The sequence below is a fragment of the Bacillus cereus group sp. BfR-BA-01349 genome, from assembly GCF_022663795.1.
GTDB classification, from domain to species: domain Bacteria; phylum Bacillota; class Bacilli; order Bacillales; family Bacillaceae_G; genus Bacillus_A; species Bacillus_A cereus.
On sequence record NZ_JAKUGE010000009.1, the window covers coordinates 57,672 to 108,574 of the forward strand.

Below are 50,903 nucleotides of genomic sequence, written 5' to 3' on the forward strand. Positions count from 1 at the left end.
AATTTCCCAAGTTTTATTTATGGTACTAGTTGTGTATTGAATACAATTTCTAGGTAGTAATGTAGACTTGTAAGTATCATTGTCTTTCAGTACATATGATCCCGCGACAAGGCGAATAAACTCCTCTAGTGTTATATAAAAATTATCTCTTTCTATATTGTTATCTATAATTTTTAAATTGGACTCATGTAATTTATCTGGTTCATCACAGAATGAATATATAAATTTCATTGAAAAACCCCCATCCATTCTTCACAAAATGTATGTGCTGTTGAAGACAACGTATCATCATAAACATAATGTTCATCTAAATAAAAAATTATTATTTTATTAATGTTAACTATTTTTAAACCATCTATTTTAATATCTTCTAACTTCTTTAATTCTTCACAATTACTTTCTTTAACCTCACTCCATAAGCAGTATCCTCTTAGAAATGAGCCAATTATTCTTTGAACATCTAGTAAATTTAATGAGTATTTTTTATGGGCAGATTGAATCAAGTTTTTAAAATCTAAATCACTTGGGTTAGCTGCATAAAAGTATTCAGTAATGTCTATAACGAAACTTTCTTTTAAAAGGCCTATAATACCCTGTAAGAAAACTTCGTGACTTTCATCAGAGGAATGACCATACTCATAGATTAAGTTGAAATGTTTAAACGCCTCTTTTTTTACTCCATTGTTAACAAATGCATTTATTATCTTAAGAGAATATAATGTGTCCAACATTAAAGTGATTTCTTCAGAGTCTCGAAGTATCATATGAATATCTCCTCTGAATCATTTATTCTATAAGTTTTCTTAATATCGTTCCTTAACAACGAGGAAGCCGCATGATATTGATTATCTAGTTGGAAAATTAAATTTTCACGATTTACTATTATTAATGCCTCATACAGATCCATAGTAGGTGCTACGTGTTGATGAGATACGAGTTCTTCTAATAAATATTCGTTATCTCCGTTATCAGTTAAGTATCCATGCACATGGTCAATAACATCATCAATATCACGATCTGTAAAAGTAGTAAAATCCATATCGGTAACATTATCTTGGTTAAGTAAATGAGTAGCTACTTTTAGTTCGCCAGTAGAGTACTGGGGTGTTTTATATAGAACTTTATTTTCAAGTATGCTATTCATAAATTTTTGACCATCAAATATCTTTTTCATAATACCTTTCCTCCTAAATATAAAAAAAGAGAAGTGGTAGTACCTTCTCTTTTACTTAATCATCCTATTCTTATTGGTAACATGAGCTTAAAATCTTCAGAATCTATATTTCGAAAAATTAGCGGACTTTGTTCAGCGATGAATCCGATTTTTACAACATCAGCTTGCATACTTTTCAAATGTCTAAGCATATAGTCTATGCTAAATCCAATTGAAATAGGAATTGATTCTCCCTCTATTTCAATTGGGTTTTTAACGATGACGTCTCCTAGAGATTTATTATTATTTGATAAACTAATCTCCTTAGAGTTTAACTCTAAATTCAATAAAGCCGCTGACTTTGGATTGTTCATTGAGCAAATAACATTTACCTGCTCCAGCGAATTCATTAACTGCAATCTATCCGTAGATATAGTTGTTTTAACAGTTTTCTCAAACTCCATAAATTTAACTACATCAGGATATTTCCCCTCAATTATTTGGGTTTTGATATGCAAGTCTTTCGAACGAAGGATAGCAGAATTACCTTCAAAACCTAATTCTATCTCTTCCTCTTCAAACATCTTTATCGCATCATAGAGCCATCTAGAAGGTACTATACATGAGTAAAGTAACTTTTCTTCTGTGTTGCTATCAGTTGTTATTGGAATCGTACTTCTAGATAGTGTATTTGCATCTGTTGCGGCAAACGCTATCTCCTTATTTGTAATTGAAATTTCTATCCCCTTTAATTGAGGTTTAGAATGATTTTCGGCAGCACAATAGTAAGTAGCCTCTACAGACCTTTGTAATTTTTTTAGTGATATAGAAACAAGAAACTTTAAAGTCTTAGTAGTGAAATCTGGATAATCATTAGCAGATAACGTATTAAGACTGTACTTTGTTTTACCACTAGAAATGTGAAGTGAATTATTATTATCTAAGGTGAATGATACTGTATCATTAGGTAGCTTTTTTACTATATCTGTTATAGTTTTAGGAACAACTACTTCACCCTCTTGTACTACATTAAAATTTTGAATCTCTGATATAGTACTAACGATTGTATCCTCTTTATTGCTTGCTACAAGTTGTAATTCATTAGCAGTTGCCTTTAAATAGATACCACATAAAATGGGTAAATTCGTGCTTCGTGCTGAGTATTTACCAACCTTTACCAAATTATTGAGTAGTTCTTGTTTGTTAATTGTAAATTCCATAATTATCTCTCCTCATTTTTAAATGTTTTATTTAATACAGTAATTAAACCTAATAAAACAATATTCAGAACCCTAAAAAACACAAAAAAGCCCTTGAGGGTAACGGATTGTTAATAAATTCCGAAACCCCAAGGGCTTAAACTGTTTTTAGTAAAAAATAATAAATAAATATTGTAATAAGCTCATTATAGAGGGAAGTTCTTATCATATCAACAATTTTAATTAAATTAGTCTTAAAATATGAGGTTAAAATGAGTATCTTATATGGTAGTAATACTATTTAAAAGGGGTTGTAATTAAATGCATAACAAATTGAATTTAGATATAAAACCAGTTAATGATATTGAAAAAATTCTTTTATTTATGAGGAGACATAATTTTTCTAATGAAGAAGTTGCAAACAAGTTAGGTGTTACTCCTAACTATTTATCAAGTGTAATGAATGAAAAATATCCTTTAAACGCAAATCTTATTCGTCGTTTTAATGAATTTGTTGCAAAAGAGAACTGTATAGAACAGTAAATAAAGAGGGTGAAACTTTGGACGTAATCATTCAAAATACAATAGATGAAGAATTTAAGGAATTTATGATTGAGGTCCTGGAAGAACATTTTCCGAAATGGGACTATGAAGAATGTAGTATTGAAGATTTAGAGGAGCCAAAAGAAGATGTAAAAATACTGATTTTAAATGTGAATAGTAGTGATCAAGACTATATAAGATATTGTAGTTTAAAGCAGATGTTTTATAGTGACGTCCAACACTTCATTTTAATAATTGAGGATATTAATGCTATAGAATCTCTTGATAAATATCAAGATCCGGTTTTAAAAATTATTTCTAATGATGAAGAGCAATTTAGATTGTTAATTTCAGAATTAAAACAAGAAAATATAAATAGTTTAATGAATTTACCATTAGATTACCCGGTAGAAATTGTTGAGGAAATGCAGGTTGTAGAGAAAGAGCATTGTCCATTTTCATTGAATACAAATACACTTTCAGTAACGATTGAAGAAGATAAAAATAATGGTGCTGATATATATAACCTAAATTTTATTCCAAAAGAGTCTAATGATGATGAAGACAGTGTAAACATAAACAATTTAGATAATAAATTGGAGAATATAGCATCAATTGAAAAAGAAAATAATGAAGAACAAGAACAAGAACAAGAACAAGAACAAGTACTTGGTAGTGAAGATTCAAATAATGGCCCAGAGGTTAATATTGATACTGCAGGACATAAAGAAATAGAAAAACATAAAGAAGCAATAGCAGACGATTTGAAACTTACTGCTAATGGTAAACCAATAGATAAACAAGAAATTAAAGAATACATTGTTGAAAGAAAACAGTTTGAAAAAAGAATCTTCAATTTACGCGACCATATAAATATTCCTGTTTATAAAAAAAAGACCATACCACATAGGGCGATAGGAATATGGTCACCTTTACATAGAAGTGGTGTTACAACGTTAAGTATAAATCTGGCATTATACTTATCTGAGTATGCATTTCCTATAGGAGTTTTAGAGTCTATTACACCGAATATGAAGCAGAAAAGCTCATTATCTCTTTTTAGTAATATGCCTAAGAATTGGTTAACCTATAGTAAGTTTTTAAACGGAGAGGGGAAACCCGAACAAGTTGTCTGGGATATAAAGGGCATTCACTTTTATCCATTTATTGAAGAAGACACAGAACTAAAGTGGAATGAACAGAGACTTGAATACTTTATAGAAGGGTTAAAATTCTATGATCTTTTATTAGTTGACCTTCCAACAGGGAAAATGGAGCCTTATACAGAAAAAATACTACCCCATTTAGATGAATTATGGATTATTGGAAATAATGATATATCTGGTGTTCTTGAATGGAAAGAATATATTGATAAGGTAATAAAATCTAAAATTACATGTAAGTTAATATTTAATGAACATTTACAATTTAGTAAGCCGGATTTATTAGAAATAGGTTTAGGAATTCCCTTAATTGCTAAACTACCCTCTATGCATATCGAGATTAATAAGAATCAATATAAAACCTTACCATTACTTGAGCAAGACCATGTTTACAATAAACTTGAACCCCATTTTGTAAAATTGCTTGAGCAAATTACTGGTGATAAAAAAGAAGTATTAACTTTTGAAAAGAAACCTGTAAGATCCACTATTGAAATTTTTCTAAAGAAATTTATGAATTCATAGAAAGTAAAGTAAGAATTTGATAGAATATACACATAAATAACTTATGTATTTTTTATTAAATTTAAAAATATTAGGCCTTTGGGGTTTGCGTTTTATACAAATTCCTTGGGCCTTTTTTGCGTTCATTGAAGAGATTAGTTAGAGAATTTTATCTGAAAAATAGTGATTAATAAAAATTAAGGGGGATTTATAAAATGGTTAGAGAATTTCGACCAATTCCAAAATTAAAAGGCTGGTTTGAGTATTATCATACACCTTGTGACATTTGCGGAAGTGAAAACATGTGTATGATTAATGAGGATAAAAATAGAGTGGTTTGTTGTCGAGTAAAATCAGATAAACCTTTTGGTCATAATGGGACATGCCCAGGTTATCTGCATTTTTTAAACGCTGAAAAACATACAGATTATGATTTTTCAAGAATTAAGGTAGTAAAAGAAAGAGAAAAACATACCATTAGGGAATTAAATATTGCTTATCAACTTATGTTAAAAAGATGCCAACTTGATCAAAAACATTTAGATCATTTAACTGGACCAAGTCGTTGTATGACTACTGAAGAAATAGAAGTAAGACAATATAATAGTTTTCCTGATAAACCATGGCAAATAATAAATGATATATTAAAGAGTGTTTCTGTAGTAAAACCAGACACATTTTTGGGAGTACCAGGATTTTATACAGCTCAGGGTAAGAATAAAGGTGATAAATATATTACTATGAGTGGTAGTAAAGATTCAATTCTTATTCCTTGTAGAGATATAACAAAACAGATTGTAGGTTTCCAATATAGAATTCAAAATGTAACTAATAAATTAAAGGTAACACCTGTTAATTCAGATTTTAAGGCAGAAATAGTAAAACAGCCAAATGTGGTTAAAGTGCTTTATAAAGGCGAGATTGTATTTGAAGGACCAATAGATTTTAAGGAAAAGTGTTTTAAGTTGAATGGTGTAAGCATTGGGAACATCGAATTAAAAAAAGGTCAAAAGTACTACTGGCTTTCATCATCAGGTAAAGAGAATGGTACAGGTGTAGGGAATCCACTTCCTATACATTTAGCAGTACCCTATCAAAGATTAAAAGATTGGCAAATGGGTGAAGAATATGAATTAGGAGATACAGTTTGGGTGACTGAAGGTTTATTAAAAGGGGATAGAATTGCACAAATGCTTTATGAATTTAAAGACAATGAAGTTTTCAAAAATCAAAAATTAGATACTTTTGGAACTGATGTATTCGCATTACCAGGTGTACAAACGTATCGATTAATTTTACCAATAATTAAAGAAAAAGGCATAAAGAAAGTTGTCATTGCTTATGATATGGACGCTACTACTAATAAATTTGTAAAAATGCACCTGTTTAACTTTTCTAAAGAGTTAAAAGAAATTGGTGTAAATTTATACGCAGCAATTTGGGATGTAAATGAATCTAAGGGACTTGATGACTTGCTAATAAACAAAAAATTACCGAGTGTTGTGAAGATAGGCTAACAGTGGTTGTATAATTACAAGAAAGTTGTGGACTATACAACAAAGTTGTACATTAATGAATACAATTGTACAAAAGGAAAAATTAATTAGACTGATTAAAATATAATTATATTAGTGGAAAACTGATAAAACTGTATTTGTTTAATTTTTTTCAACAATAAAAAACACCTATTGATATGGGACTTACCATATTTATAGGTGTTTTATTTTTGAATATAAATAATTATTCTCATGCTTTTAGTACCCCAACTACTGTACGAATTAAAAGATAAAAACACGATCCAATTGCCATAATAATAGGTACGATAAGTAAAAGTGTACCAAATCCAATAATTAAAAGAAATAGCCCTTTTAAAATAGTTTCTACTGTGTTTGCAGAATAGACAGAATAAATATATGGCGCATAATGCTGAAATAGTAGTAATGAACCAATTAAAATTAAACCGAAGATTAACCCTACACGACCACATTCTCTACCAATCTTTCTTCCTACGAAACAATTCAATGCTACATCTAACATATCATCCACTCCTTATTATTTATATATTAAGTAAATATACTGTATGTTGTTTTCTCTATGTTTCTAATATACAGTAAAAAACTTTTTTTTACTTTTAAAAAAAAGTTTCCATTTACTATTAAAAACTAGACCCTCGGTGAGTATAATGCACAAATGAAGCAGAAGGGCTTCCTAATATTTAAATTTTTAATGGAAGGTGGAAATAGAATGACCTAATAAAAAATTTGTTTAATATATTTACGTAATGTTTTTAAGAGGTATTTATTCTCTTTACTATTAATTAAATTTGGAGGTGGGTTTGTGTCAGTACTTACACAACCTTTTAGAAAAAAAATATCACAACCGTTTAAGAAGTTACTTCTTACTATTTCAATGATTGCTGCAATGGTAGTTGCTGGACAAAACATGTTTACCTCTTCTCCTATTGCGGAAGCGGGAGCGAAGGTATTCGAGGGCGTTGATGCTGGTGGTCAGAAAGTATCAGTTCAAAATAATGCTAAAGCCGGTATTTTCAAAGATATGAATGGTCTGTTAATCCTTGGTATGGGTATAAGTGGATTCCTTTGTATCGGATGTCTACTATTTGCAGGTTCAAGAATTGCTATGGCACAAACAAATCCTCAAGCACGTACACAAGCTATTGGTGGTTTTGTTGCAGCTTGTTTTGGTGGATGGATCTGCTACAAATGTTTAGTTATTGCAGGATGGGTCGGCGGATTTGGAGGTTAATTAAATCCACGTTCCAAAAAAGATGGGCTAAGGGTGTAATGAATTTCTCTTACCCATCTTTTTTCATAAGAAGTTGAAAGAAGGGGTTTAATGCATAGAAAGTTTAGTTTTAATAAGTGGGCTATTTCTTGCATATCCACTCTCATTCTCATTTTAGGAATAGGAGTTATACATCCCCCAATTGCTTATGCTGAAGACTTGAAAAAGGCAGAAGATAATTTAGAAGCTTTTAAAGATATAAATGTATTTGATTCAAAACAGGGAAGTAAGCCTAGTTCAGATACATTTAAGAAATTCAACTCTTTATTAGTTTTAGCAATAACAGTTGGTGGCTTTGTAGTTTTAGCTAACATTATTATTGCAGGTATGAAAATTACTGCATCGATTAGCAATCCTGCTCTGCGGACTAATGGAATAATCGGCTTAATTTGCGCGATTTTTGGTGGTTGGATGCTATATAAATGTATGTCTATTGTTGGATGGTTTGGAATGATCTTTAAGAACTCAAAAAGTGGTAAAGCGGGTCTTGTTTCAGATTTAAATTCAATAATGGTTATTCTTTTAGGAATGGGTGGATTTATTGTGGTTGGTTCTTTATTATACGCCGGTTCTAAATTGTCATTATCACAAACTAATGCAAATGAGAGAACAAAAGCAATTGCTGGTTTAATTTCGGCTGGAATAGGAGCTTATATCATTTATAAATCTTTCGATATTGCAGGTTATATAGGTGGAATTTAATAAATCTTTCAGTTCAAGTTTACAAGTGAAGAATTCGATTTTGAAAGGAGGATGTAAATGCGAATTGAACAAGTACCAGCAGATATGACTAGTGAACAAAAAGTAATACTTGGCGTGGTATCGATGAGGCAATTAATTTATTTAATTATTGGTGGTTCATTTTTATATACTGTAGCACCTATTATATGGGATCTATTTGAGGGTATTGATTTTTACTTTCGAATAGGGGTATTGATAATTTCTAGTTTACCAGTATTGTCTATTATTGGTTATTTAGCCTTTTGGAAGGTTGAGAAATATAACATGTTTGCTGATTATTATTGGCTAGTACGGCTCGGGGAAAAATCACAATATGGTGTATGGAGGAAAGGCAAAAAGGAATAGGAGGAAAAATTGAATGGATGTACTGGTGATTCTCTGTATAGGTTTAATAGCCTTTGTTGTCTACCGAATGGCTACTAAGCAACCAATTATTCCGGAACAATTTAAGTTCTGGAATAATAATGAGACTACTCTAGCAGCTAAAAAGGGGCTAGAAGAAAAATTAGCTAAAAAATCAAAAAGTACCCAAAAAAATGAAGTTCATTATGTTGAACAAGAGCCTAATGTATTTGAAGAATTAATCGATGAGATTGTTGACATTAATTTTACAATGATTCGTTGCGTTAATTACAGATATGTAATGATGGCTGAAGTTGTCCCTTGTAACTATTATCTACGTAGTCAAGCAGAACAAGAAGCTATTGATTCATCTTTTGAATCTTGGTTAGCTACATTAAATTATCAAGCAACAGCTTATATTCATAATAAGTTTATAGATTTATCAGAACAACTAGATGAAATGAAGAGAAATATGACTGAACAAAGAGATATGCCGCTTAATGCATTGAAGTATGGGGCAGCAGTTGTTAAGGATTTGGAAGATTGGCAAAATAAATCACCAAGATATGAAACAAAGAGATACCTTCTGTTTTCATATGAGGTGAAGACAAGCAGTATTAAAGTTCAAGATGGTGAAGACTTTGAACAAGTTGCAATGGAAAAGGCGTATAACGAATTAATGAGAAGGATGTCTAATGCTAGTAACCAATTACAAGCAGCGAATATGTTCGTGGAACCTCTTGCTCATGATGGGATAGTAGAAGTACTTTATCACACTTTCAATAGAAGAAAGGCACTAACAGCTAAGTTTAAAAACGTAAAGGAAGAAGAACAAATGTCATTATACGTAACTGCAGATCAAACTGATTCAAGAGTTACATTGACTAAAGAAAAGATTTCAGCAGTGAATGAATCAGCCTAATAAATTTGATTCTATTAAGTGAGGAGTTGAACTAGGTAGTGCAGCTATTAAAACGTAGAAAAAAAAATAAAGAAGTAGATGTTGATAATACTGGAAAGGAACATGAACAAGAACAAATAAAGGAACAAGATGCGGATAAGAAAAATGATTTTATGGATAATGTTCCTACATTTATTGATTTAATTGCACCAGATGGGATAGCAATTAAGTCAGAAGATCATGGTGTCATAAAACAATCTTTAGGGACTCAAACATATTTTAGGCCAATGTATATTCCGAGAGATGGATATCCACGTAAATTAAAGACAAATTGGTTAAACAATATTTTAAGCATGGGTGAGGTAGACGTTGTAATTGATATTCATAAGGTAAGAAAGAATGAGGCTATTAAACGACTACAAAGACAACAAACGATGTTCCTTTCAAATTTAACTTGGCAAAATAAAAAAGGGAACATAGATCAAATAAATGATCTGCAAACAAAAATTGCGGATTGTGAGATGTTAATGGAAGAAATTCAGTTTGGTGAGAACGATATGTTTAATGTTAGTTCTCAAGTGATTTTATACTCAGATTCATTACAAAATTTAAATAAATCATCAGAGTTTTTGGAAGATGCACTTTCTGGTTTTTCGATTAAACTTGCAACTGCTTTTTCAAGAATTAAAAAGGGCTATAAGAGCGGATTGCCTTTTGGGAAAAATTATTTAAGTGATTCATATAGAAATATCGACAGAAGGGCTTTATCCACATTTGCCCCATATATTTCAGGTTCTGGACGATATCATGGTGGAATTCCTTATGGAATTAACATGATTACTGATCAAAAAGAGTTTATTAATTCATTTGGAAATGAAACATATCGTCCTGATAATTATAACATGGGATTCTTTGGAGTATCTGGTTCCGGTAAAAGTGTTGGCATGAAGATGAAAATTTCTCGTGAGATGCCTTTAGCTAATGTTTACGCTGGAATTATTGATCCTGAGGGGGGTGCGACACGTTCCTAAGTGAAAAGCTTAGGCATTGTCGAACTTACAGTTCAACAGTGAACTGTCATTCTGAGAAGTCAAATGAAAGGGTAACGCCTTGAAGGGCTTCCTCTAATCCTTCGACATGCGATTAGATTAGCAAGAATCCAATCGTATGAAGCTCGATGAAGTCGGCTGAAAGTTACCGTAAGTCAGTAGACACGAAAACTGTTCAGAGATGGACGGCGTAACCTATAAGCCGGGAGTCTATAAAACACTCATGGTTAGGATGCACGACAGACCAACAGCGAGTTCTTGGGAGTGCGGACGAATCCCTGATGGTACGGGTCTATACAGGGAGCATATCGAAAGGTATGCTGACACAATTAGTGTCGCTACTGTGGATGAGTAAAACTCTCCTTTATGAAAGTCCATATATTGTTACAGGCAATATCAAGGTAGCAGGCTCATAGGGGAAACCTAACAGTGTATGTAAAGATAAGAATGACGGAACGTGGTAAGCTGTCGACACAGAGGGCTTGCATCCCTATGAAGTGGTTTTTGGGAAAACACTAGTGATATTAACTAGATGTATAACCTAAATTTATGACAGTGAAAGTGGTGGCACAGTACCTATGAAGCGTGTAACGAACGCGGAGGGATAGCCACTAGTCGATTGAAGACTGACTGTTACTTACGGTTAACATGGTTTCGAGTAAGACTAAAGAGATGTAACGCTCTCCAGTAAACGAAGGGAGGTTGCAGCCCATGTTAAAGAAAACCAAACTAAGACATAGTGAATATTACGACATGCAAAGAAAGTATGATGAGTTATATTCCAGTAGTCTTAATGGTAACAATTTTTATAAGTTGATTGATATCATCGGTTCTGAAGAAAATATTCGATTAGCATATCGGAACATCAAAACCAATAAGGGAAGTAAAACTCCTGGAGTTGACAACTTAACCATAAAAGACATATGGCACTTGAATGATTCGAAGATTATTTATGAAGTCAGAAAACGATTAGCTAACTATAAACCGCAAGCGGTTCGAAGAGTTCTTATTCCTAAAGAAGGTAGTGATAAGAAACGACCTTTGGGTATTCCTACAATTTGGGACAGATTAGTTCAACAATCTATTCTTCAGGTGTTAGAGCCAATTTGTGAAGCGAAATTTCATAAGCATAGCTATGGTTTCCGACCAAACAGGAGTACACATCACGCTTTTAGTAGAGTAGTCAGCCTTATCAACATTGGTCATCAACATTATTGTGTTGACATCGATATTAAGGGGTTCTTTGATAACGTTGATCATGGAAAGTTACTAAAACAAATGTGGACGTTAGGAATAAGAGATAAATCTCTCCTATGTGTTATTTCAAAAATCCTAAAATCTGAAATTGAAGGAGAGGGCATCCCTAACAAGGGTACTCCGCAAGGAGGTATTATTTCTCCTTTACTCTCAAATATCGTTTTAAATGAACTAGATTGGTGGGTTAGTAGTCAGTGGGAAACTTATAAACCTCACAGAACCTCCACCAAACATTTAGGATTTAGACAATATGCAAAGAAACATACAAACCTAAAATGCGGTTATATAGTACGGTACGCTGACGACTTCAAAATAATGTGTCGAACTTATCAAGAAGCACAACGCTTCTATCATGCGACTGTGGATTTTCTTAAATCCCGTCTGGGATTAGAAATTAATGCTGAAAAGTCCAAAGTGGTTAACCTCAAAAAGAATGCATCTAATTTTCTTGGTTTTAAAATCAAGATAGTCAAACAAGGTAAAGCCAAATTTGGTCATGTTGCTAAAACTAGCATGTCCGACAAGGCTATTACAAAAACCAAGAGGCTTTTGAAAGAAAGAATTAAGAGCATTCAAAAAGAGCCAACATCGGAAAATGTTACTAGATTTAATATAGCCCTTATTGGTATACAAAATTATTACAGATATGCAGTCACAATCTACATGGACTTAGCAAAGATTAATTACCCAATAATAAAGACTATAAAAGCCAGACTGAAAAATAAAGTGAGGCACATGAAGTTTAGTGAAACATCTGCAATATTTAAGAAGAAAGCCAAAGGGATACAAGCTACATCTAAGGTTTATGTTGTGCAGAACACACCACTTTTACCAGTTACAGGCGTACACCATAAAAATCCGTGAAACTTTTCACAGACTATCTGCAACTATACAGAGATAGGGCGTAGGAAAGTACATAGTAATCTCAAAGCGATACCCAAGGATGTTCTGATTCAAGTTATGAATACCTACTCGAAGAGTAGAAGTATTGAATACAATGATAATAGGATATCAAAGTATATTGCTCAGTATGGTAAATGCTTTATAACTGGTGAAGAAATTGGTGTTGATCGTGTACATTGTCATCACATCATTCCCATTAATAAAGGTGGAGACGACAGGTACCACAACTTGGTCATTGTGGATTGGTTTATACACAAACTCATACACATGACTAACCTTAATAAGATTACTCACTACCTTCGGTCTTTTCATCTTAATAAAAAGCAAATGGATAAATTGAATGTGCTAAGAACTAAGGCTGGTAATGAACCGATAGTAATATAAATTAATTTATACAGAGTCAGTTGGATACGATGGAACGCCGTATGCTGGGAAACTAGCACGTACGGTGTGAGGCGGGGGAAAAGGCGGAGATAGAATCAAAACCTTACCTATCGTCATAGTTTGTAAAAATTACAAAACGTTTAGGTGGTATTAATTTAAACATTTCACCTGAAAGTAATATCATTATTAACCCTTGTGCAATCGCTGTAACAGAGCTTCAGATTACGGATAAAGATGAAGAGCTAGAAGCACTTGAACAATACGATAAGAAAGAACTCGTAGAGCGTGATGGCGTGAAGTATGTAAGATTTGTACCAATTTTAGAGAAAATCAATGAAATACTAGGATTCTTTGACATTATTATTCGCGGACAAGACTTTGATCAACCAGGATTAAATGTATTCCAACGTACAATGCTAGAAGATGCAATCCGTGAAGTGTTTGAGAGACATGGTATTACTTCCCACCCTTCCTCTTTATATACAGATGAAGTGAAGAAAGTAGATGGCCAATTAATTCAGTCACAAGTGAGAAAGCCTGAGCCAGAGTTAAAAGAAATCTACGATGTCATAGTAGAAAATCATGGAGACGATGTGAAAGCAGAAGAGTTAATTGCTGCAATTCGTCCATTCTTACGCGATGGTTCAAAACCATTATTTGATGGACAAAGTCATTTTGGTCGTGGCGTAGAAACACAATTAAATGAATCGCGAGTTGTTAACTTTAATATTAGTCATTTAGAAGAAGGATTCTTAAAACCAATCGCCTTCCACGTTATCCTGAACTATATCTGGGAGCATTGGATCAAGAGTCCAGAACACGCTATCAAGCGAAAAGTATTATATGTGGATGAGATGTGGCAGTTTATCGATTATGAACAAACGGTTAACTTCTTAGAAAAAGTAGCACGTCGTTCACGTAAAAGAAATGCCGGTATGTGTTGGGCAAGTCAGGACTTTGTTCGTATTTTAGAAAATGTAAAAGCGCGTGGTATCTTGCAATCTACTTTCTCTTATTTCTTCTTAGAACAAAATAAGATTGATAAGAAAAAAATTCAAGAGAACTTTAACTTAACTGCTGGGGAGCTTGATATTATTCTCAACAATCCAGGAAAAGGAGAAGGGATTTTCCGTGTCGGAGATAGTTCGGTTTGGATTCAAACAGATCCATCAGATAAAGAAATGATGTTTATTGAATCGAATGAAGCGGTACTTCAAGAGCTTCTAAACAATATGAAGAAAGTACAAGGGTACGCAGGATAGTAGCGTACCTTTGTAAAGGAAGGTGAAATTATGCTTGAGAAAATAATAGATTGGGTCGGTGGCCTTGTTATCCATATGGTAAAGGCCCTACTAGCGCCTATTTATGGATTTATGGATACTATTCCAGTTCTAGTCTTTGGTGGAGATAAATCTAATCTAGATTTTTTATATGAAAAGAATGCAGTTACGAATGTATTAGATACCGGTATGCCTGTCATGTTTAAACTTGTTGCTTTTTGTGTTCTCGTCAGTGTAGTAATTACAGCAGCAAAATATTCAGCAACGACTCTGAATCCAAATAATCGCACGGCATTAATTGAATATGCAAAAGACTTAATGATTATCTCGATTTGCCTCTGGCACTTAGATTTCTTTTATAATTTTGTATTTGATCTAAATTCTTGGATTACATTGGAATTTAAAGAGGCGATAAATGGAGTGAATAACGGGAATTTCAACCCGGATCAACAAATACCTTTATTAAAGTCTGGACTGTCTGACAATAAGACGATTACAGAACTTTCAATGGAAGGCCATAAAAATGATTATATGTTTATCATATTCGGACTATTTATTGAAGCTGGATTAATGATATGGGCAAACTTTTATTATTTAATGCGTGCTGTGACACTATACGTATTAATGTTACTAGGCCCTGTAATGGTAGGAATGTGGTTGTTCCCGCAAAAGAAACAACAGACGTTATATTGGATTCGTGAACTTATGGGAGCAGTATTAATTCAAGCGATTCACGCAATTACCCTATGGTTAGTCATTACACTTATTGGAGGTGCACAAAATCCTATCATAAAATTAGTATTGCTTGCCATGTTTATCCCAGTTGGTGAAATTGTGAAAAGCTTTATTGGCCTGAGCACCAATGCATCCGCTGGTATTCATAGAGCAGGTACGATGATGGGTATGGGGGCTTTAGCGAGTGTGGCTGGACTGGTTAAAGGTGTTCGTGATGACTACCGTAGTGCAAAAGATAAAGGGAAAGAAAGATGGAGAGAAAGATAATAAAGAAGATGCAGATAACCCGAAAAATGCATTAGGAGCGAATTTAGGGACAGATGTTGGTACGACATCTCGTGCAGCTCGTATGTTAAAAGCTGGTCAAATTGGAAGTTCAATTGGTAAAGCAGCAACAGGACTTGCCGGTATGGCAGCGGGAGCTGGTCTTGGACCGGGAGCGATGGTAGCAGGCTCGCAAGTTGGAAGTGCATTAGGTAGTGCTCCTGGTGCATCTGATGCAGAGATTGCTAAAAAAGTAGCGAAAACAAACAATGATCAAATGTCTCGTTTCTCAAATCAGCGGAAACAAGATTTACAAAATATGAAGAAAGCCGCTACACCATATGGAAATGCTAGAGATTTAGTAAACGCTGCAACGAATGCATTCCAAAAGGGGTATGAGTCAGACCATAAAGGTACATTTATGAGTCAGTTACCAGAAAATATGTCAGCGGAAGAGAAAGAGAAACACTGGAACGACCATCTGAACACAAAAGTACAAGGATTTAGAAACCACGCAGAACAAGCGGCGACAAAAGCAGGAGCCATGCCAGTTGATGCGAAGGACAAACAAGGAAACAATCTGTTTGATAAGTCCTATGTGAATAAAGATGCGTTTGCTTCTCGACTTGCATTAGGAAAAGTCGGAAAAGCAGTCGAGGATGTAAAAGGAGAAACGTTAGAAAGTGGCCATCAAAATATGGGACAAGTCGGTGCACTTGTCGGTGCTTCTACTGCTGCATTTAAGAAAGCGTATAGTGCAGACCATAAGGCTGGATTTATGAAACAATTCCCGGCAGATATGCCGCAACAAGAAAAAGAAGCAGCATGGAATAAGCATTTGGATCAAAAAGTACAAGGATTTCAAAATCATGCGCAAAAAGCGGCAGAACCAGCTGGTATTGTACAGCAAAAAGACGGTACAAACTATGCGAATAAAGAAGCTTTCGCTTCTCATTTATCACAACAATTACAAAAAAATCCTGGCTTAAATGCGATGGGTGTATCTAGTACAGCAGGCATTCAGAAGGCAGTCAATGGTGTGAAAACGCACAGTTTGACAAGTGGAAAAGGAAGCCAGCAAGCAAAACAAGTAAGTAATGTTGGGAACCTGGTACAAGCCTCTACAGAATCCTTTAAACAAGGCTATGCAGCAGAACAACAGGCAAGCTTTATGAAAAACTTGTCTCCGACTATGTCTCAACCACAAAAAGAGCAAGCTTGGCAGTCTCATCTGAATGAAAAAGGAAATGAATTTAAAGCAGTCGCACAACAAGCGGCAGTACAAGCGGGAGCGATGCCCGTACAGGCAAAAGATATGAGTGGTAAGAGTCTACATAATCAATCGTATATTAATAAAGATGCCTTTGCTTCGCAATTAACGAAAGGTTTACAAAGCCATGCAAGTCTTGGAACGGTGAGCCAACAAGTAGGTTCTGGAATTACTAGTGCGATTCAAGGTGTTCGTTCACATGGTGTTGTGACAGGTGGCGCAATCAATAAAGCTGTATATGCAGCGACACAAACGCAAGCGAGTATAGCACGTGCAGGAGATCTTTCCGTTGCGGAAATTGAACGCTCTTATGCAGATGCATCAACAAGTGTAGCGAATATTGCACAAAGTGCTGGTAAAATGTCTATCCCAACTTCAGCAGTGGGACGTATGACACAGCAAAGTACAAAACTAGGCATGAGTGTAATGGAAGGTGCGAAACACCTTATGCTTGCGGATCGCATTGATACGGTATCAAATGCATACTTTAGTGCCGCGAGTGCTGTTCAACAATCCGGAGGGAATGCAGTACAAAGAGTGATAAGTGGGACTACTGCTGCAGTTAATACATCATTAGGTGGGAATGCAGCAGAGCGCCACTATAATGTGACAAAAGGCTTAAGTTACGCCGCAGGTGTGATTGGTGGTGCGGGTGCTTATCAAGCAACTGCACGTATGGTAAGTAAACATAATCCATATAACAGTGCAGTTCGTACAGAAGCAAAAGAGATTCAGGAAATTCAACAGATGGTACCGACAACAACAGATCATACAGGCGCGCAATCAGTTGTAAAAGGTGCAGTACGTCTTGTGACGACAAATAATAAATCTTGGATTGAAGCAAAAGACGCTAGTGGTATGACGCAAGTTGTATCTCGTTATGGTAGTGGAGATAGCAGTATACGATCTGGACAAGTCGTATATCAGGACTTAAATATTTCAGATGGACAATTAACGCAGTATCGTAATGGTGCGAAAGCATCTCCAGCCTATATACAAGATTCAAGTGGTGGAAAAATCAATATCAATCGCTCGATCAATGTAAATCCAAATCAATTAGTAGGAAACCAAAATCAAAGACCGTTACAACAGAAACCGGTATTTAATGAACCACCACTTACGGTCAATCACAAGGTAGACAATGGTCACTTCTATATGTCTGATTTAGACCAAGGTGGCTATAAGAATGTACAAATGGTGGTAGAAAGAGATCGTAGTTACATGGTTGCGACAACAACAGACGGTACAGTGTCACGTATTTCGCCATTCGGAAAAGGAGATACGCGTTTACAAGCAAACCAAAGGATTGAAAGAGCTTGTGAAGTGAAAGACAGTAGTATTAAACCAAAAGAAGAAATTTTAGTCACACATACACAGGACGAAGTTGTTCGTACAGAGACGCATCTGAATTTATCAGAACATGACCCACAAAATCTGATTCCATTTGCACCAAATCCTCGCTTAGCACAGCGAAGAGGAAGAAATTCTCAAAATGGAAAATATGGTGTGATAAGTCTATGAGTCAAAATCCTAACGATCCAAATGAACAGAAAAAAAGTAACCCTTTAAAAGATGTAGCTTCCCACTTTATTAAGAAAAAAGGGATGCAAGCGCGTGGGAAGATGGCAAAATTGGCAGGAAAAGCAGGAAAGGCGGCAGCGAAAGCTGCTGCCAAAATGCTAAAAGCAGGTATACTAAAAATTGTGGGTGCCGTTATAGCTGCGGTTGGAGTACCTGCCGCTTTGATTATGGGAGTAATTATTGCTGTGTGTGTGATTTTAGTCTCTTTTGTACCTTTTACTGATGATGAAAGTAAGACAGAGGAACAAGTAAAAAAATATATGGAAGTCTCAATGGCTCTGAATGTGGATTGGAAAGAGGTTGTCGCCTTTGACATGGCGCGATATGATAATGATTTAACTGGTAAAGATCCGCATGATGCTATATCATATTTCTTGGATATCCAATATGAAGAATATACGGAAAAAGAGGTATGTGAGGCGGGACCGAATGGTCCTTGTGAAAAAAAGAAAAAAGAGATGCAAAAAACAAAATCTGAAAGTTACTCTGGACCAGATGTAAAAAAGATATTAGGAGATACAGATTTTAAGAAAAAAATAGATGAGATTAATGCAAGTGGAAGTAAAAAAGTGACAACATCTTCTCATGGGCTAGAGAAAGCCATGGAACTCGCAAAGTTTAGTAAGAGTCAAAAAGAGCGTGCACGTGAGATATTGGAAGCGGGGTTGTTAGAGGCAACGTATGGACATCTTGCACCTTCTAGTAATTTTGTTGGTGGTATGTGTGTAGGTAATGTGAGTCCTGGTGGAGAGCCTGTTAATCTTAATGCAAAAGTTACAGGATATCTTCCTAAGATTAAAGAAATGGCAGAAAAACATGGTGTTGCCCAATATGTTGGTATTTTGGCTGCCCAAATGATGCAGGAATCAGGTGGAGCAGGAAATGACCCGATGCAGGCATCAGAGGGGCAATATGGAGACATGAGCTCATCTTGTATTGGTGTAAAGGGAAATGCTCGTGTAGGGTGTATTAAAGATCCCAATATTTCTATAGAAGCAGGTGTACGGGAATTTAAAGATGTACTAGGAAAGGCCAATGGTGACATTGCACTCGCTTTGCAGTCATACAACTTTGGCGAAGGTTTTATTAGTTACGCTTTAGCAAAGGGTGGCTATTCAGAAGAAACAGCTATTGAGTTCTCAAGGAGTAAGAATCATTTAAATCCAGGTGGTTGCTCCGATCCGAATAATTTCAGAACAAAGGTTAATGCGTGCTATGGGGATTACAGCTATGTTTCCAAAGTTTTGAAATATTACAAAGATTCAGGTTGCGTGGCAGCTGGAGATGGAGAATGGATTTCTGATAAAGGTTGGAAATGGCCAACAAAATCAGGGCGTATTACAGGTACATTTGATGAAATTCATAATAACAAACCGCATAATGCTGTAAATATTGGAGCCATGACCGCTGGAAAACCAGGAGACCCTGTATGGTCGATGGAAGCAGGAGTAGTTACAGCTCAAACAGGATATGTAAACTACGGTGGTCTAGGTGTCTATATTGACCATGGAAATGGCATTGTATCCCGTTATTTACACTTGAGTAAGATTTCAGTTACACCAGGAACTATGGTAACAAAAGGACAAATTATAGGGGAAATGGGTGGTTCTAACTATGTTGATGGTGTTCTGAACATGCTTGGATACGCTGTCCATTTAGATTTCCAAATTCGTATAAATGATCAACCGACGGATCCAATGAATTTCTTTAAGAAAAATGATGATCCAGGGTTATCATCTGGTGGTTCTCCTACCATGACAAATGCTAAACGACAAAAGGTACTGGAAGAAGCGAAAAAATGGCTAGGGCAAGGAAAAGTCAGATATGTATTAGGAGACCGTAATCCACCAGGTGGCTCTTCAGATTGCTCAGGATTTACGCAGTATGTCTTTAGAACAAGCATAGGTGTACAACTTGGAGATTGGACAGGTGCTCAAGTCGGACAAGGTAAACAAGTACCAGATATCAATCATGCACAACCAGGGGATCTTATTTTCTATGAAAACCCTGGGCACGTTGCAATTTATATGGGGAATCAAAGAATGATTCATATTGGTGATAATAAAGGTGTACAAATTACAGGTCTAAACTATACGGCAAGAGGTCAACATATGACGCAAATCCGTAATGTTATAGACTGATTTGGGATGTGAAGAAATGAAGAAAGTCATGAGTGTGTTAGCGAATCTGCCTCGTAAGTACTTAGTTATATTGGGAATTATAGTGTTAGTAGTAGGCGTTGCTACCTATAATACTATTCATCGTTACATGATGAAATCTCAAGTACAAGAGGAAGAGCAAGTAAATCAAGATGAAATTGAGATGCTTGGAGATAAGCCAAAGGAATTTGATACAAAAGAAGAGGAATATATCGCAAAGACAAAAACTGTAGAGGATTTACTACGAAAAATTTCTAATAGTAGTTATGATGTCCCGTATTTGTTTACAAAGGCTGGATTTGGTATTGAACCAATGAAAATGACAAGTAATGAACGTATGCTTGCTACAGAAGCTGTACAACGATATTTCCTAAATGGGGATAAGTTTTACAATGCGCGAATTACCAAAATTGACCGTGGGAAAAAAGTAGATACGTTTCATATTGAAGTTTTAATTCAACAGGTAAACTTCTTAGAACCACGACAATTTAAAGTGCAGGTAAACAAATATGCACAAATTGTAACACCAATTGCACAAATTCCACATGGACAAGAAGTACCTGTGGATTAAGAAGGAAATGAGGGTTGTGGAAGAAAAAACACAACCCTTTTATAAAAAAATAAAGAGTACCTAAATTTATTTATTTAATATTCATAATTTTCTGATATAATAAAACCATGGTTAAATGAAATTTGTATATAGCGCTAAAATGAATATGGAGGAATACAAATGAGAATGTTAATTGGAACAGCTGCTAATTTTGTTTCGGGGTATTATATAGGACGAAATTCCGGATTATTAGGAACGTTGCTTGGATGGGCTTTTTTGTTGGGTGGTGGCTATCTGTTAATAGAAAATTGGGATAGTATCACAGTCTGGATGCATAGTTTGAATATTGTACAAGGACTAGATGGTTACGAAGACATGAGCAATGGTTTTATTTTTATCTGCTTGGTAGTAAGTGGCTTTATTTTTATCTTGTTGTCCCCGATCTTTATTATTTTAATAATAGTTTGTTTCGTTTTAATGAATATTGTTGCTTGTACACTTGTGTTATTAACATCACCAAGTACATACATAAAGAAGAAAGATAAGGAGAATGAGTGGGAATGAGTACAATTTTAGTTTTAGGTGGATCAAATGGAAGAACGTTAGAGAAGTTGGCCAAAAAAAGAGACTGCCAGGTTATTTTCCATGATGGGAAAAATCACGGAGGCGTAAAGAAAACCTTTCGAAGTGTTATAAAAAAATGCGATGTTATTGTCATTCAAAAAGGTGCATGTGGCCAGGTATCTATTGATGTAGCAAAAGAGTACGCAAAGAAGTATGATGTCCCACTATTATTTAATCAGGGATTTGGAGGAACAGGCGCGTTAGAGATTGGGTTAAAGCATCTGCAAGCGGCTTGATTTTAGTAGGTAGTCTGACATAACTTTTTGGATATTTATCATATAATCATTATATATAATTTTTTAGTTTTCAAATTCGTAATTTCTTAACTTAATAAAATATGAATTTTGTACAGAAATGGAGAATGACTATGTCAAAAACAAAGAGGGAGCAGGTATTAAGTGCAACGGTAAATGTTTAGGTCGCTAAAAATTATGCGGAGAGTCAGGCTTGGATAAACGAGACTTTAAGAATAATGGCAAAAGGAACTAAATATGAGTCAGATGTTAATGAAGCGCTTGAAGTTTGTGAGAAATACAAAGAGCTAAAAACACTAAATTAAAAGAAGTTAATAGAAATAAGAAATCCGGAATTTTAATATAAGCGTTATTTGATAAAAAATAAGAAAGCCCTAGCTTTCTTATTATATGTAAAAAGTCATATGTTTTTTATCTTCTTTATAGTACTCTAACCGGTTTTGCAAAGTGCCAGTGTGGAACTCAAACTTATGGCCATCTGGATCTGTAAAGTAAAGAGATCTTTGGTCTCTCTCATCCCTTTCTCGACCAGGTAAAATATTAACATCATTTTGAATTAATGCTTCTTTTAAATGGTCTAATGCTTCATTTGTTACAGTGAAAGCCATATGTGTATAAGATTGCTTAATTTCATTTCTTGGTATATCTTCTTCAACATTTAAAGCAATCCATAATCCATTTAAATCAAAATACGCTAATTTTCTACCTTTTACTAATAATTTTGCTTGAAGTATTTTTTGATAGAATTCAATAGATTTTTCCAAGTTTGATACAGAAAAACAAATATGGTTAATGCCCTGTAGCATACAAAACGCCCCCTATAATTAAATGATTTTTAATATTTTTATATAAAGATTATAAAAGTTTAGGCGCGATTTATAAAGAATTATTACCAAATAGTTATCTTGTAATCAAAAATAAAATAACCCGCTAGTTATAACGGGTTATTTCCACAAGGTGTGCAAGGAATGCAAGGTAACTGGACTAGGGAAACCTGTAGATTTCCTTGTAATTGTAATGTATGCAAAGGAATCAATAAGGTTAATGAAGTTTAAACAAAATCCTTATTTCAACAGAAAAAAGAACGCACGGGAAAGCGCTCTTTGACCAGGATTTATATGAAAAAGTATCGGCAATTAAATCTTATGTATGTTTTCAGTTTATGTGCAAGTTAGAATCAAATCTTTATTTAAGAGGGGAACGAAATCGTGAAATATGATAAACAAGAATGTCCGAAATGTAGCAATCCGGTTAAAACTTTATATAGACCATCAATGAGTTATAAAGGCCCAAATCTTTGCTATTGGTGTAATCGGAAACGTGTTAAAGAAGAAAAAGAAATGAATGTACAAAACTAACACAAAATCTTTATTAAAAATAACGAACAAAAAGCACTACTGGATCCTGTGAAAGTTCGTGATTTAATACAAAATCGTTAATTAAATCAAAAAGTGAAAGGAAAATACATTAATATGGATAATAGTAATATACATAAATCAGGTTATGTCATACTGATTTATTTTATAATGACGCAGTTTGTGGGGATAATAGGTGTACAATTGCTAGCGAAGACAGGTTGGTATGATATTCAGGGAAACCAACAGCAAGCAATTCAACAACTTCTTGTGCATTGGGAACTAATTGGGTTTTCACTTATGCTGATAATCATCTTTCTTATATATAGTAAAGAAATAATAAACGACCCAAAGTTATCGATTAAATTATCAAGAAATTCATTCATATGGATTTTAGTTGGGATCATATTCGTATTTCTTGCGCAGATGGTTGGTAGTGTGTTAGATAAGAGTGTATTTCAGCTAACTACGCAATCAGCAAATACGTCTAGTACAGTCGCTGCTGCTGCAATATCTCCTGTGGCACTTGTTTCAATTGTTTTTCTTGCACCGTTAGTAGAAGAGTTTGTTTTTCGTTATGCGGCCATAAACATTTTAATGTCCAAGTTTAAGCAAACTTGGAGCATACTAATAAGCTCATTGTTCTTTTCTATTATGCATTTTGATTTTCCATTTGTATTTGGATATTTTTTAATTGGAGTTATACTAGCTGTAGTATATGTGCGTACTAATAGGTTACTAGTATCATTTGTTGTTCATGCTAGTATGAACTTAATTGTTGTTATACTCCAGATTTCTTGATGAAAAAGCAGCGGATTCGCGCATCTTACTAGTGATTTAGTTTTTTTATGTTTATGAATTCTAAAATTATGGTAAGATTAATAAGACTACATTTGAAAATGTGGGTTCAAGTTGCTGTATTGACTGAATTGCACCAAAAAAACCAATTCCATTACACGGGAATTGGTTTTTTGGTTTGTGTTGTTAGCATAATTATTGACGGCCTAAAGGAGATTTGTTTCTTTGTAGTTTAGTATAACTTAAATAAAAAGAAAATTCAAAAACAAAATGATGAATCTTTACATATTTTTAAATTACAACACAAAAATGTAAATATATGGGTTATAATAGGTGGTGAAACACTCTCCTATGTTTCTAGTGATTGTATCTTTTATCTGTTTTTGGTGCGAAATCTGTTGATAGATTTTGCACTTTTTTATTTAATGTTTAATAAGATCAGTGTGATTTTTTTAAGGGGGAAATTAGTATGTTTGGGAATAAAGAAAATGAGATTAAAGAATATTTAAGAAAAAATGGAGATTGGTACTATTTTAAAGTACATACTTTTTGGTCAGGAACGCACTTAGTAAAAGTAAAAGATGGAGTATTTAGTTTTAGAATAGAAAAAGCGTAAATAGAGAGATTTATTCTGTATAAGTGCACTTATACAGAATAAATCTCATAATAAAAAAATGTAACTAGCAAAATTAAAGTTTACTTTCATTTTTTCATCTTTAACACAATTATCGCTATAAAGCATTGATATTATTAATTTTTATCCTCATTTTATAAATAAATGGTTTTCTGGACAAATGATTCTAAACATACATTTTCTTAGAATCATATAGTAACCTCTATTTCTTGTAAATTCCTTTTCTCCATATCCATTCAATTGGACCATAGCGGAAATGTTTACTCCAAATCTCACTAAATATAATTTGTACGAAGCTAATAAAAAGCCCGAAGATACATAATTTCCAGTAATATACGTGTGAGACATCTTTAAAGTACAACGAAAGAAGGACAAGAGTTAGTATACTTTGGCTAATGTAATTCGTTAAAGCATACTTGCCTACATTCTTAAAGGGATGCAGGCATTCTATATATTTTTGATTCTCACAAACTCTAAGTAGAGTACAAATATAGAATATAGCTAGCGTTTTCCCTCCAAATAGAATCCATAGTTGTATATCCTGAGAGTAATAGACATCTGTTTTTATAAAGTAGTAGATAATAGGACAAGAGAGAAGACATGAGATACATAACGAACTCCACTGTAAAAATCTAATTTTCTTTATTAATTCCGGTACCCTTTTAAAAATATTTTTCTTACCAGCCCATAACCCTATTAAAAATAAGCCTATATATTCCGGAATTCCTATTAGTAGTTGCTGGAATTCCTGGGTCATTAGAAAGAAAAGACGTGCTTTTACTTGATGAGAATAATGTATAAATAGATTTACGGTGTGATTGGTAGTGTTGCCTGTAAAAATATATTGATAGTAATTTGGTACTTCAGTAATAGAAGAACTTGCTCGCAAAAATACAATAATATGTAATACATAACTAACCAGTAAGAAACTACAACCAGCTATAAAAATAAGCTTAGTAGATCGCTTATAAAAGAATAATAGAATAAATCCGGCTATAGCATACGCATGTAGAATATCTCCATACCATAGAAAGATGAAGTGGAGTAAACCGAAGATTAGTAAAATACAAAGTCTCCGGGTAAATAACCTATACATTGGATATCCTTTTGCTTTTGTATTTTTCATAAAGATATAAAATCCTACTCCAAATAAGAATGCGAAAATAGTGTAGAACTTTGCTTGAATAAACAAATCTACTAAAAAGCGAATTACTTTATCTATACCAATATAACCCGCTTGATTAAAGGGATCTAGTCCCGTCATAGTGGGTAGATTCGCAAAAAGGATACATAGTATGGCGATACCTCTTATTATGTCTAAAGAATGAATACGGGCGTTTTGTTGCATGTTAATTCTCCGTTCTTCCAAAGAAAAACGAGCACTATACTAGCTAGCGCTCGAATTACGTCTTGCAAAGAATCCATCATATGTAGCAGCTGAAACAGCTCCTTCTAGACGTTCAACTTCTTCACCTCTGTTATAAGCTACAATAACTGGAGTACCTGGAATGTCGAACTCTTGAAAGGCACTTTGATTTTCTGGTGTAGAGATATCAATACGATAGATGGTTCTATCATGCTTTTTTGACATACTATTTATATCTGGTGCAGCTTTTTTACAAAAATGACAGGTAGGTTGATAGTAATACGCAATGAACTCTTCATGGGATTGTATTTTTCCCTTTAATTCTTCTTTTGAAATATCTTTTATATTTTCAGGTGCTTCTTTTACATTTGCAGCAGATACAATTGTTTGTTCAGGTGTTATAGTTTCTGTATTGACTGATTCATTCTTAGTTAAAGTAAAGATCGCAATACAAGCAACACATAAAGTAGTAACAATTGCTCCAATTTTGTAGACTTTTTTCATAGTAGGGGTTCAGCCGAGATACGTGTAAAAATGGGTCATAGACTGGTTTTTATTTCCATGTTATGACCCGTTTATCTTTTATACAGGTATATTCTCTTCTATTGGTTGTGGAATGTTTTGTAAATCAATCACATAATCGCCAAAACGTTTTAAATGTTTCGTCATAAATGGACTTAACATCACCAGATCTTCTCGTGAGAATCGATAACCTTCTCTTTTGAGTTGCCATAAAATCATGGTAATATCAACGACATTTTGAAAAATGACTGCATTGGCAACGAGATCATTATATTTAATACGTTTTTCTTGTTCTACTGGATCATTTTCAGTAATAATCCCATCTCCACCAAAGAATAACCACTTTGAAAAACCATTATATGCTTCCACTTTATTTGTACTAGCTGTAATTTGCTCTCTTAATTTCATATCTGAGATATATCTAAGAAGAAATATCGTTCGAATGACTCTGCCTAGCTCTCGAAATGCTTGGTACAGTCGATTCTTTTTACTATTACTTCTCAGTTTTCTGAGAAGAGTTGAGGGTAGTATCTTTCCAGATTTTATAGACAAAACAACTTGAAATAAATCTTGCCAATGAGTCTCAATTAACTTCCAATCGATTACATCACTAAATAAAGGATCTATATGTTTATATTGAATATGTTTGCTTGGTCTAAAAAATTTTAAGTCTTTCCAATTCCTAATTCTAGGCATTAAATTGATTCCTAATAGATAAGAAAGTGCAAAGACAGGAGTAGACTGACCTTGTGTATCAGCATGAATCGTATCGGGTTGGATATCTGACTTGTTTTTTAGCAATCCATCAATAATATAAACAGCTTCCCAAACCCCACAGGGGATAAAATGGCTAAATAAAGCAATATAATTATCCGAAACATGATGATAAGCTATTCCTCCATAGCTCCCATATCTGATGTGGTATTCTGACAGTAAGTTTTCTTCATATAAATCGTATTTTGTTCCATCAGCGGCGGCTGTTTTTCCACTCCCCCATAGTTTTGGAAGGCTAAAGAGGTTGTAATGATTTAAAATGTCTTGAATTGAGGCATCTAATTTTTGGGCGCTGATATGTCTACGATTCACAAAAGAAATCATATGAGGTGTTACTATATTTCGCATATGTTTAGCGGTTTGGGCTGGCCCTAAATTACAGCCATATCCAAATGAAGTAATAATATAACGTTCAATTGGATGCTCTAATTTAGGTTCAGATCCTGAAAATGGGCCGAAATGTCTTGTACAACGAGTCCAGTGTTCAACGTTACAAAGTATATCGAGAATCGTTCGTTCCGGTAGTCGTTGTATAATTTCTTTTTCTAACATTTTACTACTCTTGGAAGACTCTTTTCGTACCAAGCGTTTCAGGATTGGTTCTCCATCTTCAGTTATGATAACTTGTCCATTGTTAGGATAGTTTCGATCAACAGTTTTTGCAGCAGATGTTAGCCAACTTTTTAACCGATTAACAAAATCAGTAGGTGAGGAAGGTAATTCTAGTTCATTACAATAATCTTCAACCATCGGTTGGCATTCTTCCCATGGAAGTAATTGTTGTCTATAATCAGCATATTTCTCAGAACCTTTTACACTAAGGTCTCCCGTTTTTAATTCAGAGGCTAAATAAGAAAATATACAGATTTCAAGACGTTTACGGTAAAGTAAATTCGTGCTTTTTTCAACGCGAATTGTATGTTTCCACTGTTCACTGGCGAATGATAAATCAATATCGCTAGGTAGATGTTCAACCTTACGGTTTTCGTTCGCTAATAAAAATTCCAGAGCATTTATGAGGGAATTGTCTTGAGTTGTTGAGTCAATTTCTAATAATGTGATGAGCCGAAATAATGTTTTTCTATGATTCTTATAGAATTTTTCTAAAAGTGGTAGATAATTATTTCCGTTGTATGAGGATATTGCTGTACAGTCCTGTTTTAAAAATTCTATACCACCTTTAGCTTCAAATAGCTCAGTAATTTTGATGCCAATTTGTGTATTATCATCATGCATAGCTGTTGTTTCTAAAACTTCACTCAGTACAGAAATAAGATTTTCACTTATGGAACGATGTTGCTCCCTCAAAAGAGAAAGTTCTTCTTTTCCTTTTTTATGAATGATTCCCATCCTTTTTAGAAACATTTCTACAAGGTTATCCCTAGTTGTAATTTGTGACCGATAAATAGTTGATAACAACAGCATATATCTTTTGGGAGGAGCGAAGTCCTTTATTTCTGAAGCATCTAAAGAATTCGCTTCAGCAGCAAAGTGCTTCAATTTAGAATTTGGAATGCCTTCTAATAAATCATGAATGTTTGGAAGGAAAGAGGTAATAAATGAAAGTCTGTTTTGTAAATCTTTCATATGAGTAATAGAAGGGCTTTTGGGAACCTCTTTAAAATAATTATAACCAGAATGTTGAGTTTCTTTTGACGTATGAAGTAATTGATCGAGTTTATCTTTTTCTATATTAGACAAACGAGCGAAAATTGTATTACAAAGACGATTATTAACCATTGTTCTTACTCGACGTGCAAGCCGATCTAGTGTACTGAATGCTGGTAATTCATAACGTTCCTTAATTAATTCTTCAATAGAAACATTAATAAGGTCAGCGGGGTTATCCATCACTTGAGATGCTTTATATATTGCATTAGTAGCAATATGTAAAGCATCCTTCCCAAAGGACAATACTTGCAAATGCTCACGAATTGCTTTCTGGTGTCGATATATGGACTTTGTTCGGAAGTTTGGTTCGGTTTCATTTGATATACGCAAACTCGAACGGATGTGATGAATTATCACAGATGGAATATCTTTTGGACGTGGAAAATAACCTAGTCGTTGGAAAGACTTTAGCATAACTAAAAGGCTAAAGACCGGAATAGTTCCACGTGCTACTTTATGGGCAAATTGGTTTTCCTCATATGTGACGGTATAAATCTCTTTCAATTCTTTTCGAGTTAAGTTTTGTTTAAACCTTGGATAGGCTGTACGTTCAATTGAGGTCAATGTAATTCCTCCTACTATACTAAAATTAAAACTATATGTATTTTACTGTTGCATCTTACGGTACAAAGTCATTCTCGAGATACCAGCTTTCTCGGCGGCATCTGTACGGCTCATACCTTGATTAATAAGATATAAAGCGTAATCTACCTTTTCCTCATCGGTTTTTGGTCTTCCAGGATGTTTCCCTCGTTTTCTTGCAGCCTCAATCCCTTCTTTTGTCCGTTCAGAAGTTAAATCTCGTTCAAATTGAGCAATACCAGCGAAAATAGTAAACAACATTTTTCCATGTGCTGTTGTTGTATCGAGCCATGATTCCTTTAGACTTTTCAAGTGCGCTCCTTTTTGAGAAATTTGTTCCGTAATTTCAATGAGATCTTTTGTAGAACGTGATAATCGAGTTAAATCGGTTACAACGACTTTATCTTCTGGACGAAGAAATTCCAGCATACTATTTAATTCCGGCCGGTTTCGTTTTGTACCGGTTATTTTTTCGAAAAAAATACGATCGCATCCAAATTCTTCAAGCTGTTTCTTTTGGCGATCTAAATTTTGATCTAATGTAGAAACACGCATATAACCAAACTTCATATTTATCATCCCCTTCACCGACTATTGTACCAAAAACGATTAAATAGGGATATTGTTACGAATAATATTGTTACATATTTTTGTTACACTCAGTATGCAAGTTAATTAGACTAAAAGTTTATTAATAATAACCGTAACAAAAATGTCCGTTTTTGTTGCAGATAAACTTCTATATTTATGTTTCAATAAATAATTTAAAGGTGTAAAGAATACACAGGTTTAAATAAATGGATGTCTTTATTGAATTAAAGTAGTGTCTCATTATTTCGGTCTAGTGCAAAAACTCCAAAGTAATTAAAGTGGTTTATCAAACTTGGCTACATTGGTGCTAACTTTAAAAAAGGCGTGTGATTAGTATGGAAAGAGAAAATGTATCTAAGCAAAAATCTTATCAACCCGATAGTATTTTGTTAACGGTACATTGATATTTGCTGTATAACCTAAGCTTTCCTGACTTTGTAGAAATGATAGACTATGTTCCGTATAACCATTATGAGTTCGTTTATTAAATATGTATATATTATAAAAAATTCCTTTGTATAAAGAAAAAAACATAATATACTTTTTCTTCGTAATATATTATGCTTATATTTGAAGATGCTTTCATGTTTTTGAGGAGAGGTAATATATTTAATATAAGGAAGTGATAAATGATGGTTACTGTATTAAATAATGAAACTAAAAATTTATTAGTTGAAAAAATTGCAAATAAAAATGCGTGTATTGGATATGTAGGCCTAGGTTATGTTGGACTACCATCAGCTCTTAAATGTTTAGAAGTAGGTTATGCGGTAAAAGGTTTTGATAAAAACTCAGCAAAAATAAGAAAACTAGAACGTGGAATAAGTTATATCAGTGATATTCAAGATACTGAAATCCAAGATGCTTTACATACAAATAGATTTTTTGTTAGTACAGAAATGAATGATATAAACGAATGTGATGTTGTAGTTATATGTGTTCCTACACCATTAGAAAGAACTAGTAAACAACCAGATTTAACATATATTCATTCAGCAGTTGATGAAATAGTTAAATACATTAAAAAAGGTACATTAATTATCTTAGAAAGTACTACTTATCCAGGTACTACAAGAGAAGAAGTTTTATACAAATTAGAACAGAAAACTAATTTTAAAATTGGTGTAGATATATTTGTAGCATACTCTCCAGAGCGAATCGATCCTGCAAATCAATCGTTTTCAATTCAAGATATTATAAAAATCGTAGGTGGAGTTACATCTAATTGTACTGATTGTGCAGCAGCTTTCTATAGTAATTTAATTAAGGATATTCATAAGGTAAGCAGTCCAGAAGTAGCAGAGACAGCTAAGTTATTAGAAAATACGTATCGTTTTATAAATATCGCTTTTATTAATGAAATGACACAAATTTGTAATGAGTTAAACATAAATATTTGGGAAGTAATTGATGCCTCAGGAACTAAGCCATTTGGATTTCAAAAATTCTATCCTGGTCCTGGTGTAGGAGGACACTGTATTCCGATTGATCCTATTTATTTTAAGTGGATTGCAAATAATAAGGACTTAGCAACAAAAATGATTGATGTGGCAAGAGAAATTAATGAAAATATGCCTAAATATGTTCTTAATAGAGCACTACAGTTACTAGATGATAAAGAAGGTAAGAATATTCTTATGGTTGGCGTTGCATATAAAAAGAATGTTAATGATGCTAGGGAATCGCCAGCTTTGGATATTATGAATGATTTAATGATAGAAGACTATAACGTGGATTATTACGATCCGTTTATAGAGGAACTCATTGTGGGCAATAACACATTGAAAAAATCTATAGATTTAAACCTAAGTCAATTAGATAAATACACTTTAATTATTGTTCATACGGACCATGATTGCATTGATTTTAAATTGCTAAATGAGGCAAACTGCTTAATTTTAGACACAAGAAACATATTAAAAGATGAATCAGTATATAAGAAAAATATTATTAGTTTGTAGGTGATTACATGGTAGAGTTTATTCCTTTTTATCGACCAGAAATCAATGATGAAGATATAGATAGGGTAGTTTCTGCCCTTAAATCTGGATGGCTTTCAAAGGGGCCAAAGGTGATAGAGTTTGAAGAGAATTTAAAAGAATATCTGAATACTGAACATGTAGTAAGTTGTAATTCAGGGACTGCCGCATTACATTTAGCATTACTGTCTCTGGGGGTTGGATTAGGAGATGAAGTAATAGTTCCGAGTTTTACTTTTTGTTCTAGTGTAAACGTTATTATGCATGTAGGTGCAACACCTGTATTTGTAGACATAGATGAAGAGGATTTATGTCTTGATCTTCAGGATGTTAAAAGAAAAATCACTAAAAAAACGAAAGCAATTATTGCAGTTCACTTTGCTGGATACCCGGCTAAATTAAAAGAACTTCAAAAATTATGTAAAGAATACGGACTGTTTTTGATAGAGGATGCAGCGCATGCATTAGGGACAAAATATGATAATACTTTAATTGGTACACATGGAGATGTTATTTGTTTCAGTTTTTATGCCACAAAAAATATAACAACAGGTGAAGGCGGAGCGTTAGTTACTAAAAATGAATTGATTGCTGAAAAAGCTAGATTATATGGTTGGCATGGTATCACCAAAAATGCATGGAATCGTTATGGTGAAGAAGGAAGCTGGCGTTATGATGTTCTATTACCGGGGTTTAAATATAACATGATGGATCTACAAGCTAGTTTGGGTATTAGTCAGTTAAAAAGAGCTGATGAAATGATTGAAAAACGTAAGAGAATAGCTGAAAAGTACCAAGAGGAATTAAAAGAGGTTCAAGAATATATAACGTTACCTAACTATACTAACAATCCAGGTGTAAAACATGCATGGCATTTATTTGTTATAAAAATCAATGCTAATTCTCCTGTTAGTAGAGATCAGGTAATTCAAGAAATGAAAAAGAGAAATATTGGGCTTAGTGTTCACTTTATTCCTGTTCATATGCATCCGTATTATAAAGAAAGATTTAACGTATATTTACCTAAAACGGAAGAGATATTTAATCAAATTATTTCATTACCACTGTATAGTGCTCTTACAGACAATGAAGTTGAACATATTATAACGGCTTTAAAAAGTCTATATCAATTAAAAATAGGGAGGTAAATATTTATGAAAATTGGGGTTATTGGTGGCAGTGGATTTATTGGTAAGCATGTTACAAAGGAGTTATTAGCAAGGGGGTATGAAGTAGTTATATTTGATAAATTTAATCCAAGTATTGATGTTCCTTTTAAGGAAATTGATATTTTAGATATTGCAACATTAAGAGAAAATCTTATTAATGTCGATGGAGTAATCCATTTAGCTGCATTAGTGGGTGTTGATAATTGCCGTTTAAATGAAGAAGATGTAGTGAGGGTGAACTTTGAAGGCACGAAAAATATTGTACAGATTTGTAACGAAAATGGTATAGAAAAATTATTGTTTTCTTCCAGTTCAGAGGTATATGGGGATGGCGTGAGTGTTCCGTTTAAAGAAAATGATATTAAAATTCCAAAATCAGCTTATGGAAAAGCTAAATTAATGTCCGAAGATTATTTGAAAGAATATGCTAGTGATAGTTTGAAAGTCAGAGTGGTACGTTATTTTAATGTATTCGGTTCACAACAAAATGATAACTTTGTAATTTCTAAGTTTTTAAAACAAGCTCATAGTGGTGAAGATATTACTATTTATGGAGATGGACAGCAAATTAGATGTTTTAGTTATATAAGTGATATTGTTAACGGAACTATACTAGCCTTTGAATATGAAGGAGAGAAATTTGCAGATTTTAATGTTGGCAATAACAAACCTATATCTATGGAAGAACTAGCAATAAAAATTAATGAATTAATGGGAAATAAAAGTAAAATTAAATTTCTTGATTTAGGTGAAGAGGGAGTCAGAAATTCTAGCATTGAAATCTTTAGAAGAATCCCTTCAATAGAGAAAGCTAAATTATTTTTAAACTATCAACCAATTATTTCATTAGATAAAGGACTAGAGATAATAATAGGGGAGAAGTATGGAAACACAGTATCTATATTCTAAGAATCCAAAGAAAATTAAGTATCCCATATATTCTTCTCTTTGGAGTATATCTGATCATGTATTTTTTTTGAAAAGTGTATATAGACCTAATGATTCTAAACTTAAAAAAAGTCTTCAAGCTCTTTATCCGGATGCAGAAATTGTATTAACTAATAGCGGTACATCTGCATTAGTGGTTGGTTTAAAGTACTTAAAAGTAGCAAAGGGAGATGAAGTGATTCTATCAAACTTTAATTGTCCTAATGTGATAGAAGCAATATTAACGGTGGGAGCAAAACCTGTATTAATTGATTTAAACACTAATCATTCAATTTCTCTTAATAAAATAAAAAAACATTTCAATGCTAATACAAAGGTAATTATTCTTACGCACTTGTATGGATGTCATGATGATTTAGAAATTATTGACTGGGCTAGAGAAAATAATATTTATATCATCGATGATGCTGCACAAGCAATGTTTTCTTATCAAAATGGAAAGCCAGTTGGTAGTTTAGGCGACATTGGTATTTTAAGTTTTGGGGGAACGAAACCAATCCCAAGTATTGGGGGAGGAGCGTTACTTCTTAATCGTACAATAAGTGAATTGTGTGACATGGATGAAGAAAAGAAGGAAGAAGTGATTTTAGATTATAAGAATCATTTAAAAACACAATTAGGTATAAGAATAAAAAAGAGTAGAGTACTGAGCTTATTTACTAATTATTGGAGGAAATTAGAGATTCTGCCCTCCTATAATAATAGTAAATTAGATTCTTTACCGGAGAAAACGGAAGTTATAAACCCAAAAAGAATGTCTATAGTACGTTCATTGTTAATTGATAAACACCTACAGAAAACAAAGAAGATTTTAGAAATGAATATATGTAACGCCAGTCTGTGTTATACAATGCTGCAGGAAATTGAAGAAAAGTATGGCGTTAAGATTATATTTTCAACTCAGAACGTTTATTTGAACTATTTTACTATTATATTCAAAGAACCATCTGATAGGTATGAGTGTTCTGTACATTTAGCGGAAAAAGGTATACAAACTTGTTGGAACTATTTACCTCTGAGTGAAATCCCTATTTTTTCGAAGTACGCAACCGAGTCAGAAAATATAGATTTTTTATGGCCAAGGGTATTATCAATACCTTTTAAATATCCTTTAGTAGACAAGGACCTTAAGTATATATGTAGTCAAATTCTAAAATATTTAGAGAATAAGAATTAAAAGGTGATTATATGGAAATCGAAATATGTACTGACGCCCAATACTGGGATGCTTGTATGGAAGAATATAATGGTTCTGTATTTCATAGTTTCGAATGGGGAAAGTTAATGGAATTATTACCTGGTGTTCAATTTTTCCCAGTACTAATAGAAACACGAGATACAGTAGTTTTATCTCCTATGTATGTACAAGATGGTAGGCTATTGGGAAGTTTAATTGGTTATGGTGGCCCAATAATAATTGGCCAAGATAAATTAGATTTTTCAGTTTATGAATCCATAATAAATAAGAAGTTTGAAAATAAAATTCAAAAGCTATTATTACCTATAACGATAAATCCTTTTCAAAGTTATAGTAAGGAAAAGTGGGATTATAAAGAAACTTATATGTTAGATCTACCAAATAAGTTTGAGGATTTATGGACATCGTGTTCTGGGAAAGCTAGGACAAGTGTTAGGTATGCACGTAAACAGAATGTTGAAATTCGTCCTATAACTGTAGCGGAATTAGATGAGTTTTACCAATTATATCAAGAACATAATAACAGTATAGGAGCGAGTTATTCATTTAGTAGAGAGTTTTTTTATCATTTAGTTCTTAATTTACAAGAAAAAATCCTTTTTTTAGGGGCATTCTTAGAAGAAGAACTAATTAGTTCCAGCCTTTTTATAATGGATAAACAGGTTTTATATTACTGGATTAATATTAATAATACCAAAGGAAAAAATTCGCAATCTTCATATTTACTACTAAATGATGCGTTTGAATTAGCAATTCATAATAAATTAAAGTATGCGGATTTAGGATATTCACATAATAAAGGGATTGCTAGACCTAAGATATACTGGGGGGCAGCTTTGAAAAAATGTTTTTGTTTAAAAGAAAGGATTTAAACTATGATTATTAGTGGCCACCAACCAAGTTATTTACCTTGGTATGGTTTTTTTGAAAAAATTCATAAATCAGATGTGTTTGTATTTCATGATATAGCACAATTTGAAAAAAAAGGTTTTTTAAATAGGAATCGTATTAAGACTTCACAAGGAGCGTCTTGGCTAACGGTTCCAATACAAACGAAGAATTATAAAGAAATTCCATTTAATGAGTTAAAGATAGACAATACTCAAGATTGGGAACGGAAGCATTGGAAAACGATAAGAATTAATTATTCTAATGCACCTTATTTTAATGTATATAAGGATTATTTAGAGGGTTTTTATTCAGAAGATTGGATTAATTTAAATGATATGAACATGAATTTTATTCATTTTATTATCCGTGAATTAAACATTGATACGGAGCTATATTATGTATCAGATCTAGAAGGGATTACAGGTAAGAAAAGTGATTTTGTATTAGAATTGTGTCAGAAATTTAATGCCAGTACTTATTATTCTGGAAGTTTAGGGCAAGATTATTTAAACGAAAATGACTTTGAGAATGAGAATATAGAAATTATCTACCAAAGAATAAGAGATTATTCCTACAAGCAATTATTTGGGGAATTTATACCACATTTGTCTATTTTAGATATTTTACTAAATTGTGGGCCAAAGGAAACAGAAAAATTAATTAAAGGAGTCTAAAATTCTATGAATGTACTTGTATTTGCCGCTCATCCAGATGATGAAATAATTGGTGTTGGTGGAACAATAGCGAAACACGTGAAACAAGGTGATGATGTACATGTTGTAATACTTGCAGAGGGAAAATCTTCTAGAGCTAAAGAATATAAAGAGCTAGATTTAGAGGTTAAGAACTTATCTTATAAAGAAACAGAGGGGGCATGTACTACACTTAGTGTAAAGAGTTTTGCAAGACTAGATTTCCCTGATAATCGTCTTGATACATTACCCTTACTTGATGTAGTGAAAGAGATTGAAAATCACATTGAAAAAATAAATCCTACAATTATTTATACTCAATATGGTGGAGATATAAATATTGATCATACTGTTGTTTACAGAGCAGTAATGACAGCGACACGCCCTCTGCCAGATACTAATATCAAATGGGTATTTGCATATGAAACTTTATCTTCTACAGAGTGGAATTATAATGAAAAAGATAAGTTTCTTCCTAATTATTTTGTGAATATTGAAGATCATTTGGAGGAGAAATTAAGTGCGATGAGACATTATGAATCTGAGTTAAGGGAATTTCCTCATCCACGCTCTATAGAAGCAATGAGACATAACGCAATGGTATGGGGTGCCAAATCTGGATACCAGGCGGCTGAGGCATTTATGTTAGTAAGGGGGACATGGTAGGTGAAGAGAATATGTTAATACCACAGGTCCCGTTCTTTGGTTTAGATAGTAAACAGATTGACTTAAAATGGGTTGAAAAAGGCTATGGATTAGAAGCAAATATTTTTGATGGAAAATCTTTATTTGATAACTCATATACAAAAAGGTTTTCAGAGGTCCTTTCTTTTGTTCAAACCCTTAATCCATCCTTGTTAACGCTGCATTTTCCTACTGATAATGCAGACTATCTCAATGATGAATTTATTAAAAAGCAACTATATGAATTTATTGACCTTGCTATAAAGTATAATGCATCAGGTATAACAGTGCATGCTAATCAATTCATGAATGTCGCGGAATTTCAAAACTATAATCTTCTAGATAATAGAAAAAGGATTATAGAGTTCTTTAATATGCTAGATGAAGAAATAAAAGGAACTGATATATGGATTGGCGTTGAAAACCTACCCATTATTGGAAACTTGGGCGATGATTTTGATCCTATATTTATATATCCCGAAGATTTTACTGATTTGGTTAATTTGGAGTTATCTAACGTTGGAATAACATGGGATATATGTCATTGGTCTATAACCTATCTTACACGTTTAGGTATTTCTAAATTATTAAGGCAAAGGGAAATTGAATATAAGGATTTTCATAAGTATTTAAGCTTAATGGAATATATTAAACATTTTCATTTTAGTTCTTTTAAACATTTAACGATTCCTTATAGTGAGGTGCGTTGCTTTGAGGGAGAGAATCCGGTCAATGGATCTATTAATGAAAGTTTATTACATGAAACTTTATTAAAAGTGAAGAACCTTACTTTGGATAAAAACATAGGAATTGTATTTGAGGTTCAGGAAACGGATTATACGAATAGACAGAGGTCATGGGAGACTCTTAATTGGTTTCAAAAGAATATTGTTGGTATGCTAACAAAAATGAATTATTTGGAGATATAAAAGGCACTATCGGTTTATTTATTTTTTACATGAAACTTGAGTTAGAGATTATTTTAATGAACCTTTTCTTCTAAGCAAGTGTGTTAGAAGGGAAGGTTTTACTATTAATGTTTTTAATCATAGGGACAAGCTTGTATTACTTTATCAAAAGATAGGTTTTTTCTGAGGTTTCAGCATATCCGGTTAAATTTAGATTTTAATAATAATGTAGTAAAACTTTTGTTGGGATAAAAATATACTTTGAGCATAGGTGAGGTATTTATATGAGAAGTACATGGAAAGAATTAAGGGGGATGGACCTTAATGTTTGGATCCGCTTTATCGGAGAAGCCTTAAATAGTATCGCGATGATGATGTTAATGCCATTTTTCTCATTATATTTGAAGGATAAAGTAGATTCTCTACTTGAGGTGGGTATAATTATAGCTTTATCTCCAATCGCAGCAAGTATTGGTTCATTAATTGGAGGGCATATAGCGGATACTTATGGTCGGAAACCAACTATGGTGCTCTCTATGGCCAGTAATGGGCTACTAATGCTTGTTTTTTTGTTTATTGATGGTTTTATAGCATATGCCATTTTATCTATTGGTTTAGGGCTATGTAATTCTTTCTTTGAACCAGCGGCATCTGCAATGGTTACCGATGTAACAGAACCCGAAAAAAGAACTGAGGCATATGGATTACTTAGGATGGCTCATAATATAGGAGCTGCGATAGGCCCTATAATTGGAGCTGCAGTTGTGGTTGTATCAAAAGATGTCATATTTTTGATTACTTCTGGAACCATGCTGTTTTATACAATATTAATGTTATTGTTTCTAAAGGAAACAAAACCTAAAAATATCATGATACATGAGGAAACACATAAACAGTCAATAAGATTTACGTTAAGAGTTGTTATAAGAGATAGAATATTTCTATTCTATATAGTGACGGGAATCATTATATTTATGGGATTCTCACAATCGGAAGGTATGTTACCACTTCATTTTAGTAATGAGGATACGATGATTTTCGAAAATGGTAATCCATTTCCATATTTAATGACTTTAAATGGCTTATTGGTTGTATGTTTTCAAATTCCTATTTCAAAGTGGCTAACTCACAAATCAATTGGTAAATCAATGCTATATGGTGCCATTCTTTTTGGTGTTGGCCTTTTAGCAATAGGATGGTTACCAAAGTGGTTTCAAGTAATAGACGCAAATGATTTAGTTATTCTAAGTTCATTATTAATAGCTTATACAGTTTATACAGTAGGGGAAATGATTATGTCACCTGTCCAAATGACATTTGTTGCAAATATAGCTCCAGAACATTTGAGGGGGACTTATATGGGAGCTGCTAATCTGCAATGGATTACAGGTAATGTATTTGGACCTCTTCTAGGTGGTGTATTACTGGAGCATCTATTAGGACATATGTTATTTACAATCTTAGGTGTGGGTTGTATTATTTCTGGATTTGTTTACTTACTATTAGATAGACTTATTGAGAATAGAAGTAAAGAAATACCTATAAAATAAACTTTAAAGGAATCAAAGCGATTCAATCCTTATATAAACAAACTTAGTCTTTTTAGTATGTGTGTGCGATGAATTACAAATATCAATAACTATTGTATAATATCCCCTTATATCCTCATGATTCTGTTTAGTTCTTAAGAAACTTAGCAAAGAAACTATTTTACTAACCAAAATTCACTTTATTTGAGAGGATTGTTAAAAATGAAATTAAATAATTCTGATGAAATCAGTATTGAAAAAGCCGCAAATATTACCAAAGAAAAAATGGAGTTATTATTACTGGCTGACCCCTCAGAAAAGATAGTTAATGGATACCTTAAGCAGGGGAAGTGCTTTATTTTAAAGAAAAATACTGTTACTTTAGGTATTATGGTTTTAATTCCTACCTTCCCTGAATCAATTGAAGTTATAAATATAGCGGTTTCTGAAAAAGAACAAGGGAAAGGTTATGGGAAACAGTTACTTAAATTTGCGATAGACTATGCTAAAACACAAAAATATAAAACTATAGAAATAGGTACAGGAAATTCCAGTTTAATGCAACTAGGTCTCTATCAAAAATTCGGATTCAAAATAACAAATATCGATAAAGATTTTTTCTTACGAAATTATGAAGATGCTATTTATGAAAATGGCATTCAATGTACGGATATGATTCGATTAACACAATATTTGTAAGTTATTTTTATGAGTGGCTCCAAAAAGAAGGAATCGTTGTCGTACCCCTAATGGTGTGCCTTATAATAATTACTACTTGTGGTTTCACGTTATGGAAGACGAAATTAATCATCGTGGACAAATAAGAACAATTAAGCGATTGATGGGAATTAATAAATAAATCTTATTCAACCAAAGGATGCTTTACTTGAGAAAGTCACTAGAAGAGTCAAATGATAACTATGAACTGCCCCAATTGCTAGGTTTTGTTTAACAATTGGGGGCAGTTCATTTATAGAGTATAAGTAATCAGCTTTTTGTTAATCATGAGGTAGATATTTTTAGCTAAAAAACCAATAATGGAAATATAATACAGATTATGACCCGTTTTTACACGTATCTCGGCTGAACCCCTAGTAAACTCCTCCTTAAAGTAAAAAAAAGGACAAACCCCGCCCGAGTTAACTGGGCGTAAGGTTTGTCCTTCACGCTACGTACAATAGAGTATAAACAATGGAAACAAATTTTCTATCTATATAATACCATAAAATTTATATAGAATGCGATAGGAATTTTAAAAGAAAACAACTCAATTCATATAATTTCACGCACCAGATTAAATAAACAAAATCCAACAAACATAACATTAAGGGGATTCTCCTTGCTTCATCATACTTATAGTGACAATATAAAACGCTATTAAGCATAAAAATACGCAACAAACAACGTCTCAAAAAGTGTGTGTATTAATGAAGTGTGGCATAAGTGCATTTTGATACTTTTTGAAGTAGTTTATGATGCAAAAATAATCTATATCTAAAGGTGTACCTTTTGTAGTTCTTTTTTCAAGATGGTTCATATGTAAAAAGCAAAACTAAGTTTACACATTTTAATAAATTGTAAAACAAGCCGTTAAATATCCAAATAAAACCCAGTAATATCATGGACATGTACCGATATCACTGAGTTTTATGAGTTTAACATTTTGTATGTTTTATAAAACTTATATTTCATTCACATTGGATGTGCTACAATAGGTGGAAATACAATATTAAATCGTATTACATCAAAAATCACATTAAGATACATAGGAATCAATAAGATAAATAGAGAATATACCCAATCCATTTTGCACCTAATTAGGTTATCAAATATACTCATCAAGGGGTCCTAATAAATGAAAAATTTATCTCTATATAGTTATTCAATGAGATAATTTTTTTTGTTATGCAAAGTAAGAGAAATGTATAATGGCGGTTTAAAGATAAAATATATAGGAGTTGAATAGTAAATGAAAGATATTTATGAATTATTGCTACAAGTTTATCCGCTTGTTACAGAAGTAGAAGAAAAACCATGCACTGAATACGAAAAGTTAAAAATTAAAGAATCATTAAAAAAGTTACTTTTAGAAAGAGAAAAATGAATAAATCTTACTAATAAATTAAATAAAAAAGAAAATCAGGACCTGATTGACTTAAGTAATTAGGTTTTCTAAAATCACAAAGATTTTACCCGCCAAATGTTTAGACTAAAATATATTTTTTCTAGAAATCTATTACTATCTATACTCTTCTCCTTAAATATAAATCATAATAGTCTTACATGAGGAATTTTTAGAATATTGTTGTTTTTTGGAATGTTTATGGTATAATTATCCATGTAATATATTAACAAAAAGGGAGGGAGATATGCATGAAGAAAAAAGCGATTACATTTGCTTTATTGGGATTACTAGCAGTAGGTTCTGTTGTACCAATAACAGCAAAAGCTGCAGAAACATGGGATTATGGATATAATCAATCAAAAATGCAGTGGTATAACCATTATTTACATTCTTCGTTAAAACACTATGGTACAATTACCAAAAACGGTGTAACTTACTATGGACCAGTTGCAAATCCTGGAGGTTGGTCGATGTTAAATTTAGATTTTAACGGACCATACGCTGTTAGTTATAATAAGCACGTTCTATAATACTAGTTGCCAAAAGGGATTTATATATATTAATAAATCCCTTTTTGCTTTGAAAAGGTGATAAATATATGATTGAAATAATAAATATGTGCAAGGCATTTAATAGAAAAACTATTTTTAAAGATTTTAGCTTAGAAGTAAAATCAGGCGAGTTCATTGGTATCGTCGGAAAAAGTGGTCAGGGGAAAACGACTCTTTTAAATATAATGGGCACTTTAGAAGAAGCTGATTCAGGTGTTGTAAAAATAATGGGTAAAGAAATACATAAAAGAAAAATAAAACGACTTTTATTAAGAGATCACTTAGGTTTTATCTTTCAAAACTACGCTTTAATAGATAACGCAACAGTAAATGAAAATTTAGAAATTGCTCTCAAACATAAAAAATTGAAGAAAAAACAAAAACATGATGCTATATCTTTAGTATTAAAAGAAGTAGGTCTTGTTGATTATGAAAAGGAAATAGTACATACCCTGAGTGGTGGAGAACAGCAACGTGTTGCAATCGCTAGATTGCTACTTAAAGATCCTTCTTTAATTTTAGCAGATGAACCAACTGGATCATTGGATAGTGAGAACCGAGATATTATTGTATCCTTGTTTCAGAAATTACATAAACAGGGAAAAACAATTATTATGGTGACTCATGACAAAGATTTAACTAAATTCTTTTCAAGAACAATAGAATTATAAGGGAGGAATGGTTATGAAAAAATTAATTTTTCTTCTCTTTATAACCACTTTTATAGTTATAAGTTTTTTATCTATAAAACAATTTGAATATATTCAATTTCAATCTTTTAATAATGATAGTACAGGTGAAAAATGGAATCTAATTGTGGAAAATGGGGATTCTCAAAAAAGCAAATTTGAAAATTTTCGTTTATTAGAAAAGATGGCAAAACAGGCGAACGTAAACTTCCAAAGAATATCTTATGAAAAGGATAAAAATAACAAAGATAAGACAGTATATTATGTGGCCTTTTTTGAAAATGATAAATACTTTGAGGGATTAAAATTAAAGTCTGGTAAATTTTTGAATATAAATAGCGATCAAAATGATTTTATGTCAACCATAAAAACTCATAACAATCATCAAGTAGGTCAACTTGAAATTTTTCATAGTTTTGACCCAATAGAAATTCGTCCAATGATTGCCGCTGAAAAAACAAAGGACATCAAAGGTACATATACTTTAAATGGAAAAGAAAACGCAGAAAAATTAAAAGATTTAGCATCTGAATATGGATTTATTGTAAAAATTTCAAAAGAGGAAGCTCAAAGTTCAATTACCCAATATCCTTATCAAGATATGATGTACAAAGCATCATTAATATTATGTTTATTAATAGCACTTGCAATGTTATATGATGTAATTAATAACTATAAAGAAATAGCAGTTAGATATTTATTAGGATATAATTTCTGGCAAATTGGGGCTTTTTTATTTAGGAAGTATATTATAGTTTTCCTAAGTTCATTATCTATAGGAATTTCAGGGCTATTAGTATACTTATATTTTTATAACGGGTTCCAACAATTGTTCCCTTTTCTATATTTTTGGTTAAACAATACAACTCCATTAATTTTAATTATCTTACTAATATTTATCGTTACATGGTTAGGGACCAAAACCATAAATATTTCTCAAATGATTAAAAATAAAAAACCTATAAAACTATTGTTTTATATAAATATTATTATTCGGTTTGTATTAGCTATTTTTCTTACATTGGGATTACAACAAGGAATTAGTTCTTTTCTTGGACTTAAAAGTACTGTGGATAAAGAAAAAAAATGGTCTCTATTAAAAGACTACTCTTATTTAGGAGTAATCTCAGAATCTGAACCAGGACTATTAAAGTCTCAAAATGAGGAAGAAAAGCGACAGTTTCAATTATTATATACAGAACTAGAGTCACAGGGAGCTTTTTATATTTCTCCATCTGCTTACTATATGGATAGTTCTGAAATTCCTATAGGCCCAAACCCTTGGGGAATGGATGGAAAGAAAGTTGAAATTAACAAAAATTATCTATCTGTAAATCCGATTATTGGAGTTGATAATAAACGGGTGGAAATTTCAGATGACCCTAATTCTAATGAAATAACTGTCATTGTACCAAAAAAATTTAAGAAATACGAAAATGATATTAAAAGTACTATAGCAAAAGATTATACAGGTATATATAATGAAACAGATTCTATCCCTCCCAAAGTGAATATTTTATATGTTAAAAATAATCAATCTTACTTTACCTTCTCTACAAATATGGCAGAAAAGAATAACTATGAAATAACTGATCCAATTGCTATAATAGTAAATAGTAAATTTGATCCACGCATTTTGGCAACTAGCATTTCTATGGGATATGGTTATTATACTAAAAATAGCGATCGTGAAAATCCTTTCAAAGTAACACAAGATACTTTAAAGAAGCATAATTTTGATAAGGTTTGGCAACCTATTTCTGTAGCTTATTCTAATGTGGAATTAAAGATAGCAAATAACAAAGAATTGCTACAATTAGCCACAATTTATTGTAGTCTATTTGTAATCTTGGCAGCTGTTTTATTATTTTTCTCTTCTATGTATTATTTAGAAATGAACAAAAAGTCATTAGCATTACAATGGATTTTTGGTTATAACTTTTTCGAGAAACATTATCTCGCTTACTTGGTAATATTGGTATTTTGGAATTTTACGTTTGCGATTTGCTTTTTTAATACAAGTAACACTTTATTACTTGTAAAAACAATCATAGGACTTACAATTTTCGACATAATATTAATCAGTATTATTTTAAGCATAAAAGAATATAATATTACGAAACAGATACTTATAGAAAAATAATGTTGAAAAAGGAGATTAAATGGGTGAATAATAAAAAGATAACGGTTAGCTTTTTAATTATTATCCTCCTGCTATCTTTAGGAGCTTACTTTTACTTCTTCTTTTTAGAAAAAAAAGAAGAAGTAACTAATACAAATAATGAAAAAAGTTATCAACAAGAAAAAAGTTCAAATACAAGCTCGATTCCAGTTAAAGAAAATAAATACTATGTTGTTTATATTAAACAAAAAAATGGCAATGGTTCATCCTTTGTTCCTGTAAAACTCAATCCTGGTTTTAAAAATGACGCTGATTTTAATGTAAGTATTTCATTTGATGATTATGGAAATATCATAAACGATAACAAAATTATTGTGATTGATAATTTTGTTATTTCAAAGGAAAACAAAGAAATGATTAAAAAAATAGCAGGAATAAATGAATATAATGAAGCCCTACAAGAAATTGAAGATCGAGTAAATGAGACTAAAAACAATCTAAAAAAAGAAGGACATATTTAAATAAAGAGAGTCAATCAAACTCTTATATATGGCTATATGTACGAGTATACTTAGTATGATAAAACATAATCTATTAATTACTTATATTTGTAAAACAGGCCCTTATGCTAAAGTACATAAGGACCTGTTTTTTTTATGGGAATGGTGAAATTATAAAAAGCTATTCATCATTAACTATTAATGTTAAGCCAAGATAATATTGAAAATTTGATACTAGTGTTGGTTTGAAATAAAGATTGATGATTTAAAACAAAGTCTGATCATTTATAAAAAAATTGATAATTAATAATAAAGTCCTGATATAAATTAATTAGGTAGATCAAAAAGCATTCGCTATTTTTATGGAAAATGAATAGTTAAAAGATTCTGTACTATTTAAGCAGAAAAACAAAAAGAACTTGTAGGAATCACTACAAGTTCTTTTTAGATAATGTAAAAAAGTTAAAAAAACTATCTCATAATTTGAATCGGAGCAAACACTATAACCACGGGTTGATTATAGTATACACCAAATATTAACATATGATCTTTTCACATTTGAAAATTATGTGAATTTAGAAAAGAAGAACAAATAACCATCTTGAACACCTAAAAAATCTCAATTGAATACTTTGAACAAAACACTTTAAATCAATATCTATATTATAACAAATTATGAAAAATATAAGTATAGGTAAATAGAGAAGAATGGTTCATTCTTCTAGAAAGAACACGCTGTGCTTTCGCCAACTTATCTTCTAATGATCGTAAAAACTTCGGATTTTTATAGTGTGTTCCATCTGACAAAATAGCGAAATCTTTTAGTCCTACATCTATTCCAATGTAAGAATGTGTTTTCGGAAGTTCTTGTACTTCTGTTTCAACTAATAGTGACACAAAATATCTACCAGAAGGGTTCCGTCTAACTGTAGCATTTACAATACGCCCCTCTACTTCGCGACTTTTAGCAAATGGAACAAGGCCTAGTTTCGGCAACTTTATTTTATTCCCTACAAAGGCAATGTTTTCATTTGTTTGTTTTGTGGTATAAGATTGTACGTTGTTCTTCTTAGATTTAAAGCGCGGTGCGCTGTTTTGTTTTTTGAAAAAGCGTGTATAAGCATCCGCAAGGTTGCGAACAGACGACTGAATCGCAATACTATCCACTTCTTTTAGCCAAACAAGCTCTTTCTTCATGGCAGGTAGTTTGGCAGAGCATATACCATAGGTCAAGCCATTTCCTGTCTCTTTGTATGCGTGATCCCATAAGGATAGGAAATGATTGAATACAAAGCGAGAACACCCTATCGTTTTGTTGATTAGAATTGCTTGTGCTTGATTTGGATAGATACGAAACTTATAGGCTTTATTAATCATTATTTGATTCACCTCCATTTTAGTATATGACTATTATATACCAAACGTACATTCGATAGGTAGTGGAGTAACACTTTCTGTATGTCGAACAATTAAGATGGCTTCCTGCCATCCCTTGTTCGAAGCCAATTCATCTCCCACCTACTCACTGGGCTGTGACCCTTCACGCTCCTTGAGGAAGGAGTCTTCTTGGCTAAAATGATAAAACGATGGAAGAGGAGTATTTCGAAAAGAACCAAGTTAACTATGATCGTTTAGCAAGTGGATATTAAGATAAAATTTGAATTTTGTAGAAAAACGGAGGGGAATAGAATGGTGAGAAATTTAGATTGGGGCGGACTGAAAAGTAATTGGGAAGCTTTTAAAGAGTTCGTTCAAAGAGAAGGGAAAGGCATTAGCAAATTAACGGATTACTATTTTGTATTCAGAGAGGACGACTACGGTGATGAAGCATACATTTTTACAACGCATTCAGACTGAGATGATTGGCTATCGGAAATGTTTTGGCAATGGGAGCGTTATGATACTAGGAATGTTGAAGATTCGATGGATGATGTGTTTGTTTGGAAGTTAATTTCTGAAAGTGATTTTAAACGTTTAGATACGCTATATGAGGGAGCAAGAAAAACATCGATTGAAATCGATGGAAAAAGATACTATAGAAAGTTAATAAAAGTATCTGTAGAGCCAACAGTTGTTGTTTTGACTAATTTTTATTAAAAGCGTTATTTTAAAATTAAAGAGCGCCCAAGGGAGCGCTTTTCGATCAAGACAATATTGAAAAATACTCGGTAATATATGTAATCTTTTTAACTTTGTGAGATTAATCAAAAGTTTTTCGACTTGTTTTTGGAGGGTATTACATTTTGTTCTATTTTTTCGTAAAGATTAAGTAATTGTTTGATGAATTTAATTTTCGGTGTTAACCAATATGAAAATAGTGCTGAAATAATTCCTATTAAAGCTCCTGTTATGACATCGAAAGGATAATGAACTCCTACCCAAATACGAGAAATAGCTACGCAGAATGCAAGTACAAACCATAACCATCTAGCCTTTTTACGAACAAGCCAGAATGAAAAACAAATCGAAAAAAATAGAATCGTATGGTCGCTAGGAAATGAATTATCTACTGCATGATCGACAAGTTTATTAACATTAGGTAATACTGCAAATGGTTGATAATTCAAATGCAAATTCCCTACTAATTTTCCAATTATTTCAGCAGTTACGAAGGCAACTATTGCTTGAATAATCATCATTTTGTTTTTTCTAGATTGAGTAAACCAATAAGCCATAATAATTAAACCTAAAAAATACACCATATATTCCGCTAAAAATACCATAGTGGAGTTTAGGGATGAATATTGCTTCCCTAAATCATTGATAGTTCGAAAAGCATCAATATTTAATTGAGAAAAAGACATTTTTAAATCGCTCCTTATTGTTTGTGTATAAGGAGAATTATAGTAAAGGGTTTATAGTGAAAAAATTGATTTTAGTGACATTAGTCTTACAAAACTGTAAGGATTAGCTCATTAAAGATTTTTAATAAAATAGTTATTTTGTAAAAGGATCTTTAAACCTATACACAAAGATAGCAGGCAACTAATTAAGTTACCTGCTATGCTCGCACACTTGCACAGAGGAGCGCCTTCCATTTGGAAAGAGAGGAGCCAGGGAGAAAGCGACTCAGGTGTAGTATGTGTAATAACAAAAAGGATTATTCAAAAAAGGGGAATGAAAAATGAATACAATTACTATTAAGTTTGGACAAGGTACAACAGCTTGGCAAGGTATGCAAGAAGTAGTTAAAGCTCTACATGATAAAGGATATATCGCACAACCTTACGAGGATATTGGAACGGTTAAATTAACTAAGGAATTTAAAGAAGAAAATTAAACAAAATTCTTATTTTTTATTGAAATAAAAAAAACATGCACAAAAATTGTACATGTTTATATAAAATCTATGTCTTGTCTATGTAAATATATGTTTGTTTTATGAAAATGGTGAGTACCTTTAAAAAGCAAAGAGCACCTTTTAAGATGCTCAATGGCTAATTCTGAAATGATCATGGTTAATGTATGTATGTTTCTAATATATGTGCAGTTTTTATTTAAATATAAAGAGCGCTTTTTAAGGCGCTCTCTGACCAAGATTTTTATAGAAAGTAGGTGTCAGCTCACAAGGCCTAATTTGTAAGCTGAATACATGTTCAACCCATATTAAAATATGTATTTTCTCAGGAAGTGTGAAAATACATTTATAACAAAATCTTTATTTAAATAATAAAGCAGCTAGCTCAATGAACTAACTGCCTTATTGTCCAACAAGAATGGATACCCACATTACGTTGTAACTTAAGGTTACAGCTTTAGTATGAGCAGAAGCGACAATGTTATACAAGAAAGCTAAATAAAAACATTATTAGGCACAACAAAGCAGCTAGCCGGATTAGCTAACTGCTCCATTGCGGTTTGTTGAAAAAGAAGTTCACGCATACAAGTAAATAATATGTAACTTCAAGTTACAGTTATAGTGTGAACGGAACTTAAAATTTTATCCAGGATTTACTTAATTTTAATAATAACTAACAAAAAGAAATTGGAGTTTGCTTACTGTAATATAAGTTGCGAAAAATTTATTACGGCTGGGATTACTGTAAATATTCTTAGTGAAATTGTTGCTGACCTTGTTGGTTACCCATTTGCTGACCTTGTTGATTACCCATTTGTTGATTTTGTTGTAATCCTTGCTGTTGTCCTTGAGATGCTTGAGATAAAGATTGATGTAACTGTTGAATTTGATTTTTAAGATTAGTTAATTCTTGTGAAACTTCTAAATCAGCAGCTTTACGTGCCACTGCTTCAACTTTTTTCTCAGTACGTTTGTCCATTTTTAACTCCTCCTTATGTAACCACATCATTGTGTGGAACATTTTTATAATGTATAAATTCTTATTTTTGATACTAAAAAATAAAATTTAAAGACTAGGGAAGAGAGGTATATAAATAGTACTTTAATCGAAAATAGGACAAGCAAAATTGCTTGTCCTACAAGGAGGAAATTTCAAAACACCAAATTGACTCGTATTAGTAAACAGGTTCCATAGTATGATTCAAATTAAGAAAGTTATACAAAAATAGCAGGCAAAGAAACTTTGCCTGCTTGTGGGTTGAATGAGTTAGCCAATTGTGATGAAACGCCTTCCCATCCTTTTACAAGAAGAGTGAAGCCACTAGTTCGAATGGCTTAGAAGTATCGTGTGTAGTTTAGTTGAAAAATATGTAAAAGAAGATAAAGAATTTATTTTATAGCAAAAAAGAGCATTATTTGTAAATGCTCTTGAAAGATGAGCTTCAATAATAACAAGAGATCAATTCAATATAATTTATGATTTTCTTATTTTATGATGGAAACTAAATGTAAAATAGTAGAACAGCTGCATAGGCTGTTCTACTAAGGAGCGGGAATTTTGAATTTGAAGTGCATGTGCGCCCATACGGGCATTTAGAGATTCAACTCTAGCAAAGTTGTAGGCTCAGGTCTCACAAAAGCCTATCATCAACCAACTTATCCATGA

44 protein-coding genes and 5 pseudogenes (1 of these 49 only partly in view) are annotated in these 50,903 nt (G+C 32.6%); 36 read left to right on the top strand and 13 right to left on the bottom strand.

Annotated elements, in window-relative coordinates; all coding sequences use genetic code 11:
- The 4 genes in view from MR169_RS07400 to dnaN are tightly spaced (at most 59 nt apart) and all read right to left on the bottom strand, a layout consistent with a single transcriptional unit that may run on beyond the window.
- A protein-coding gene (locus tag MR169_RS07400; protein WP_000668946.1) for a hypothetical protein crosses the window boundary here: on the bottom strand, positions 1-231 show its start. 453 nt of this gene lie to the left of the window's left edge; 231 of the gene's 684 nt are visible here — the first part of the coding sequence; its start codon is at positions 229-231; the stop codon falls past the left edge of the window.
- Positions 228-764 (bottom strand): hypothetical protein, encoded by a 537-nt coding sequence (locus tag MR169_RS07405; RefSeq protein WP_242319188.1) that lies wholly within the window; start codon positions 762-764, stop codon positions 228-230. Before MR169_RS07405 ends, MR169_RS07400 begins: the two co-directional genes overlap by 4 nt.
- Entirely contained in the window at positions 761-1,174 is a 414-nt protein-coding gene (locus tag MR169_RS07410) for a hypothetical protein (RefSeq protein WP_000717986.1), read from the bottom strand. Before MR169_RS07410 ends, MR169_RS07405 begins: the two co-directional genes overlap by 4 nt.
- Before the next feature lie 59 nt (positions 1,175-1,233).
- Positions 1,234-2,373, bottom strand: coding sequence for a DNA polymerase III subunit beta (gene dnaN / locus MR169_RS07415; protein ID WP_242319189.1), 1,140 nt, complete (start codon positions 2,371-2,373; stop codon positions 1,234-1,236).
- Between the two features lie 300 nt (positions 2,374-2,673).
- Here dnaN and MR169_RS07420 point away from each other — a divergent pair, with 300 nt between their 5' ends.
- From MR169_RS07420 to MR169_RS07430, 3 genes are all read left to right on the top strand, one after another.
- Entirely contained in the window at positions 2,674-2,895 is a 222-nt protein-coding gene (locus MR169_RS07420) for a helix-turn-helix domain-containing protein (RefSeq protein ID WP_000551639.1), read from the top strand.
- A gap of 17 nt (positions 2,896-2,912) precedes the next feature.
- Positions 2,913-4,583 carry a hypothetical protein gene (locus MR169_RS07425; protein WP_242319190.1) on the top strand — a complete coding sequence of 557 codons (1,671 nt, stop codon included), beginning with the start codon at positions 2,913-2,915 and terminating at the stop codon, positions 4,581-4,583.
- Positions 4,584-4,777: 194 nt separating this feature from the next.
- Entirely contained in the window at positions 4,778-6,079 is a 1,302-nt protein-coding gene (locus tag MR169_RS07430) for a DUF3854 domain-containing protein (protein WP_242319191.1), read from the top strand.
- A gap of 229 nt (positions 6,080-6,308) precedes the next feature.
- Here MR169_RS07430 and MR169_RS07435 read toward each other — a convergent pair whose 3' ends face one another.
- A complete protein-coding gene (locus MR169_RS07435) occupies positions 6,309-6,599 on the bottom strand; it encodes a hypothetical protein (protein ID WP_000887687.1) in 291 nt (96 codons plus the stop codon).
- Positions 6,600-6,899: 300 nt separating this feature from the next.
- On the opposite strand from MR169_RS07435, the gene MR169_RS07440 reads away from it, so the two are divergent.
- The 12 genes and pseudogenes from MR169_RS07440 to MR169_RS07495 all read left to right on the top strand — a co-directional run bounded on the left by MR169_RS07440 (position 6,900) and on the right by MR169_RS07495 (position 21,643).
- Positions 6,900-7,328, top strand: a complete 429-nt coding sequence (locus MR169_RS07440; RefSeq protein WP_000115126.1) for a hypothetical protein — start codon at positions 6,900-6,902, stop codon at positions 7,326-7,328.
- Between the two features lie 90 nt (positions 7,329-7,418).
- Complete coding sequence (locus tag MR169_RS07445; RefSeq protein ID WP_000554818.1) at positions 7,419-8,069, top strand: hypothetical protein; 651 nt, start codon at positions 7,419-7,421, stop codon at positions 8,067-8,069.
- 57 nt (positions 8,070-8,126) lie between these two features.
- Entirely contained in the window at positions 8,127-8,453 is a 327-nt protein-coding gene (locus MR169_RS07450) for a PrgI family mobile element protein (protein ID WP_001217717.1), read from the top strand.
- A gap of 13 nt (positions 8,454-8,466) precedes the next feature.
- The gene (locus MR169_RS07455; protein ID WP_242319192.1) at positions 8,467-9,372 is read left to right on the top strand and encodes a hypothetical protein; all 906 of its coding nucleotides are present in this window, start codon (positions 8,467-8,469) and stop codon (positions 9,370-9,372) included.
- Positions 9,373-9,410: 38 nt separating this feature from the next.
- On the top strand, positions 9,411-10,382 hold the full coding sequence (locus MR169_RS07460) for a hypothetical protein (RefSeq protein WP_242319193.1): 972 nt from the start codon (positions 9,411-9,413) through the stop codon (positions 10,380-10,382).
- A 729-nt stretch (positions 10,383-11,111) separates the two neighbouring features.
- Positions 11,112-12,944 (top strand): annotated as a pseudogene (gene ltrA, locus MR169_RS07465) (group II intron reverse transcriptase/maturase).
- Positions 12,945-13,063: 119 nt separating this feature from the next.
- Positions 13,064-14,206: pseudogene (locus MR169_RS07470) on the top strand (VirB4 family type IV secretion system protein); the annotation flags it as partial.
- A 30-nt stretch (positions 14,207-14,236) separates the two neighbouring features.
- A pseudogene (locus MR169_RS07475) lies at positions 14,237-18,014 on the top strand (type IV secretion system protein).
- Positions 18,011-20,215: a lysozyme family protein gene (locus MR169_RS07480; protein ID WP_242319194.1), complete on the top strand. Its 2,205-nt coding sequence runs from the start codon at positions 18,011-18,013 to the stop codon at positions 20,213-20,215. The pseudogene MR169_RS07475 and the gene MR169_RS07480 overlap by 4 nt, the downstream one beginning before the upstream one ends.
- Positions 20,216-20,231: 16 nt before the next feature.
- Positions 20,232-20,804, top strand: a complete 573-nt coding sequence (locus MR169_RS07485) for a hypothetical protein (RefSeq protein ID WP_199697585.1) — start codon at positions 20,232-20,234, stop codon at positions 20,802-20,804.
- Positions 20,805-20,963: 159 nt separating this feature from the next.
- Entirely contained in the window at positions 20,964-21,347 is a 384-nt protein-coding gene (locus tag MR169_RS07490) for a hypothetical protein (RefSeq protein ID WP_097807777.1), read from the top strand.
- The gene (locus MR169_RS07495; protein ID WP_242319195.1) at positions 21,344-21,643 is read left to right on the top strand and encodes a DUF2325 domain-containing protein; all 300 of its coding nucleotides are present in this window, start codon (positions 21,344-21,346) and stop codon (positions 21,641-21,643) included. Before MR169_RS07490 ends, MR169_RS07495 begins: the two co-directional genes overlap by 4 nt.
- A 404-nt stretch (positions 21,644-22,047) precedes the next feature.
- On the opposite strand, the gene fosB is transcribed toward MR169_RS07495, so the two are convergent.
- The gene (fosB, locus tag MR169_RS07500; RefSeq protein ID WP_098205159.1) at positions 22,048-22,467 is read right to left on the bottom strand and encodes a FosB/FosD family fosfomycin resistance bacillithiol transferase; all 420 of its coding nucleotides are present in this window, start codon (positions 22,465-22,467) and stop codon (positions 22,048-22,050) included.
- A 402-nt stretch (positions 22,468-22,869) separates the two neighbouring features.
- On the opposite strand from fosB, the gene MR169_RS07505 reads away from it, so the two are divergent.
- The 3 genes from MR169_RS07505 (at position 22,870) to MR169_RS07515 (ending at position 24,430) form a co-directional block, all read left to right on the top strand.
- Positions 22,870-23,019 (top strand): hypothetical protein, encoded by a 150-nt coding sequence (locus MR169_RS07505; RefSeq protein ID WP_000872738.1) that lies wholly within the window; start codon positions 22,870-22,872, stop codon positions 23,017-23,019.
- A 114-nt stretch (positions 23,020-23,133) separates the two neighbouring features.
- The gene (locus tag MR169_RS07510) at positions 23,134-23,817 is read left to right on the top strand and encodes a CPBP family intramembrane glutamic endopeptidase (RefSeq protein WP_242319196.1); all 684 of its coding nucleotides are present in this window, start codon (positions 23,134-23,136) and stop codon (positions 23,815-23,817) included.
- Positions 23,818-24,283: 466 nt separating this feature from the next.
- Entirely contained in the window at positions 24,284-24,430 is a 147-nt protein-coding gene (locus MR169_RS07515; protein WP_242319197.1) for a hypothetical protein, read from the top strand.
- A gap of 220 nt (positions 24,431-24,650) precedes the next feature.
- Here the strand turns inward: MR169_RS07515 and MR169_RS07520 are convergent, their stop codons facing one another.
- The 4 genes from MR169_RS07520 to MR169_RS07535 form a co-directional block, all read right to left on the bottom strand.
- Positions 24,651-25,796, bottom strand: coding sequence for a DUF418 domain-containing protein (locus MR169_RS07520; protein ID WP_242319198.1), 1,146 nt, complete (start codon positions 25,794-25,796; stop codon positions 24,651-24,653).
- Positions 25,797-25,835: 39 nt separating this feature from the next.
- A complete protein-coding gene (locus MR169_RS07525) occupies positions 25,836-26,318 on the bottom strand; it encodes a thioredoxin family protein (protein WP_061884967.1) in 483 nt (160 codons plus the stop codon).
- A gap of 78 nt (positions 26,319-26,396) precedes the next feature.
- Positions 26,397-29,345: a Tn3 family transposase gene (locus MR169_RS07530; protein ID WP_242319199.1), complete on the bottom strand. Its 2,949-nt coding sequence runs from the start codon at positions 29,343-29,345 to the stop codon at positions 26,397-26,399.
- 42 nt (positions 29,346-29,387) lie between these two features.
- The gene (locus MR169_RS07535; RefSeq protein WP_242319200.1) at positions 29,388-29,933 is read right to left on the bottom strand and encodes a recombinase family protein; all 546 of its coding nucleotides are present in this window, start codon (positions 29,931-29,933) and stop codon (positions 29,388-29,390) included.
- 653 nt (positions 29,934-30,586) lie between these two features.
- Between MR169_RS07535 and MR169_RS07540 the strand changes: the two genes are divergently transcribed.
- The 15 genes from MR169_RS07540 (at position 30,587) to MR169_RS07605 (ending at position 45,960) form a co-directional block, all read left to right on the top strand.
- Complete coding sequence (locus tag MR169_RS07540; protein ID WP_242319201.1) at positions 30,587-31,915, top strand: nucleotide sugar dehydrogenase; 1,329 nt, start codon at positions 30,587-30,589, stop codon at positions 31,913-31,915.
- Positions 31,916-31,923: 8 nt separating this feature from the next.
- Positions 31,924-33,081, top strand: coding sequence for a DegT/DnrJ/EryC1/StrS family aminotransferase (locus tag MR169_RS07545; protein ID WP_242319202.1), 1,158 nt, complete (start codon positions 31,924-31,926; stop codon positions 33,079-33,081).
- Positions 33,082-33,087: 6 nt separating this feature from the next.
- Positions 33,088-34,011 (top strand): NAD-dependent epimerase/dehydratase family protein, encoded by a 924-nt coding sequence (locus MR169_RS07550; protein ID WP_242319203.1) that lies wholly within the window; start codon positions 33,088-33,090, stop codon positions 34,009-34,011.
- Positions 33,986-35,227 carry an aminotransferase class V-fold PLP-dependent enzyme gene (locus MR169_RS07555; protein ID WP_242319204.1) on the top strand — a complete coding sequence of 414 codons (1,242 nt, stop codon included), beginning with the start codon at positions 33,986-33,988 and terminating at the stop codon, positions 35,225-35,227. The genes MR169_RS07550 and MR169_RS07555 overlap by 26 nt, the downstream gene beginning before the upstream one ends.
- Before the next feature lie 11 nt (positions 35,228-35,238).
- Positions 35,239-36,120 (top strand): GNAT family N-acetyltransferase, encoded by an 882-nt coding sequence (locus MR169_RS07560; protein WP_016513570.1) that lies wholly within the window; start codon positions 35,239-35,241, stop codon positions 36,118-36,120.
- 3 nt (positions 36,121-36,123) lie between these two features.
- Positions 36,124-36,813 carry a WbqC family protein gene (locus MR169_RS07565; protein WP_071731707.1) on the top strand — a complete coding sequence of 230 codons (690 nt, stop codon included), beginning with the start codon at positions 36,124-36,126 and terminating at the stop codon, positions 36,811-36,813.
- A gap of 6 nt (positions 36,814-36,819) precedes the next feature.
- Positions 36,820-37,497 carry a PIG-L deacetylase family protein gene (locus MR169_RS07570; RefSeq protein WP_242319205.1) on the top strand — a complete coding sequence of 226 codons (678 nt, stop codon included), beginning with the start codon at positions 36,820-36,822 and terminating at the stop codon, positions 37,495-37,497.
- Between the two features lie 11 nt (positions 37,498-37,508).
- On the top strand, positions 37,509-38,444 hold the full coding sequence (locus MR169_RS07575) for a TIM barrel protein (RefSeq protein WP_242319206.1): 936 nt from the start codon (positions 37,509-37,511) through the stop codon (positions 38,442-38,444).
- 263 nt (positions 38,445-38,707) lie between these two features.
- Complete coding sequence (locus MR169_RS07580; RefSeq protein ID WP_242319207.1) at positions 38,708-39,973, top strand: MDR family MFS transporter; 1,266 nt, start codon at positions 38,708-38,710, stop codon at positions 39,971-39,973.
- A 201-nt stretch (positions 39,974-40,174) separates the two neighbouring features.
- Positions 40,175-40,651 carry a GNAT family N-acetyltransferase gene (locus MR169_RS07585; RefSeq protein WP_242319208.1) on the top strand — a complete coding sequence of 159 codons (477 nt, stop codon included), beginning with the start codon at positions 40,175-40,177 and terminating at the stop codon, positions 40,649-40,651.
- Between the two features lie 1,270 nt (positions 40,652-41,921).
- Positions 41,922-42,056, top strand: coding sequence for a hypothetical protein (locus tag MR169_RS28190; RefSeq protein ID WP_255446532.1), 135 nt, complete (start codon positions 41,922-41,924; stop codon positions 42,054-42,056).
- Between the two features lie 269 nt (positions 42,057-42,325).
- Positions 42,326-42,607: a lactococcin 972 family bacteriocin gene (locus MR169_RS07590; protein ID WP_061884968.1), complete on the top strand. Its 282-nt coding sequence runs from the start codon at positions 42,326-42,328 to the stop codon at positions 42,605-42,607.
- A gap of 68 nt (positions 42,608-42,675) precedes the next feature.
- Positions 42,676-43,299 carry an ABC transporter ATP-binding protein gene (locus MR169_RS07595; protein ID WP_061884969.1) on the top strand — a complete coding sequence of 208 codons (624 nt, stop codon included), beginning with the start codon at positions 42,676-42,678 and terminating at the stop codon, positions 43,297-43,299.
- A 13-nt stretch (positions 43,300-43,312) separates the two neighbouring features.
- Positions 43,313-45,460, top strand: a complete 2,148-nt coding sequence (locus tag MR169_RS07600) for an FtsX-like permease family protein (protein WP_061884970.1) — start codon at positions 43,313-43,315, stop codon at positions 45,458-45,460.
- Between the two features lie 23 nt (positions 45,461-45,483).
- The gene (locus MR169_RS07605) at positions 45,484-45,960 is read left to right on the top strand and encodes a hypothetical protein (protein WP_061884971.1); all 477 of its coding nucleotides are present in this window, start codon (positions 45,484-45,486) and stop codon (positions 45,958-45,960) included.
- Positions 45,961-46,641: 681 nt separating this feature from the next.
- Here the strand turns inward: MR169_RS07605 and MR169_RS07610 are convergent.
- A pseudogene (locus MR169_RS07610) lies at positions 46,642-47,316 on the bottom strand (RNA-guided endonuclease TnpB family protein); the annotation flags it as partial.
- Between the two features lie 312 nt (positions 47,317-47,628).
- Between MR169_RS07610 and MR169_RS07615 the strand changes: the two are divergent.
- Together MR169_RS07615 and MR169_RS07620 are read left to right on the top strand one after the other, a co-directional pair.
- The gene (locus MR169_RS07615) at positions 47,629-47,796 is read left to right on the top strand and encodes a hypothetical protein (protein ID WP_231122462.1); all 168 of its coding nucleotides are present in this window, start codon (positions 47,629-47,631) and stop codon (positions 47,794-47,796) included.
- Positions 47,797-47,814: 18 nt separating this feature from the next.
- Positions 47,815-48,036, top strand: coding sequence for a hypothetical protein (locus MR169_RS07620; protein ID WP_231122463.1), 222 nt, complete (start codon positions 47,815-47,817; stop codon positions 48,034-48,036).
- Positions 48,037-48,143: 107 nt separating this feature from the next.
- On the opposite strand, the gene MR169_RS07625 is transcribed toward MR169_RS07620, so the two are convergent.
- Positions 48,144-48,743 (bottom strand): undecaprenyl-diphosphatase, encoded by a 600-nt coding sequence (locus tag MR169_RS07625; protein WP_242319209.1) that lies wholly within the window; start codon positions 48,741-48,743, stop codon positions 48,144-48,146.
- Between the two features lie 320 nt (positions 48,744-49,063).
- Between MR169_RS07625 and MR169_RS07630 the strand changes: the two are divergent.
- Positions 49,064-49,213, top strand: a pseudogene (locus MR169_RS07630) (DUF8088 domain-containing protein); the annotation flags it as partial.
- Positions 49,214-49,991: 778 nt separating this feature from the next.
- Here the strand turns inward: MR169_RS07630 and MR169_RS07635 are convergent.
- Positions 49,992-50,216, bottom strand: coding sequence for a hypothetical protein (locus MR169_RS07635; protein ID WP_242319210.1), 225 nt, complete (start codon positions 50,214-50,216; stop codon positions 49,992-49,994).
- Positions 50,217-50,903 lie beyond the last annotated feature (687 nt).

Excerpts from the sequence above, each read along its gene's own strand:
- MR169_RS07595 (WP_061884969.1), top strand. The coding sequence starts at position 42,676 with ATGATTGAAATAATAAATATGTGCAAGGCATTTAATAGAAAAACTATT.
- fosB (WP_098205159.1), bottom strand. The coding sequence starts at position 22,467 with ATGCTACAGGGCATTAACCATATTTGTTTTTCTGTATCAAACTTGGAA.
- MR169_RS07635 (WP_242319210.1), bottom strand. The coding sequence starts at position 50,216 with ATGGACAAACGTACTGAGAAAAAAGTTGAAGCAGTGGCACGTAAAGCT.
- MR169_RS07575 (WP_242319206.1), top strand. The coding sequence starts at position 37,509 with ATGTTAATACCACAGGTCCCGTTCTTTGGTTTAGATAGTAAACAGATT.
- MR169_RS07565 (WP_071731707.1), top strand. The coding sequence starts at position 36,124 with ATGATTATTAGTGGCCACCAACCAAGTTATTTACCTTGGTATGGTTTT.
- MR169_RS07535 (WP_242319200.1), bottom strand. The coding sequence starts at position 29,933 with ATGAAGTTTGGTTATATGCGTGTTTCTACATTAGATCAAAATTTAGAT.
- MR169_RS07545 (WP_242319202.1), top strand. The coding sequence starts at position 31,924 with ATGGTAGAGTTTATTCCTTTTTATCGACCAGAAATCAATGATGAAGAT.
- MR169_RS07525 (WP_061884967.1), bottom strand. The coding sequence starts at position 26,318 with ATGAAAAAAGTCTACAAAATTGGAGCAATTGTTACTACTTTATGTGTT.
- MR169_RS07430 (WP_242319191.1), top strand. The coding sequence starts at position 4,778 with ATGGTTAGAGAATTTCGACCAATTCCAAAATTAAAAGGCTGGTTTGAG.
- MR169_RS07495 (WP_242319195.1), top strand. The coding sequence starts at position 21,344 with ATGAGTACAATTTTAGTTTTAGGTGGATCAAATGGAAGAACGTTAGAG.
- MR169_RS07420 (WP_000551639.1), top strand. The coding sequence starts at position 2,674 with ATGCATAACAAATTGAATTTAGATATAAAACCAGTTAATGATATTGAA.
- MR169_RS07555 (WP_242319204.1), top strand. The coding sequence starts at position 33,986 with ATGGAAACACAGTATCTATATTCTAAGAATCCAAAGAAAATTAAGTAT.
- MR169_RS07450 (WP_001217717.1), top strand. The coding sequence starts at position 8,127 with ATGCGAATTGAACAAGTACCAGCAGATATGACTAGTGAACAAAAAGTA.
- MR169_RS07625 (WP_242319209.1), bottom strand. The coding sequence starts at position 48,743 with ATGTCTTTTTCTCAATTAAATATTGATGCTTTTCGAACTATCAATGAT.
- MR169_RS07540 (WP_242319201.1), top strand. The coding sequence starts at position 30,587 with ATGGTTACTGTATTAAATAATGAAACTAAAAATTTATTAGTTGAAAAA.
- MR169_RS07480 (WP_242319194.1), top strand. The coding sequence starts at position 18,011 with ATGAGTCAAAATCCTAACGATCCAAATGAACAGAAAAAAAGTAACCCT.
- MR169_RS07455 (WP_242319192.1), top strand. The coding sequence starts at position 8,467 with ATGGATGTACTGGTGATTCTCTGTATAGGTTTAATAGCCTTTGTTGTC.
- MR169_RS07405 (WP_242319188.1), bottom strand. The coding sequence starts at position 764 with ATGATACTTCGAGACTCTGAAGAAATCACTTTAATGTTGGACACATTA.
- MR169_RS28190 (WP_255446532.1), top strand. The coding sequence starts at position 41,922 with ATGAAAGATATTTATGAATTATTGCTACAAGTTTATCCGCTTGTTACA.
- MR169_RS07585 (WP_242319208.1), top strand. The coding sequence starts at position 40,175 with ATGAAATTAAATAATTCTGATGAAATCAGTATTGAAAAAGCCGCAAAT.
- MR169_RS07490 (WP_097807777.1), top strand. The coding sequence starts at position 20,964 with ATGAGAATGTTAATTGGAACAGCTGCTAATTTTGTTTCGGGGTATTAT.
- MR169_RS07550 (WP_242319203.1), top strand. The coding sequence starts at position 33,088 with ATGAAAATTGGGGTTATTGGTGGCAGTGGATTTATTGGTAAGCATGTT.
- MR169_RS07410 (WP_000717986.1), bottom strand. The coding sequence starts at position 1,174 with ATGAAAAAGATATTTGATGGTCAAAAATTTATGAATAGCATACTTGAA.
- MR169_RS07445 (WP_000554818.1), top strand. The coding sequence starts at position 7,419 with ATGCATAGAAAGTTTAGTTTTAATAAGTGGGCTATTTCTTGCATATCC.
- MR169_RS07435 (WP_000887687.1), bottom strand. The coding sequence starts at position 6,599 with ATGTTAGATGTAGCATTGAATTGTTTCGTAGGAAGAAAGATTGGTAGA.
- MR169_RS07515 (WP_242319197.1), top strand. The coding sequence starts at position 24,284 with ATGTTTGGGAATAAAGAAAATGAGATTAAAGAATATTTAAGAAAAAAT.
- MR169_RS07615 (WP_231122462.1), top strand. The coding sequence starts at position 47,629 with ATGGTGAGAAATTTAGATTGGGGCGGACTGAAAAGTAATTGGGAAGCT.
- dnaN (WP_242319189.1), bottom strand. The coding sequence starts at position 2,373 with ATGGAATTTACAATTAACAAACAAGAACTACTCAATAATTTGGTAAAG.
- MR169_RS07560 (WP_016513570.1), top strand. The coding sequence starts at position 35,239 with ATGGAAATCGAAATATGTACTGACGCCCAATACTGGGATGCTTGTATG.
- MR169_RS07510 (WP_242319196.1), top strand. The coding sequence starts at position 23,134 with ATGGATAATAGTAATATACATAAATCAGGTTATGTCATACTGATTTAT.
- MR169_RS07600 (WP_061884970.1), top strand. The coding sequence starts at position 43,313 with ATGAAAAAATTAATTTTTCTTCTCTTTATAACCACTTTTATAGTTATA.
- MR169_RS07580 (WP_242319207.1), top strand. The coding sequence starts at position 38,708 with ATGAGAAGTACATGGAAAGAATTAAGGGGGATGGACCTTAATGTTTGG.
- MR169_RS07485 (WP_199697585.1), top strand. The coding sequence starts at position 20,232 with ATGAAGAAAGTCATGAGTGTGTTAGCGAATCTGCCTCGTAAGTACTTA.
- MR169_RS07570 (WP_242319205.1), top strand. The coding sequence starts at position 36,820 with ATGAATGTACTTGTATTTGCCGCTCATCCAGATGATGAAATAATTGGT.
- MR169_RS07520 (WP_242319198.1), bottom strand. The coding sequence starts at position 25,796 with ATGCAACAAAACGCCCGTATTCATTCTTTAGACATAATAAGAGGTATC.
- MR169_RS07620 (WP_231122463.1), top strand. The coding sequence starts at position 47,815 with ATGTTTTGGCAATGGGAGCGTTATGATACTAGGAATGTTGAAGATTCG.
- MR169_RS07590 (WP_061884968.1), top strand. The coding sequence starts at position 42,326 with ATGAAGAAAAAAGCGATTACATTTGCTTTATTGGGATTACTAGCAGTA.